Origin of the sequence: Eudoraea chungangensis, assembly GCF_029360665.1 — a bacterium.
Classification (GTDB): Bacteria; Bacteroidota; Bacteroidia; order Flavobacteriales; family Flavobacteriaceae; genus Eudoraea; species Eudoraea chungangensis.
The window spans coordinates 115344-173014 of record NZ_JARDUB010000002.1 but is presented as its reverse complement, the minus strand read 5'-3'; the positions used below and the strand labels follow the sequence as shown (position 1 = coordinate 173014).

The window sequence follows — 57671 nt, the reverse complement described above, 5'->3', positions numbered from 1 at the left end:
CTGCCTTTTCTTCATCTACGTCTGGCATAAGTCCTTTCTGTATAAAGGATTTTAAGGCCGTTCTTGGTTCAACCGTCAGGGCATAGGCAGAAATATGCGGCACCTTAAAAGCCAGTGCCTGTTCAATATTTGCTCTCCATTGGGCATCGCTGGCATTCGGTATTCCATATATTAAATCGATCGAAATATTTTCGAAATACGCTTGCGCTTCTTTTACAGAGCGTCTGGCCTCTCTTGAATTATGTGCCCTATTCATCAGTTTTAGATCTGTATCAAAAAAAGACTGAATTCCAATACTTAATCTATTAATAGGTGAAGCGGCTAATTCTTTTAATTTTTCTAAAGAAAGATCATCTGGGTTTGCCTCTAAGGTTATCTCAGGATTCCTATTTACTACATACGATTTATGAATAGAGTTAATAAGCCGTGCTATTTCCTGAGAACTCAAAAGGGAAGGCGTTCCTCCTCCAAAATAGATAGTATCAATTATGCCATTGCCTAATTCCTTCTTCCGTAGCAACAATTCATTTTCCAATGACCAAAGAAGAGTGTCTTTATTTTTTAGGGAAGTTGAAAAGTGAAAGTCACAATAGTAACAGGCTTGCTTACAAAATGGGATATGAATATAAATGCCTGCCACTATATTTCTTGCTTAGGAATAGTTATGTTTAAAAAGGTCAACAAAACTTAAAACCGCACTACTTTTTTACCTTGGTTTCGTTACTTTTTACGTAGGCGGCCCAGCTTGAATAGCTCTTCGTAGTTTCCATTTTGCCTTCATTATAAAAATGGCAGACCGCTGCCGCCAAGCCATCTGTGCTATCCAAATTTTTCGGGAGAGTTTTTAAATTCAATATACTTTGTAGCATCCTTGCCACTTGTTCCTTACTGGCATTCCCATTCCCTGTAATGGCCATTTTAATTTTCTTTGGCATATATTCTGTAATGGGTACCTGCCTGCTTAACCCAGCGGCCATTGCAACCCCCTGGGCCCTCCCCAATTTCAGCATCGACTGAACATTCTTTCCATAAAAAGGCGCTTCAATAGCAATTTCATCAGGGTGGTAGGTATCTATTAACTCTATGGTTCTATCAAATATCAACTTCAGTTTTGTAAAAGGGTCATCGTACTTCTTCAGCATTAACTCATTCATTTGAACAAATTTCATCTTTTTGTTGGTCACCTGTATAATACCAAATCCCATTATGGTAGTTCCCGGATCTATCCCTAAAATTATCTTTTCCCTTCCCAATGTCTTCATACTAGTTAGATTGAAACTTTATTGGAATTCTGCATTTTGCATCTACAGGCATTCCTCTCTTTAAAGCCGGCTCTAGTTTAGGCAAATTTTTTAAACTCCTACTTATAATGCCATCAAATTCTGGAATTTGATCTTGAATGAGACCACTTTTTTCTATGTGCATTACCGTAATCGAACCTTGCTTGTCAATAATAAAGTCTACATATACGGGTTCTTCAATCTCCTTATTTAAAACAAACTCAAATTCCAAAAGGGTATTAGAAAAATGCAGCAGTAAAGTATTTTGAAAACATTCCTTTTGACTCAACTTATCGGCCATTTCATCACAATTCTCAAACAAGGGGTATTGATCTACGTCATTCCAATTAATTGATTGTAATTCTTTTTCTGCTAACTGCACAGTTCTCTTCTCACTGGGAGTGAAAAACTCACACGAAACTAACAGAAATATCATACCAATTGCACTTGTCCTTTGCATCAATAGAGTGTTCTAGGTCGAAATTACGATTTTTTTTATGCATGGCAATTGCTACGAATTTGTTTCCCCTTAAAGTGAACCTATGTCTTAAAACAAAACTATCTTCGTATTTGCAAAGAAGTAATACTATGGACATACTCTTGGTAGTTTTGGGACTTTTTCTAATGTTGGCAGGTATTGCTGGAAGTTTTCTCCCGGTTATTCCCGGACCGCCATTAAGTTGGATTGGACTTTTACTTTTAAGCTTTACATCTGCTGTTCCATTAAATTGGTGGTTTCTGGGAAGCACCCTTGGAATTGCCTTAGGTGTAGTAGGCCTAGACTATGTAATCCCTGCCATGGGTACCAAAAAATTTGGAGGGACAAGGGCAGGCGTAACTGGTTCTATTATTGGTTTATTAGTAGCTTTTATCTTTCCTGTCTTAGGAATCTTTGGCATTATTGTCTGGCCTTTTGCAGGTGCCATGGTAGGAGAATTAATAAACAAAGCCGACAAAAAAACAGCCGCCAAAGCGGCCTTTGGATCCTTTATTGGATTTCTCACGGGTACATTTTTAAAATTTATGATAGCCATTGTTTTCCTTGGATTATATCTGTCCAAGGTCTGGGAATACAAAAATTCTCTATTTCCTTTCCTATAGTAACTAAAAGCTATAACCAGACGGTCTTTTCCTCGATAGATCCTCTCTCAATTGCCGGAATAGGGGAACTATATTTTCCCACATAAAAGAAGCCCAAGCACTTTTCTCCTTTATTTAAATCAAAAAACTCATCCATATAAGATATTAGCCTTGGAGAACTCCAATAAGCACCTAATCCCATTTCAACACAGCAAAGCCACATATTCTGCACGGCCATTGCCGTTGCGGCTATCTCTTCCCATTCCGGTAATTGTTCCTTCTCATCTCTTTGCATGCAGATGGCTATAATTGCTCCCGCTTTGGTGGGGTTTTCTTTCAATTTATTTATCTTAAACTGTTTGGGTTTCTCTACAACTTCTACATATTTTGCCGCCAAGAAAGCCCCTAATTTCTCTAAGGATTTTCCTCTTAAAACTTTAAAGCGCCAAGGTTCGGTTCGCTTATGGGTGGGTGCCCAGTTGGCCGCCTCTAATAATATTTCTAACTCCTCTTTTGAAATTTTTTCAGAACTGTAACTGTCCGGAAAAACAGATCTTCTTTCTCTTATAAGGTCTATTACCATTGTTTTTTTTGACAAAGGTAGTATTTAAGAGATTTCCTATTTCAATTAATAATAAAATTAAAGTAGTATACTTCGCCGAGAATTATAAAACATTATGAATACATTTATGGTACAAACTCTTCTAAAATGAAAACTGAGATTAAACAATTCCAATATGGGGATGAGGAATTAACAGGTCAAAAAGCCTTAAAAATCGCGAGGGGCACAATGCGGGGAGTATTGTCTTTAGAAGCAAGGAATAGAGTTCGGGCAAGTGAAAAAATAGTGCAAACCATTGTTGCCAAAGAAGAACCTGTTTATGGTATAAACACAGGTTTTGGCCCTCTTTGTACCACACATATTTCTAAAGAAGAAACAAGGGTCCTCCAAATTAATATTTTGAAAAGTCATAGCGTAGGTGTTGGGGAACCAATAAGCATCGAAATTTCAAAGTTAATGCTCATCTTAAAACTGCACTCTTTAGCCAAAGGATATTCCGGTATTTCAGAAAAAACACTAGACCGTATTTTGTGGCATATAGACAATGATATTATCCCTGTAGTGCCCTCTCAGGGATCGGTTGGGGCATCAGGAGACTTGGCTCCTTTATCACATTTATTTTTACCCTTAATCAATTTAGGTAAACTACATAGCAATGGCACTATCATTACTTCCGAAGAGTATTTTGCTAAAACCAATCTAAAGGCCTTAAAACTTGGTCCTAAAGAGGGGCTTGCTTTAATAAATGGCACACAATTTATCGCAGCACATGCTATAATGGTTTTAGAAAAAATGTACAATTGTCTTTCCCATGCCGATCTAATCGGGGCGATGATGATTGAAGGCTTGCAAGGTTCCATCAAACCATTTTACCAAGAATTACACCAATTAAGACCATTTAAAGGAAATATTCATGTAGCAGAAAGAGTAAAATCACTCCTAAGCGAGTCTGAAATAATGGAAAACCATATAGACTGCGAACGTGTGCAAGACCCATACTCCCTGCGATGTATTCCACAGGTACATGGTGCCTCAAGAAATGCCTGGTTGCATCTAAAAGAGCTTGTTCTAACCGAATTGAATTCGGTTACAGACAACCCAGTGATACTTAATGAAAATCTAACTATTAGCGGGGGAAACTTTCATGGCCAACCTCTGGCCATGGCCTTGGATTATGCTTGTGTTGCTGCTTCTGAGTTAGGTAATATTTCCGACCGGAGAATATATTTAGCCCTAGAGGGTAATAGTCCTGGCGTTCCAAAATTGTTAATGAAAGACACAGGAATTAATTCTGGCTATATGATATTGCAATATACTACGGCTGCACTTGCCAGCGAGAATAAAAGTCTTTGTTTTCCTGCAAGCGCAGATAGTATCCCTACTTCAATGGGACAGGAAGATCATGTAAGTATGGGGTCTATTTCCGGAAGAAAAGCCCTTAGAGTTATTGATAATCTAGAAAAAATATTGGCCATTGAACTTCTTACAGCGACTCAGGCCTTTGAATACAGAAAACCTCTAAAATCGGGTGTAATATTAGACGAAGTGCATAATGCGGTTAGAAAAAGTGTTGCTTTTGCAGATAAAGACAGAGTTTTTGCTGAGGATATTGAGAAAGGCATAGCCATGTTAAAGAACAAAACCATTTTAAAAACGGTAGAAAGGGTTTGTACACAAGAAGGATTAAGTTTGGAAACTTCCTTCAGTAATTTATTTGAAACATACTAGCTATGGAACAGACTACTTTATTTGGCCCTATTTGTCAGGTAGCAACTATGGATGGTATTCCTCTCAAAGGATCCATTCCAGATGATAAACTACCTAAAATACATCGTGCTGGAATTCTCATTAAAGATGGACTAATTGAAGAAATAGGGGTATATGCTGAAATGCACAAGAGAATTACTGCGAATACCAAAACTATAGCTTTACAAGAAGACTTTGTTTGTCTTCCAGGATTCGTCGATGCGCATACGCACATTTGTTTTGCAGGCTCCCGAGCCGAAGACTACGCCAAAAGAAATGCCGGCAAGACCTATTTAGAGATCGCAGAAGAAGGTGGCGGAATATGGGATACCGTTACACAAACCCGGAATGCTTCGAAAACAGCACTAATAGAAGGAATAATAGAAAGAGCAAAAAAACATTTATCCAATGGAGTAACCACGATTGAAATAAAAAGTGGCTACGGTCTCAGTGTGAAAGAAGAATTAAAAATGCTCGAGGCTATTAAAGAGGCCGATGAACAATTTCCAGTAGACTTTATATCCACCTGTTTGGCTGCACATATAACTCCCAAAGATTTTAAGGGATCTCCAGAGGCTTATCTCAAAATAATTAGTGAAGAATTATTGCCCTTAATAAGGGAGCGTAATCTTAGTAACAGGGTAGATGCCTTTATAGAAAAAGGAGCATTTAACGAAACACAAATAATTCCCTATTTAGAAAAAGCCAAAGAGCTGGGGTTTCTGTTAACCATTCATGCAGACCAGTTTTCTACTGGAGGAAGCAAGCTCGCGGTAGAGTTTAATGCTTTAAGCGCAGACCATTTAGAAGTTAGCACAGACAAGGAAATAGACCTGCTGGCTCAAAGTAATGTAATTTCCGTAGCTCTACCGGGAGCATCTCTGGGCCTTGGGTGTGGTTTTACCCCCGCCAGAAAGATTTTAGATGCGGGAGGAGCTTTAGCTATTGCCAGTGACCATAATCCCGGTTCTGCACCCATGGGCGATCTTTTAAGTGAGGCCGCCATACTTGGATCCATGGAAAAACTATCGAATGCCGAAGTTTTGTCGGCTATAACATTCAGGGCTGCGGCTGCATTAAACTTAAGGGATAGAGGCGTACTTAAAAAAGGCTTCCTGGCAGACCTTTCTTTTTTCCCGACTTCTAATTTAAATGAAATATTTTACCATCAAGGTGGTCTTAAACCAAAAATGATTGTGAAAAATGGTAAAGTTATTTATGAGCAGAACTAGTTAAATAATTATGAAAAAAGAAGTGTTAATAAATTCATTCAAGAAAAGTATTCTTCAGGGAATACCAGCTGAACTTCCACCTAAAGTTGAAAGGTCAGATAAAACAAGTCATGCCCCAAAAAGAAAAGACATTCTAACCAAGGAAGAAAAATACTTAGCACTGAATAATGCCCTGCGTTATTTTCCTCGGAAATGGCATGCTGAATTGGCTATAGAATTTGCCCAGGAGTTAGAACTATATGGAAGGATTTATATGTATAGATTTAAACCTTCCTATGCCATTTATGCAAGACCACTTACAGCGTATCCGCATCAAATTAAAGAAGCGGCAGCCATTATGCTAATGATTCAAAATAATCTGGATCCTGCTGTAGCACAGCATCCAGAGGAACTTATAACCTACGGAGGCAATGGGGCCGTTTTTCAGAATTGGGCGCAATATCTTCTAACTATGAAGTATTTAGCAAAGATAACGAGCCAACAGACCCTTCATATATACTCTGGACATCCCTTAGGCCTTTTTCCATCTCCTACAGAGGGACCAAGAGTTGTAATTACCAATGGTATGATGATTCCTAATTATTCTAAACCGGATGATTGGGAGCGTTTTAATGCTTTGGGGGTTACACAATACGGGCAAATGACGGCTGGGTCCTATATGTATATTGGCCCTCAAGGAATAGTTCATGGGACAGCGATTACCATAATGAATGCCTTTCGAAAGGTTTTATCAAAAAATGAAAGTCCAAAGGGAAAACTTTTTTTAACAGCAGGTTTAGGAGGAATGAGCGGGGCGCAGCCTAAAGCCGGAAATATTGCAGAGTGTATTACGGTTTGTGCAGAAGTTAACCACAAGGCCGCACATAAGAGACATTCGCAAGGCTGGGTAGACGAACTATATGAGTCTATAGATTCTTTGGTGGGGCGAACTAAAAAGGCTGTAAAAAATAAAGAAGTATTATCCTTGGCATATATTGGAAATGTCGTTGAAGTCTGGGAAAGGTTTTACGAAGAAAACCTGTTTGTTCATTTGGGGTCGGACCAAACTTCTTTACACAATCCATGGGCAGGAGGGTATTACCCTATGGGATTAGACTATGAAGAAGCAAACGATTTAATGGTAAGTAATCCTGAACTTTTTAAAAGTAAAGTGCAAGCTTCTCTTCGAAGGCAAGTTGCCATAATTAACAAACACGTTGCCAAGGGAACCTATTTCTTTGACTATGGGAATGCCTTTTTACTTGAAGCATCAAGAGCCGGAGCTGATATTATGCTTACCGAAACTACCTTTAAATATCCATCTTATGTCCAGGATATATTAGGTCCAATGTGTTTCGACTACGGTTTTGGACCTTTTAGATGGGTGTGTACTTCAGGAGATTCTAAAGACCTTGATAATTCTGATGCCATCGCCTTAGCAGTTATGGAGGAATTATATAAAAACTCTCCGTCTGAAATAAGACAGCAAATGTCCGACAATATTAAATGGATCAGGGATGCGAAAGCCAATAAGTTAGTCGTTGGTTCCCAGGCAAGGATTTTATATGCCGACGCTCAGGGCCGAATTGCCATAGCAAACGCCTTTAATAAAGCCATTAAAAAAGGAACTATTACTGCACCAATTGTTCTAGGAAGAGATCATCACGATGTTAGCGGCACAGATTCACCTTACAGAGAAACAAGTAATATTTACGACGGGAGTCAGTTTACCGCAGATATGGCTATTCACAATGTTATTGGTGATAGCTTTAGAGGCGCTAGTTGGGTATCTATTCACAATGGTGGTGGTGTTGGATGGGGCGAGGTAATCAATGGTGGTTTTGGACTAGTCTTGGATGGTTCAGCGGAGGCCGGGAAGCGACTTAAGAGTATGCTCTTTTATGACGTAAATAATGGTATTGCAAGGCGCAGCTGGGCAAGGAATAAAGAAGCATTATTCGCTATAAAGAATGAAATGAAACGAACACCTAATTTAGAAGTTACCCTACCAAATTTAGTGGAAGGCAGCGTTTTAAAAAACATATTTAACTAGAATGAAAATCTACAAACCTTTAAAATCAGGGATTTGGAGTGGCCGAGAAGCATCAGGCAATTTATATTTCTACCAAAAGGTACAGCTCACGAATCTCGAAGAAAAAGAAGAGTGGGTAAAAAATAGTCCCGTATATGTACTGCTTGGTTATGCATCCGACGAAGGAGTAAGAAGGAACAAGGGACGAGTGGGCGCACAATATGGTCCCATTGAAATTAGAAAGCAATTGGGAAAGCTTCCGCACCATCTACATCCTTCCATTGGGATTTATGATGCTGGAGATATTTTATGTTATCAGACAGAATTAGAGAAAACTCAGGCCGCCTTAGAAGAAAAGATTACTGCCATTTTAAAACAAGGGGCGGTGCCAGTTGTATTAGGCGGAAGCCACGATTTGTCTTATGGCCATTTCAAGGGAATTCGAAAATTCACTGGCAATGATAAAACAATTGGTATAATAAATTTTGATGCGCATTTTGATTTGCGAAAGAACACACGTGGAAACAATAGTGGGACCCCATTCTATCAAATAGCGGAAGAGAGTAAAAAAGACAATACTACCTTTAAGTACTTATGCCTTGGAATTCGTGAAAATTCAAACGATGCTGAACTATATGAAACCGCCCAGGAAAATGAAGTGGTTTTTATAGAGAACGAACGCTTTAATCTTTGGCATAAAGACTATATTATTGAGGAAATTGAAGAATTCCTCAACAGCGTAGACTTTGTTTATTTGACTATCGATCTTGATGGTTTCTCCTCGGCCTATGCCCCAGGAGTAAGTTCTCCTTCTCCCATGGGATTTTCTACAGAAATAGTATTGGAATGTTTGAAGACAATAATTAAATCAAAAAAGCTAATTAGTTTAGATGTTGTAGAACTAAATCCCTTATTCGATGTAGACCAAAGTACCGCTAAATTAGCAGCGAGTCTAATTTATTTTTGCATCCATAAACTTGCGCTACTCTAGCCAAGATTTATAGTATTTCCCATCATCAATAGCAAGGGCGTCTTTAGTTAACTTTAAAGGCTTGAAGGTATCTACCATAACTGCCAATTCCTCTGTTTTGCTTTTCCCTATACTGGCCTCATAAGTGCCTGGATGCGGTCCGTGTGGAATACCGGCAGGGTGCAACGAAATATATCCCTGGTCTATATTCTTTCTACTCATAAAGTCGCCATCAACATAATACAGTACCTCATCAGAATCTATATTGGAATGATTATACGGAGCGGGAATAGCTTCAGGATGGTAGTCATATAATCTTGGACAAAAAGAGCAAACAACAAAAGCACTAGTTTCAAAGGTTTGGTGCACGGGAGGTGGCTGATGTACCCTCCCAGTGATAGGTTCAAAATCATGAATAGAAAAAGCATAGGGATAATTATAGCCGTCCCATCCTACAACATCAAAGGGATGCGAAGCATAAATCAGTTCATGTAATTGGCCTTGCTTTTTTACTTTAATAGTAAATTCTCCAATTTGGTCTATTGGATTTAAGTTTTCCGGTGGTCTAAAGTCACGTTCACAGAACGGAGAATGTTCCAAGTGCTGTCCAAACCAATTTCTATAGCGTTTAGGGGTATAAATGGGATGGTAAGACTCTGTAATAAAAAGCCGGTTATTCTCAGAATTAAATTGGAGCTGATAAATCATCCCCCTTGGTATTAGCACATAATCCCCTTCCCCAAAATTAATATCCCCCAACATGGTTTTTGCGATGCCGGATCCTTTATGAATGAAAAGCAGTTCGTCTGCATCGGCATTTTTATAAAAATAAGTAGTCATTGAAGTCTTTGGGGCTGCCAAAGCAATATTCACGTCCGAGTTAAACAGAACAATAATCCTACTGTCTAAATAGTCCTCTGCCGGAGGAACTTCAAAACCTTTCAACAATCTAGATTTGATGTTGTACTCTACAGCTGTTTTTGGAGATACGTCCTTACTCTCACCTACCTCCTTTACCATGGTAGGTCTCTGTAAATGATACATTAGGGAAGACATCCCGTCAAAACCAATGGTTCCAAAAAGTTGCTCGTAGTGTAAGCCTCCGTCCGCCTTCTTAAAAATGGTATGTCGCTTGTGCGGAATATTCCCCAGTTTATGATATAGTGGCATATTTTTATCCCATTAAAGTCTAAATCTAAAATTACGATAAATTGAAGGTATACTGAAATATTGAGCAGTATAATTCTATCAGGAGAGATGAGTTGCAATTCCTATTAAAAAAAAAGCCTTCCATATTGGAAAGCCTTTCATTGGTATGTATCAATTAAATTGATACTACTAATACTACATCCTAATTAAGGATGTACAACACAACACCGCAAAGATAGAAAAGCTTTCGATAAAAGAATTAGAAATTTCTTCTTTTATAAATTTCTTTTAAATGGTCTTACTATAAGTCTTGCAGCCTTATCGTAGTTTATGTAATTATAAACCCAATTAAAGAAGACAATAACCCTATTCCGAAATCCTACAAGGGACATAAGATGAACAAACATCCATATAAACCAGGCAAAGAATCCGCCAAATTCCAAATTGGGCAGGTCAACAACAGCCTTATTTCTTCCAATTGTTGCCATATTTCCTTTGTTCTTGTATTGGAAGGGCGTCATTGGCTTATTATTTTCAAGTCGCTCTAAATTTTTTGCAAGTAATTCTCCTTGTTGAATAGCAGGTTGTGCCATTTGGGGATGGCCGCTTGGATAACTTTCAGTAGTCATTTGTGCAATATCTCCAAGTGCAAAAATATTGTTGTATCCCTCTACCTGGTTAAAGCGATTAACCTTGTACCTAGCTCCCCTATTATTAATTGTCTCTTCAGATAGTCCAGGAACAGGTGCTCCGGTAACACCTGCTGTCCATATAAAGTTTTTGGTCTTATAAAGCTCGGCATCTTTCGTTTTTAGGATGGTGCCATCATAAGTATCTACAATAGTATTCAGGTGAATTCTAACCCCAAAAGCTTCCAAAAACTTCTGCGCTTTGGAAGAAGCTTTTTTACTCATTGGGGGTAAAACTCGGTTTGATCCTTCAAAAAGGTGAATCTCCATCTCTTCTATATTTAAGTGGCGATAGTCCTTTGGAAAAACATGCTTTTTTAATTCGGCAAATGCCCCAGCCAATTCAACGCCGGTTGGACCTGCACCGATAATACTAAAATTCAAAAGGGCCCTTCTTTCGTCTATCTGAGAACAGTTGTCTGCTTTTTCAAAATTTTGCAAAACCAAACTTCTAATGTCTAAAGCCTGTGGCACCGTCTTCATTGGCAAGGCAAATTTTTCTATATTGGCATTTCCAAAGTAATTTGTCTTGGTACCCGTTGCAATTACCAAATAATCATATTCAATTTCTCCTATAGAGGTAGACAAGGTGTTATTCTCTGAGTCTATTTCCGTTACTTCAGCTAAACGAAAATAGAAATTACGAAGACGCTTAAGAATTTTGCGTATTGGATAGGCGATAGAATCTGGTTCTAAGCCCCCTGTGGAGACTTGGTATAAAAGTGGTTGAAAGGTATGATAATTATGTTTGTCTACTACCACTACTTGCAAGGGTAACTTCCTTAGTTTCTTGGCCAAAGAAATACCGGCAAATCCAGCGCCAATTATTACGATTCTCTTATTTTCGGGTTTCGGAAGACGCATAAATTCTTTTTTCAAAAATAAACAATACTATACCGTTCATCGATATTTTTTATCAGAAGAGAATTTTCCCACAAACTGTCTAATTACCATTCTACAAGACAAAAGGAAAGGTGAAGGCCATTAATCTGGCTTTTTTATCATTTGTCGTAATTGAAAAGGAATCTTACCTAGCTGCTTTAATTTTATTCTAAAGATTGTAACCCCAAACCTAAACAATCATGAAGAATAAAATAATACTTGCTGCATTATCGCTCTTAACCTATAGTTCATGTACTTTAGACAGTGTAAATGAACTAAGGGTAGAAAATGCCGAAACCGCTATATCGAAACCAGAAATAACTGGTTTTAGTCCAGCACTCAGTGCTAATGAGGCAGAAGTTCTAAACTGGCTCATTAATATTCAACAAGAGAATGGTTTATTAACCAGTACTGAGGACTCAAATATGGTTTCTCTTTATGATAATTCGTTAGCTGCTTTGGTTTTTCTTTCCATTGGTGAAATTGATAAAGCCGAAAAGATACTCGACTATTTTAATGGCAAAATTGACTCCGAATTTATTCCTAACGAAGGTGGGTTTTTTCAATTTAGGGATAAAACAGGAAATAATGGGAGCACTATATGGTTAGGAGATAATGCCTGGCTATTGATCGCTCTAAATAACCACCAGAAAGTTACAGGAGACACTAAATATGATCGATTAAGAAGTATACTTGAGAATTGGATTAGGAGTCTACAAGACATTGACGGAGGCCTTTGGGGCGGCTACAGAGAAAATGGTAGACAAATACATAAAATAACCGAAGGGATTATTACTGCTTTTAACGCAGTGCAGGGATATGATCAATTTCATAAAGATTTATTGGAGTACTTAGAGAGGGAACGCTGGGATACCAAAGAAGAACTACTTATTGCCTGGCCCGAAAATCCTGATCATTACTTTGCTCTAGACCTACATTCTCTTGGTTATTTGATCTTTGAAGGCCTCTCTGAAGATGTACTTTACAAAGCGGATCGGTATAAAAATACCCAAATTTCTGAACATAACGGTAATGAGATTTCGGGCTACTGTTTTGACGAAGATAAAGACGTAATTTGGTTAGAAGGAACAGCCCAAATTGCCCTAGCCTTTCAGAAAGCCAGCAATACAAAAGAGGCAAATTTTCTATTAGATGAAATTAAAAAATCCCAGATAGAAGGATTAGAAAAAAGTAGTAGTAAAGGAGTTCCTTATGCAACAAATCATGGTTCTAGCTATGGCACGTCGATGCTGTGGAGTCATGCGTCTAACAGACCTGCCCTTTCTTCTAGTATTTGGTATCTATTTAGTTCAATGAATTATAACCCATTAGAAATCGAACGCCAAAAGAACATCCCGGAGGAAGATAAATTCTGGGTGCAATAATCCAGAATTGTTATAAAAGCATTAACAACTTCTCTTTTTGCTTTTCTTTATCTTTAAATAAAAAATGCAAAATTCCGCTATGTTTTGGGTTGGGGCTACAACCTTTGTTTTATTTACGGTTACCTTAATGGCTGCTGTAAACGTGTCTTTTAATTGGGTGTTTTACATTACCGTTCTAGGACAGTTAATGATAATATATATGGTATATAAAGTCTTGACAGACTCTTACAAAACCTCCAAAACATTTGAAGATTTTTACGAAGATGCGCCATTTAGACAATAAAAAAATCTCCCATTTCTTAGTCCGGCAACACCAGTATAGGCACTTCGGAATGGAATGCCATTCGCTTAACAACAGGTTCTCTGACTAATTCTTCCAGATAGCCATGTCTGTAATAAATCATGGCCAGGAGGTTTATATTTGTTTCTTCTACAAATAACTTAATCACATCCGTTTTACTTGCAAAATATGGCATTTCGTGAAGGGAATGCGGAACAGCCTGTAAATATTCTAGTAAAATATCCTTGTTAGACTCCTGGTATTTACTCAACTGTTCTTGCTCATTAATATGAACTATATCAATAGAAGCATCTTTGTATTTTACCAAATTTATCAATGGTTCAATTACTTCAGCGCTGAAATTTCTTTTAAAATCCGTGGCAAAACCAATTTTCTTAGACTCAGTAAACTTATAATTCTCTGGAATTGCTAAGATTGGGCAATCCCGTATGCTCTTGATCATTCTTACCGTATTACTTCCTAAAAAGACTTCTTCAAAACCTGAAGCGCCCTTAGTCCCGGTCACAATAAGATCAATTTGTTCATTTTCGATAATATCCTTTAGTTCCTCTGTGAGCAGATTAAAGGAAGAGATAGAGGTAAAATGGTGGTTAGGATTGTTGTCTTTTCCATTAATCTGTTCCAGCACCCGGCTGAGTCCTTCTTGAGACCGACTTTGTACGTTATCTTCAACCATGCCACCACCATAGACAGCACTCGCCATAAATCTACTGTGAACAAAAGAAGGAGTATAAGTGTTCACCAAAAAGAAGTCGCATACCTCTTCCTTAAATAATTCAATGGCATAGTTGGCGGCATTTAAGGAGTTAAAGGAAAAATCTGTGGGTAATAAGATACGTTTCATACAAAAATAATAATACGATAACGTAAAAATATAGGTGTCTCTAGGGGGAAACAATGATAATTGTCAGGTTTTACAAGGACTCCCCTATATTTTGCATCTTCCTTAAGACAAAAAAACACTAAAAACCTTCTGCGAGGTCTCTTAATTTTTTCTCATCAATAATGCCCAGTCTTTTACCAGAGCTTTTGAGGAGTCCTTTTTTCTTAAACTCCGAGATTATTCTAATACAAGATTCGGTAGCGGTACCGACTACATTCGCGATATCCTCTCTAGAAAGGACTAGAAGCAAGTAACCTTCCTTATCTTCTCCAAAATTAGTTTTGAGATAAATAAAAGCCTCTGCTATTCTTTGTTTTACCGTTTTTTGGGAAATATTTACAATCACATCATCGGCCTCCCTTAAATCATTAGCCATATGCCTAAGAACTTCTAGCGTGAAATCTGGATTTTTATGAAGACTGTCAACAATTACTTCTTTTGGAATATAACACAATTGCATATCATTTACGGCAACAGCGCTTAAATTGGCGCTTTCCTCCGAAATTACAGAACGCTGTCCCATAACCTCTCCCTTGCTTGCTAGTTTAACAATTTGATCTTTTCCATTGGAGCTTAGCTTTGAAAGTTTAGAAACACCATCCCTTACACAGAAAACGCCGTTGAGCTTATCGCCTTCTTCAAATATCGCTTCCCCTTTCTTTACCTTTTTAACCACTTTAGAATCCGAAACTTTCTTTAATTCTTCTTTACTCATGGCACGCAAAGAATTAAATTGTCTAATTATACAATTCTCACATCTACTTTCTGACCCCATCTTTTATGGCTTTAATTAGGATTAAAATTATTGAAAAGCTGACAAATATCATATATATTTTCTTTAAATTACTACAATTTCGCAGTTAGGTATAAGCAAGTGCTCATGGAATTTACAAAATGTTACCATTGCGGTGATCCTTGCCGTGGGTATTCTACATTTTATGATAATAAAAATTTCTGTTGTTCGGGTTGTAAGGCGGTGTACGAAATGTTCCAGTCTAACGACCTCAGCTATTATTACGATTTAGAAGAGAATGCAGGCACTTCACCTACCATTACAAAAGGAAAATATGACTTCCTGGATAATCCCGAAATTCTTGCTTCCCTTTTAGAATTTGAAGATGGTGGTTTACAGGTCATTTCATTTTATATTCCATCAATCCATTGTAGTTCCTGTATATGGGTTTTAGAGAATCTGAAAAAGTTAATGGCAGGGGTTGTAGAGTCCCAAGTAGATTTTCCAAAAAAAACTATACGTGTTTCCATAAACACCGAGATAACTTCCGTTAAAAAGTTAGTCTATTTACTAACAAAAATAGGCTATGAGCCATATATCTCTTTAGAAGATCTAGATGCAAAAGAATCAAAAACAGATCGCACAATATTGTATAAGCTGGGTATTGCGGGTTTTGCCTTTGGCAATATTATGTTTTTATCATTCCCAGAGTATTTTGAGGTCAATGAATACTGGTTAGAACAATACAAAGTTCTTTTTCGCTGGCTAATGTTCAGCTTTTCTATTCCCGTTGTGTTTTATGCCGGAAATGAATATTTATCCTCGGCGTATAAGGGGCTGAGATCTGGAATCTTGAATATTGATGTACCCATCGCATTGGGAATACTAGTGATATTTTTACGCAGTACCTACGACATTGCCACAGATCAGGGATCCGGTTTTTTTGATAGCCTTGCCGGATTAGTGTTTTTTCTTTTAATAGGCAGGTACTTTCAGCAAAAGACCTATTCTTTTTTGTCTTTTGAACGAGATTATAAGTCCTATTTTCCAATTGCCGTTACCAGATTGGATTCTAAAGGAAGGGAAGAAAATGTACAAGTCTATGACATTAAAGCCGGGGATTATTTACTCATTAGAAACGAGGAATTAATCCCGGTAGATGGGGTTTTACAGAAAGGAGACGGCCTTATAGACTATAGTTTCGTCACCGGGGAGTCGCAACCGATTGTAAAGAAAGCTGGGGAAAAGCTATATGCCGGAGGGCGTCAATGCCACGGGGCTTTAGAAGTTGAAGCTTTAAAAAGTGTTTCGCAAAGTTACCTCACCCAATTGTGGAGTAATGCCATTTTTAAGAAAAATAAAAAGCTACAATTTCAGACCCTGACAGATAGTATCGGGAAGCGATTTACCATTGCTGTATTAACTATCGCAGTGCTAGCTACCTCTTATTGGCTCTTTATAGACAGTTCTAGAGCCCTAAATGTCTTTACTGCTGTTCTCATTATTGCATGCCCCTGTGCTATAGCACTGGCTGCTCCTTTCACCTTGGGCAACATGCTCCGGATTTTTGGGAAAAAGAAATTCTTCCTTAAAGACAGCTCGGTCATTGAACAATTAGCACAGGTTAATACAGCTATTTTCGACAAGACCGGAACCATTACCAGTACAGGAATTGATAGTATATCCTATAATGGCCTTCAACTAAATAAGGAGGAAGAATCACTTATAAAAAATACTTTACGGGCTACCAATCATCCTCTAGGCCGCTCTCTATACGTGCTGTTAAAAGGACAAAATATTTATACCTTAGATGAGTATGAAGAACATGTTGGTAAAGGGGTTAAAGGAGAGAAAGATGGAAGAGTTGTTAAAATTGGGTCTGCGGATTTTGTGGGTTTTAAAGAAGAAAAGAATTTAATAAACACCACTGTTCACATAAGTGCAAATAATGATTACAAAGGTTGTTTTGTTTTTTCCAATACGTATAGAGATGGCTTGTCTGATCTTTTTAGAGCATTGCAAAAGTCTTTAGACATTGCCATTTTATCGGGGGACAATGCCTCTGAAAAATCCAGACTTCAGAAGTTATTGCCCAAGTTAATTCCATTGTATTTTAATCAAAAACCTGCCGATAAACTCAATTTTATAAAAGAGCTTCAGGAAAATGGTAAAAACGTACTAATGGTCGGGGATGGATTAAATGATGCAGGTGCTTTGGCACAGAGCAATGTTGGTATTGCGATTTCAGAAAATACCAATGTGTTTTCGCCTGCCTGTGATGGTATTTTGGATGCCTCCAGACTAAAGGACCTCCACGGATTTATATCGGCAAGTAGAAAGGCTATTCAAATAATTAAAATGTGTTTCGTTTTTTCCCTACTATATAATGTTGTTGGACTTTATTTTGCCGTAACTGGCCAATTAGAGCCCGTAATTGCGGCTATTTTAATGCCATTAAGCTCCATTAGTATTGTATCTTTTGCTACCTTAGCTAGCAATCGCATCGGAAAAAGAATAAATCCAAAAAACTGACATATGTCATTTTATAAAGTAGTTGTTCAATGTAGTTTTACGCCAGATTTTCCCTAGGTATGAGTGTTATTTATTTATTGCTTGCCATAAGTATTTTTGTTGCCTTAGTATTCTTGGCGGCCTTTATATTTTCTGTTAATAATGGACAGTATGACGACTCTTATACTCCTTCTATACGGATGTTATTTGAAGACGAAATCGTTAAAAAGACTGCCCCTTTACCACCAAAAAATAATAAATCAATCCAACTAAATAAAAGCGAAAAATTCTAATTATGGAAATACAACAATTCTATTACGACAATAAAATCGTAAAAAAATTCCTCTATGCCACTCTATTTTGGGGTATTATTGGGATGCTAGTAGGTTTATTACTTGCTTTCATGTTTCTATTCCCAACCATCACAGATGGCATCTCTTGGTTGAGTTTTGGGCGCCTAAGACCTTTGCATACTAATGCGGTTATTTTTGCTTTTGTGGGCAATGCTATTTATGCAGGAATTTATTACTCTACCCAAAGATTGCTTAAAGCCAGGATGTTTAGCGATTTTCTCAGCAATTTTAATTTCTGGGGATGGCAGGCCATTATTGTGGCTGCCGCCATAACGCTTCCTCTTGGTTATACTACCTCAAAGGAATATGCAGAATTAGAGTGGCCAATTGATATTGCAATTGCCTTAGTATGGGTTGCCTTTGGAGTAAACCTCATCGGCACCATGATCAAAAGAAGACAGCGACATCTCTACGTGGCAATTTGGTTTTACCTGGCCACTTTTGTTACCGTTGCGGTACTACATATTTTTAACAGCTTAGAATTGCCCGTAAGTGCATTAAAGAGCTACTCTGTATATGCCGGTGTCCAGGACGCCTTAGTGCAATGGTGGTATGGACACAATGCCGTGGCTTTTTTCCTTACCACACCATTTTTAGGATTGATGTACTATTTTGTTCCGAAAGCAGCCAATAGACCAGTCTATTCTTACCGACTTTCTATTGTCCATTTTTGGTCATTGATTTTTATATATATCTGGGCAGGACCCCACCACCTTCTTTACTCTTCATTACCAGACTGGGCACAAAATTTAGGAGTTGCTTTCTCGGTGATGTTAATTGCTCCTTCATGGGGTGGGATGATTAATGGGCTTCTTACCTTACGTGGTGCATGGGATAAGGTTCGCACAGATCCTACTCTTAAATTTATGGTTGTCGCGATTACAGGATACGGTATGGCCACATTTGAAGGCCCCATGCTTTCCTTAAAAAACGTAAATGCTATAGCTCATTTTAGCGATTGGATTATTGCCCATGTACACGTTGGGGCACTAGCCTGGAACGGTTTCTTAACTTTTGGAATGGTCTATTGGCTTGTTCCTAAAATGTTTAAGACCAGATTGTTTTCCGTTCCAATGGCTAATTTTCATTTTTGGATTGGCACACTTGGAATTATTTTGTATGCCCTACCTATGTACGTAGCTGGGTTCACTCAGGCTCTAATGTGGAAAGAGTTTAATCCAGACGGTTCTCTGGTTTACGGTAACTTCCTTGAAACCGTAAATGAAATTATTCCAATGTATTGGATGAGGGCCATTGGTGGCAGCCTGTACATTGTTGGTTTTATTGTAATGCTTTATAATATAGTGGTGACTGTTAGATCGGGAAGCAAGGTGGAAGATGAATTAGCAGAAGCTCCTGCGTTAACCCGTGTATCTAAAAAGAGAACAGCAGGAGAAACCTACCACACTTGGTTAGAAAGAAAACCAATTCAATTAACCATTTTTGCTACTATAGCAATTCTTATAGGCGGTGTTGTGCAAATAGTTCCTACTATTTTGGTAAAATCAAACATTCCTACGATTACTAGCGTAAAACCCTATACCCCTCTAGAGCTCGAAGGGCGAGATTTATATATTCGTGAAGGTTGTGTGGGATGTCATTCTCAAATGATTCGTCCGTTTAGAAGTGAAGTGGAGCGTTATGGTGAATACGCCAAAGCAGGAGAATTTGTTTATGACCATCCTTTCCTTTGGGGGAGTAAGCGAACAGGACCTGATTTGTTAAGAGTAGGTGGAAAATATTCCGATAGTTGGCATTTTAATCATATGTACGATCCGCAAAGCACCTCTTCCGGTTCCATAATGCCGGCCTATCAATGGTTAATAACCGATGAACACGACAGAAGTGGAGTTCAGAGTAAAATGGAAGCCATGGTAAGCCTTGGGGTGCCCTATACAGAAGAGGATATAAGCAATGCTATGGAATCAATGGCAAAACAGGCTCTTCAAATAGAAGAAAACCTTTATGCCGCTCCGGATTTTGTAAAATCCTACGAAGCGGATAAGCAGTATGCAAAGGAAAATGGTCTTGATTTTGTGGAAATGAGAGACAGAGAAATTGTTTCTCTTATCGCCTACCTGCAAAGACTGGGTACCGATATTAAAATAAAAGATAATTCCGAATTACTATCTGAAAATAAGTAAGTTATGCTAAAATTTATCAAAAATCACATGGAAAGTATGGAAGGTATAGCTACCTATCCGATGATTTCATTACTTATATTCTTTGTATTCTTTACTATTCTTTTTTGGTGGGTTTTTACCGCTTCCAAAGAACATATCAAAGAAGTAAGTGAAATACCTTTAGAAGATAATCAACCAAAACAATCAAACACATGAAAAATATGTCACCCTGGTGGATTCGAATCCCTGTTATATTCTTTGTCATCTTTGGCTTGATGGAGTTTTTTATCGATTCTGGTGAAAAACCAGCCTTTATCGAATACCCAATTACCCAGTTTTTCCTTTTACTTGTTTTATTAATTCTGATTGCGATAGAACTTGTATTAAAGTCTATTGAAAACGTTATGTTTCAGACTCTTTCAGAGGAAGCAAAAGAGAAATATTTAAAGTCTAAATCTCAATCTAGAGAATGGGCATGGGGCAAAAAAATGTATTCCAAACTATTAGGATCTAAGCCAATAGAAGCGGAAGGTGAAATTATATTAGACCATAACTATGATGGAATCAAGGAGTTAGATAATGATTTACCTCCATGGTGGGTTTATCTCTTCTATGCCACCATTCTTTTTGGTGTAATATATCTGGTTAGGTTTCACATTTTCAATGACTACGATCAGGATTTAGAATACGATCAGGAAGTTGCTGAGGCACAAATTGCCATAGAAGCGTATAAAAAAACAGCAAAGAACCTTGTAGACGTAAATACTGTAGAATTACTTACGGAGGCTTCGGACCTAAATGCCGGCAAGTCTATCTTCGAAACCAGTTGTGTTGCCTGTCATATGGCCGACGGAGGTGGAGGTATTGGACCTAATCTAACGGACGAATATTGGATTTTGGGTGGAGGCATTAAAAATGTATTCAACACCATTGCAGAAGGAGGAAGAGCTGGCAAGGGTATGGTAGCCTGGAAACAGACCTTAAAACCCTTAGAAATGGCACAAGTAGCTAGTTACGTTCTCAGTTTTCAAGGCACAACCGCTGCGAATCCCAAGGTGGCTGAAGGGGATATATGGGTAGAGGAAGAAACTACAGATTAGTTTATACAATTCCAAATAAAAGCTGTTGAGACCTATTGGCTCACAGGTTTTTGATAAAACTATACGTTTCTATCATGGAAACACTGAAAAGTATTGTCATAAATGGAAGAAAATTTTAGAGATAGTATAGCTACTATCAATGAAGAAGGAAAAAGGGCTTGGGTGTTTCCCAAAAAACCTAGTGGAAAACTCTATCAATATAGAAAATGGGTAAGTTATATTCTACTCATCTTTCTATTCTCCTCCCCTTTTATTAAAGTCAATGGAAACCAGTTTTTAATGTTTAATGTCTTGGAAAGGCGTTTTAATATTTTTGGGTTTCCTTTTTGGCCACAAGACTTTCACTTGTTTGTTGTTTCTATGATAATAGGAGTGATATTTATTGCCTTGTTTACCGTAGCCTTTGGAAGAATTTTTTGTGGATGGATGTGTCCACAGACCATTTTTATGGAAATGGTTTTTAGAAGAATCGAATACTGGATAGATGGAGATAGAGGAGCACAAATTAGATTGGATAAGCAGGCATGGAATGCCGAAAAGATTAGAAAGCGCCTCTTAAAATGGTTTATTTTCTTTATAATTTCCTTTTTAATAGCCAATGTCTTCCTGGCCTATTTAATAGGTAGTGACAGACTGATTCAATATGTAACCGATGGGCCATTGCTCCATTTAAGCACCCTGATATCCCTCTTAATATTCACCTCTGTATTTTACTTTGTTTTTGCTTGGTTTAGAGAACAGGTATGCATAATAGCCTGCCCCTATGGAAGGATGCAAGGTGTTCTTCTTGACAATAAATCAATTGTGGTGGCCTATGATCATAAGAGAGGGGAAGGGGAAAAAGGACGAAAGAAATTTAGAAAAAATGAAGATCGTAGCGCTCTAGGCCATGGCGATTGTATAGACTGCTTTCAATGTGTTAATGTATGTCCTACGGGAATAGATATAAGAAACGGGACCCAATTAGAATGTGTAAATTGCACCGCCTGTATAGACGAATGTGATTCCATTATGGAAAAAGTGAATCTTCCGAAAGGCTTAATTCGATATGCCAGTGAAGATAATATTGAAAAGAAAGCCAGGTTTACTTTTACACCACGCTTAAAGGGTTATGCCGCAGTTTTAGGAATACTTACTTTTATTCTTATCGGAATGTTGTTTCTTAGGAACGACTTGGAGGCCAACATACTACGCTTGCCCGGCCAGTTATACGAGCACAAAGAAGGAAACATCATTAGCAATGTATACACCTATAAATTAGTGAATAAAACATCCAAGGACATAAAAGACGTACGTTTTAAATTAATGTCGCATAAAGGCGATATAAAGTTAGTATCCTATACTTCCTTTACAGTTCCCTCACAGCAACTTGCGGAAGGAACTCTATTTATTGAGATTAATAATTCGGCCTTGACTGGTGATAAAGACAAATTAAAAATTGGAGTTTACAGCGGTGATAAATTAATAGAAACCACAACCGCGAGGTTCTTGGCTCCAAGAAGCTTTAATTAAAGCTTCCATAAAAATTAAACTATGAAATTAAACTGGGGAACGAGCATTGTATTAGCCTTTATAGCATTTATTTCCTTCATCCTCTACTTTGTTGTTATAGCAAGTTCTGATGATAGAGCTAATCATGATCTTGTAACAGAGGAATATTACAAGGAAGAATTAGCCTATCAAAAGGAAATAGATGCCATGCAGAATGCCCAACCGCTGGCGGAGAGTTTTAAATATATCCCGGAAGAAACTGGTTTAATAATTGAATTTCCTGAAGCCTTAGACTGTAAATCAATAGATGGAAAAGTGTTCCTATATAGGCCATCCAATAAACACCTGGATTTCAACCTGCCAATAGGTAAATCCGACACACATTTGCTCATACCTGACAAACGTTTATTGGATGGTCGTTGGGACATAAAAATATTCTGGACTTGTCTGGATAAAGAATATCTAGTTAAGAAAAGTATCAATTATTAGTAAAATAGATGGCATTATCAGCTCTTATCTTAGGCCTCATGGGAAGTTTGCATTGTATTGGTATGTGTGGTCCAATTGCTTTTATGCTACCCGTAAACAGAAAGAGCAACTATAAAAAAGCATTACAAGTTTCTATTTATCATTTTGGCAGACTTTTGGCCTATGGAACAATTGGAATGGTTTTCGGTTTCATCGGGAAAGGTTTATACATTTTTGGTATCCAACAGAAACTATCTATACTCATAGGGATCATCATGATTGCCTTGGTCCTAATTCCCTTTGTAAAATTATCCAGTTTATCCATATCTAAACCCATTTATAGGATTATCTCAACACTCAAGGATAAACTAGGTTTTGCGCTTAAAAGGAAGTCGAACGATGCATTTTTAACCATTGGTTTTTTTAATGGATTTTTACCCTGTGGACTGGTTTATATGGCATTACTAGGAGCCATGGCTATGGCCAATCCAATTCAGGGTTCCTTCTATATGGTTTTGTTTGGGCTTGGTACAGTACCTCTGATGACAATGGCTGTTTACTTTAGCAGCGCCATTAAACAAACCACCATGCGCAAGGTTAAAAAGTTAATCCCAGTATTTATTGTAATAATAGGCATTCTTTTTATTCTAAGAGGTTTAGGGCTGGGAATACCTTATGTATCGCCCCAAGCCGCTAAAGAAGTGGTCTCTACCGAGCTAGAATGCCATTAATATCATATAAAGGGTAGTTTATTAATTTTTTATCCAATAATTATGAAAATGGTAACCGCAGCGGAAGCTGCTGCCTCCGTTAAATCGGGCGATCGTATCTTTTTACAGGGAGCTGCAATGACTCCTAACACCTTGATAAATACAATTTGTGATAGGTATCAAGAATTGGAAAACGTAGAAATAATTTCAATCCACACAGAAGGGGAAGTAAAATATGCCTTACCACCATATAAGGACTCTTTTAAAATTAATAGCTGCTTTGTAGGCGGAAATGTTAGAAAAGCAGTGAATACAAATCAAGGAGATTACATTCCTATCTTCCTTAGCGAGATACACTACCTCTTTAGACGTAATATTTTGCCGCTAGATGTTGCTGTTATTCAGGTTTCTCCCCCAGATGTTCATGGCTATTGCTCCTTAGGGGTTTCTGTTGACATTGCTCTCCCTGCAGTGGAAACGGCTAAAAAAGTTATCGCACAGGTTAATCCTCAAGTACCTCGAACTCATGGGGATGGAATTATACACAAAAGTAAAATAGATCTCGCGGTAGAGCTCGATGAACCTATACACGCGGCACCCATTTCTGCTATTTCAGATATAGAATTCCAAATAGGAAAACACGTGGCAGGTCTTATAGAAGACGGAGCCACATTACAACTCGGGATTGGCAGCATACCCAATGCCGTACTAAACAAGCTCGGAGGACATAAGCGTCTGGGGGTACATACGGAAATGTTTTCCGATGGACTACTCCCATTAGTAGAGACAGGAGTAATTACCGGAGAAGAAAAAGAAATTAAAACCGGTAAGATTGTTACATGTTTTGCCGCCGGAACAAAAAAACTGTATGACTTTATTGATGACAATCCTTTGGTACATTTTAAAGAAGCTGCATATACCAATGATACCGGATTAATAGCTAGGAATCCCAAAGTAACGGCAATTAACAGTGCTATTGAGATAGATTTAACTGGGCAAATTTGTGCCGACAGCATAGGGATGCGTCATTTTTCTGGAGTAGGAGGACAAATGGATTTTATAAGAGGAGCAGCAATATCTAAAGGAGGAAAACCAATATTCGCCCTCTCTTCTGCAACTGCCAAAGGAATTTCTAAAATAACCCCCACCCTAAAAGAAGGAGCAGGTGTTACCAGTACAAGAGCTCATGTTCACTATGTTGTTACCGAATATGGTGTTGTGAATCTTTTTGGAAAGAATTTATACGAAAGGGCTAAAGCACTGATCTCTATAGCTCATCCCGATCACAGAGAGAATTTAGATAAGGCGGCCTATAATCGTTTTGGCAGGGCGTAATAGTAATTCGGAAATAAGGGAAAACACTCAAAAAGTAATAATAGAAACACTAAATTAGACTATTAATGGTAGTGAGCAGATTTGATACTTAATCGATTAAGCTTGGCAGAACATAGAAGCCATTTATCTAGGGGAGACCTTCCAATTTAGGAACATCATTCATGGGTAAAAATTCTGACTAATACCAAATTCTTGATTAAAATATAGACCAATTCCATTTGGCGAAAAACAGGAAGTCGGAGCTTATATCAATATGGTCAGACACTATAAAAACATTGGAATTAATTATGCATAAAAGGGAGCTCAGTAATAGAAAAGATATTAAGACCTTAGTAATCTCCTTCTACGAGAAAGTAAAGGTGGATCCAGACTTAGGTCCTTTTTTTAATAGTACCATAAAGAATTGGGACGAGCATTATGACATACTTACTGACTTTTGGGAACAACAACTCTTGGGCGCTAAAAGCTATCTCAGGAATCCTATTGTAGCCCATCAAGAAGTAGATAAAAAATCCAATTATAAAATAACAAATGCTCATTTTGGAATGTGGTTAAATTTATGGTTTGCAACGCTAGATGAATTGTTTGAAGGTGATGTAGTTTGGATAGCCAAAAACAGAGCCCAAAAAATGTCTACCATGCTCTTTCTTAAACTTTTTGAAGCCAGAAAGACCTAGGTCTATTAAAACCATGTCTACTAAAACCTTCCAACATATTACCGACATAAAAGCAACTGCTTTTTTTTCTTCAGACAAAGTCTTTAGATATAACCTGATAATTGAACGGATTTCTCCTAGCAATGGCCAGAACCTATGTGTGATAATGCAAAATCCTAGTGTTGCGGATAGTACTGTAGCAGACAAATCTGTTCATTTTTTAGAAAAACTTGTATTTGTAAACAAGGACTTCCCTTTTGAAAATGTCTCAAAAATGGCCATAGTAAATCAGTTTGCCATGGTACAAACCAAAAATTTTAAGGGGGATAGAAAAGCCGTTGGAGCAAAAAATGATAAAATAATAAAGGAACAAATTCTGCTGGCAGACATAGTCTTAATTGCCTGGGGCAAAATCAATCCTTATAAAGAAAGGCAATTAGATATATTGGACGTCTTAAAGACTTTGGAAAAAGAGAATATATACATAACCAAAAAGCACCCTTCTCGTGGCAGTTATAAAAACTTTATCGACAAATATTCCTTTCCGCAGACAACACTCCCGTGATTAATTAAGTTGTTGCAATAGGCAAAAAACCCTATCTTAAACACTTAATCCATAATAGGCAACTGACAAAACTATTTTATGAAAAACAAACAATCCAGAAGGTCTTTTTTGAGAAAGGCTGGTATCGGTGCCGCCGCCATTACGGCCAGTCCACAAATAATGGCTTCCTCCTCTGGCCAAATTTTGTCTTTAGATAGAGAATATGAGACCCGCTCATATGCCGCTAACGACAAGATTAATCTGGCCCTAATAGGCTCAGGAATTCAAGGAATTTATGATACGCGCGCTGCATTGGGAGTTCAAGGAGTTGAACTAGTCGCCGCCTGTGATTTGTATGCTGGCAGGTTAGACAGAGCTAAGGAACTTTGGGGAGAACATATTTTTGTAACCAGAGACTACCGTGAAATATTAAACAAAAAAGAAATAGATGCCGTTATCATAGCCACTCCCGATCATTGGCATAAGAAAATCACCATTGAAGCGATGCAGGCAGGAAAAGCGGTTTATTGTGAAAAGCCAATGGTCCAGAACTTTAATGAGGGTCATGAAATAATAAAGGTTCAGAAAGAAACTGGAATGCTGTGCCAAGTAGGTAGCCAAGGAATGTCTTCTTTAGGAAATGAAAAAGCCCGTTTGTTATATGAACAGGGTGCTATAGGGGAATTGGTTATGTTAGATATGTATAACGACCGTTATTCTGCCGAGGGAGCTTGGCAATATCCCATTCCCCCCGATGCCGATCCTAATACGGTAGACTTTGATACTTTTCTTGGAAACGCACCCAAAGTTCCTTATGAAGACAAACGCTTTTTTAGATGGAGAAACTACAAAGATTATGGTACCGGTGTAGCCGGAGATTTATTTGTACATGCCTTTTCCTCTCTAAATTATATTATAAGTTCTGATGGCCCAAACCGTGCAATTTCTACAGGTGGATTACGCTATTGGAAAGATGGGCGTGACGTCCCAGATGTTACCCTCACTTTTTATGACTATCCCAAGACCAAAACTCATAGTGCTTTTAACGCTTCTTTTCGGGTTAATTTCATTGCTGGCTCTGGTGGCGGAGGTGGATTTAGATTAATTGGGACTGAAGGTGCTATGGAAGTAGGCTCTAATTCCGTAACTCTAAAACGATCAAAACTTGGGATGATTCCAGGGGGCTATTCTATGGTTGCCTATCCGGAGGATACACAGGAGAAAATTAGACATGGATATCTTTCAAAACAACACGAAAACAGAACCTCAGAACTACAATTAGGCGAGACCATTTGGAAAGCTCCGTCGGATTACAAGGGAAGTCACTACGACCATTTCTACAATTTTTTTCAAGCCATTCGAAAAAAGTCAACTATTATACAAGACCCGGTATTTGGATTAAGAGCGGCTGGGGCTGCTCTATTAGCAAACGAGAGCTATTACACAGGCAGTCCGGTTAAATGGGACCCAATAAATATGAACTTATTATAGATCCTTATGTTAAAGTCGTTCTTTTTCAGTCTATGCTTTATTCTGGCAAGCCATATTTCCTTTAGCCAAGACCAGGTATTAAATATAGTAGTATTTGGAGCCCATCCAGACGACTGTGATATTGATGCAGGTGGTACCGCTATCTTATATTCCAAAATGGGTCATAAAGTTAAATTTGTATCCTTAACTAACGGTGATGCAGGCCATTTTGAAAAAGGCGGTGGTGCTTTAGCAAAAATTAGAATGGCAGAGGCACAAGAAGCAGCGAAAAGGTTTGGAGTAACCTATAAGGTTTTAGACAATCATGATGGGGAATTAATGCCTACCTTAGAAAATAGGTTGAAGGTAATTCGAGAAATTAGAACGTGGAATGCAGATCTTGTGATTGCACCAAGACCAAATGACTACCATCCTGATCACCGATATACTGGAATTCTTGTTCAGGATGCCGCATATATGGTTATTGTACCAAATGTAGCAGCGGACACCCCTCCTCTAAAAAAGAATCCAGTCTTTGTATACTCCCATGATAACTTCCAAAGACCAAATAAATTTCGTCCAGACATTGCGATAAACATAGACTCGGTATTTCAACAAAAAATCTACGCCCTTTCTGCGCATGAATCACAATTTTTTGAATGGCTGCCATGGACCAGTGGAAATTTGGATAAGGTACCGAAGAAGGACGAAGACCGAATGAATTGGCTTTCAAATTGGAGGTCCGCTCCTTTAGATAAGGCCACCAAGGAATCCTTGGTTAAATGGTATGGCGATAAAGCCCAGAGTATTAAAAAAGCAGAAGGTTTTGAAATATGTGAATATGGCAAGCAACCAACAGATGAAGAAATCAAAATACTTTTCCCCATGATAGGAAAAGACTGATTCTAACTCCAAAGCCTGTCCCAGGCCCTGATCTCATCCCACTCGGGCGTTGGTGCAAATAATTTTTCACCCTTAATAAGGTATTTCTTCACCATTTCTTCGTTTAACTCGACCCCCAAACCAGGTTTATCCGGTACCTTAACATAACCATCTTCAACGATAGGACCTTCAAAACCGGTCACCAGATTCTCCCAGTCTTTTTTGTCTACTGCGTGGTGTTCTAACCACATAAAATTCTCCGTGGCTGCCGCACTATGAACGCATCCTAGAAATGAGACTGGTCCTGCTGCATGATGATGCATAAAGCCAATACCATGTTTTGAAGCAAAATCCCCAATTCTTTTAGACTCGAGTATACCTCCTGCAGTATTCGGGTCTGGATGAACAATATCTACAGCGCGTGTGTTAATCAAATCTTCAAAGCCCCCTTCTAATCTATAGATATCCTCACCAGTCTGCGTTGGTGTTGTGGTAGCAAGAGTTATTTCTTTCCATTGCTCCGTGTATTGCCAAGGAATTATGTCCTCTATATAAGCAAGGTTGTAGGGTTCCGCGGCTCTGGCAATTTTTATCGCCTCATTTACCCCAAAATGCCCCCAATGATCTGTCCCCATAGGAATATCATAGCCAATTTTCGAGCGCATAACCTCTAAATACTCCATTAGTAGTTCTATTCCCTTCTCAGTAATCTGAACCCTGGTAAATGGATGTTTAGTTTCATTGTATGAACGGTATTCGTACTGATATGGGTTATAGGATGCGTCTTGCGAATTAATTATTGCACCGGGAATATCTTTGATAAGATTTATACCAATATCCATTTTTAATGCCGTATATCCCTGATCTATTCTGGCCTGCATTCTGTTGGCGTACTCATGTGGGTCTTTAGAAACAGTAGTATCGCAATATACTCTTACCTTATCTCTATACTTCCCTCCCAACATTTGATAAACTGGAACATTATAAGCCTTCCCAGCTAAGTCCCATAGGGCCATTTCTACACCCGATACCCCTCCTCCTTGTCTTCCATGATACCCAAATTGCTTTATTATTCCAAACAAACGCTCTACATTACAAGGATTTTCTCCCAGTAATCGACTTTTTAAAAATAAGGCATACTCCTTTGCCGCACCATCTCTAACATCTCCATGACCAACTATACCCTGATTTGTATAAATACGAACAATTGGGGTTCTGAAGGCCACATCTCCTCCTATTTCAGCAATCCTCATATCTGTAATTTTCAGAGTAGAGGGACTAGAATTTCTATTAACTTTTTGAGAAACATAGTCTACCTGTTCCGCGGCACTAGCCATAGAAAAGCTTGCAAGACTTAATCCTCCTAAACCAGCCTTTTTCAGAAAGGATCTGCGTTGATTTTCATTAGGTCTCCCCAGCTCTTCTTTAGAGCCGTATTTTTTAGATGTTTTCATATGCTGTTCTTTGTAATTCAAATTTTATTTCATTGATTTACCAGGTTCTGGTTTTTAAATAAGCATCCAATTCTTCTCTACTCATTGGCAATTTTTCAGGGTTTTGGTCTATCCAGTTTAAAAAATCTTGCTTAATCTCATCTGTCCATTTCGAATCTATTTGTCCTGGTGTATACTTGCCTTCTTTTAATCTCAAATGTCCAAACTCGTCCCTCAATGCAACAAATTCAGCTTGCGTAATGACCTCTTCTACCAAATGTGCCGGAATAAAAATAACCCCCTCTCTTTTGGCCAGTACTAAATCGCCTGGCATTACAGTAGCACGGCCAATTCGTATTGGTTTATTCAGGCCAGTAAGCATCATGTCTTTAATAAAAGATGGATCCCATCCGCGGACAAAAGCATTAAACCCTTGTATTTTTTTCAATCCTTCCAGGTCTCTTAGCGAGCCGTCAAAGACAACCCCATTACCTGAGTTTGCATAAATGGCATTCCCTAAATTATCCCCTATTAAAGTTCCGTCTACAATTTTTCCAAAACCATCTGCTATATATATGTCTCCTTGCTCTAAAGCATCTATCGGCCAGGAATTGGAAGAACCAATTCTCCCTTCTTTTTCTCCCTGAGCTTTAATAACCTCTTCTATATCCGGTCTTGTAGGCATGTATTGAGCTGTTAAAGCTCTTCCTGTCATAGCAACGTCTTCATGGATCATCATCCAATTACCCTCAAATTGATTGTGGTATCCTAATCCACGCATAGCTCCCCATGCTTCTTCAATGGAAATATTTTTTGCACGATCCAAATAACTGTCTGGTATTTTAGGTCTTCCATCCTCAAAGCGTTCTCCGCTCCATTCTTTGGTATAAGCAATCATTTGATCTTTGGAAATAGCCTGTGTAAAGCCTTGAAAACTCCATAGAAAAAGTATAACAAAATAATATTTAAATCCCATAATTTTCATGTCTGTTAAGTTGGTTCAAAAATCTATTTTAAGTGAAATAAGATAGTTAATAATTTCCTTCATATACTCATGTAAATAATCACTTCATGCGCTTATTAGAAAAAAACTTCTTTTGAATAAGAATCTCAACGTCTAAAAGACGTTAAAATGAAGCATAAAAAAAGGGTTATCTGCTAGATAACCCCTCTTCCATAAATACTAGGTTGTTTCTATATTTTAAAAGTCATTACTGGAATCTTAGAATGGTTGGTAATATCCTCTCCTATACTTCCCATAAAAAAATGTGATAAACCTTTGCGCCCATGGGTTGGTATTCCAATAATATCAGCGTTAATACTCTCACTGTAATTTAATACCCCTCTTTCAACACTATAGTCATTATATATAGTAACCTCTTTTCCTGCACCTGCTTTTTGTAAAAAGGAATTTATTTTGTCATAGGCGTCTTTATTGCTCAGGAAATTGTCCCCAGGTGTATTTATATATACCAGATGTAAATTGGCAGATAATTTAGAAGCAAATTCTTGTGCCTTCTTAAAAGCAGCTATGCTTTCTTCTTTAAATGCACAGGCAAAAACAAAACTATCTACCCTAAAGTCTTCTAATTCATCTTTTATTACTAACACAGGAATGGCAGAATTACGCACTACTTTTTCTGCATTAGAACCTACAAATATTTCTTTTAGTCCATCACTACCATGTGATCCCATAATGATTAAATCGGCCTGGTGTCTCTCCGCAATATCGTTTACTTCACTAAAAACTTTAAAGTGTTTAATTATAGGGGTAACCTTCTTCACTCCTTGCAAATATGGCTTTTGTAAAAACTCAGAAATCTTCTTTTCTGCCATTTTCAATAAAAAAACTGTTTGCTCTGGATGAAAGCCTTCTGAAGACGATATCATTGCTTCGTTTAACTCTAGCATATGAAGTGCTATTATTTCGGAGTCGTGTTTTTTTGACAAGGAAGCTGCCACTTTTAAAGCATATTCAGACTGCTCAGAAAAATCGATGGGTACTATTATCGTTTTCATATTCTTTGTTTTAAGGTTTAAAAATTAAGTTTAGATTGTCATAGAAAAAAGTCTTGTTTCAGGTTTCTTTTTATGAAGCCTCAAGTCAAAAGCCATACAAATATTCCTAATGAACGGTTTTCCTTTTTCAGTGACTACTAATCTATTAACGTCTATTACCAATAATTCGTCTTCGACCATCTCTTTTAGACGTCCCAATATAGTATTAATGGGGGCATCGCTAGACGGTTCTTCTTGCCAGCTTGTTTCAAAGGAACACATTAAATTTAATATATGTCGTCGAATAATCTGATCTTCTTGCGTTAAAATATGTCCTCTAAATATAGGAATTACATTGTTTGCAACTAAATGTTCGTATTCTTCTATTCCTTTTACATTCTGGGCAAATCCATACCAACTATCTCCAATACTAGAGGCACCTAGTCCAATCATCAGCTGGGTTTTAGAAGCCGTATATCCCATAAAATTTCTATGGAGTTTATCTTCCTGTAATGCCTGGTACAAAGTGTCTTGTTCTAGTGCAAAATGATCCATTCCTATTTCATGATAACCTACTTCAGCTAAAAGCCTTTTGCCGTTTTCATACTGACTTCTCTTTAATTCAGGAGATGGAAGATCCGAATCTGAATAACCTCTCTGCCCATTTCCTTTTAACCAGGGTACATGCGCATAACTGTAAAACGCTAGTCGGTCTGGGCGTAGCTTTTTGGTTTTCAAAATGGTTTCTTTTACATGTGCCATTGTCTGATGTGGCAGACCAAAGATAATATCATGTCCAATGGAGGTATATCCCAATTCTCTTGCCCAGGAAGTTACTTTTTCTACACTCTTAAAAGTCTGAATTCTATGAATAGCCTTTTGAACCTTTTCATTGTAATCCTGAACGCCAAAACTAACCCTGCTGAAGCCTAAGTCTTTTAGAATGCTAAGGTGTGCTTTTGTTGTATTATTTGGGTGACCCTCGAAACTAAACTCATAATCCTTGTGCTTATCTGCCAATAGAAGTATGCCCTTAATAAGCCTATCTAGATGCTGGGGTGAAAAAAATGTTGGGGTACCTCCACCGAGATGAAGTTCTTTGATTATTGGTCTTTCTGTAAATAAATTACAGTATAACTTCCATTCTTGTAAGACAGAATAAATATAGGGTAATTCTACCTCATGACGCTTTGTTATCCTTTTATGACATCCGCAAAACGTGCACATTTGCTCACAAAAAGGAAGGTGTATATAAAGACTAATCCCTTCTTTATTATTGGATTCATCAAAACTTTGTACTACAGACCGCTCCCATTCCTTTCCGCTAAAGGAATTCAAATCCCAATAGGGAACCGTTGGATAACTTGTATATCTTGGGCCTGGAATATTGTATTTATTTAACAAACTGCACATCTAAAATAGATTTATCACAAATCTAAAAGTACTGCGCTGGAAATAACATGATAATGATCAGCTTTTAAATACTAATTGCCCTTATATACTCGTTGAGTAGAAGCGTTCAAAAAAGTATTGCTAAACATTTAATAACAATGAAGACTTAAATGATATAGATAATGCGCTATTTTTACAACTAAAATAAAGACAATGACCTTATTACTTATGGCTGCCGGAAGAGGAAGCCGCTATGGAAAATTAAAACAATTTGATGGGTTAGGACCTAAGGAAGAATTTTTAATGGAGTTTAGTATTTATGATGCCCTTGAAAATGGTTTTAATCATATCGTAGTAATTACCCAAAGAGATAACGTGGATTTCCTTGAAGAATATCTTTCATCCAGAATTCCTGAAAATATTCAATTAGATGTCTTGGCCCAGGAACTGTCTGACCTTCCTTCTGGCTCTACCTATAAAGGCGAAAGACAAAAACCCTGGGGTACAGCGCATGCTGTTTGGACAGCTAGAAATCATATTAAAACAGCTTTTGCCATTATCAATGCTGATGATTATTATGGAAAAGCAGCCTATAGTAATGCTATTAAATTTATGACATCCGATGAATCGAAAGAAGTCTATGGCTTAATGGCCTACACTCTAAAAGATACGCTTTCTGAATTTGGCTCTGTCTCTAGGGGTGTTTGCGAACAAGACGAGAATAAACTTGTTTCTGTGGTTGAAAGAACGCAGATTGAATTTGTGAAGGATCAACTTCAAGATACAAATTCAGGTTTATTATTCGATGGGAATGAATTAGTCAGCATGAATTTTTGGATTTGTAGTCCCTCCGTCTTTGACTATATAGAAAAGGACTTTGCCAACTTTCTTACTAAAGATGAGAATATTCAAAATGGAGAAATTTACATTCCGTTTGTTATTCAAAAAGTTTTGGAAAAGAAAAAGATTGAGGTAGATGTAATCCCATCAGACAGCATTTGGTTTGGGATTACATATGCAGACGATAAGGCAAAAGGAGTAAACGAATTACAAAGACTAACTGCATCTGGCGATTATCCGACTCCCTTGTGGTAGCTAGGAATGTTTAAACTTCTCTATGCATAAAGCAGATCTCCATTTTATTGTTTCTCATTTTGAACTAGATGAAGTTGAGCTTCGTTTTCGTGAAATTAATCAAGGATATATCAATAGCACCTTTTTTATAATTCAGAATGAAGTGCCAAAATTTGTCCTTCAGAGAATCAACAATGAGGTTTTTCCAGATATAGATATTGTAATGGCTAATATGTCTCTAGCCTTAAAGTATTTAGTGGGAAAGGGGTACTCGCAAATATCTTTGGTTAAAACCAAAAAGAACCAGAACTTTTTAACCCTAGATGATGGTTCTCATTGGCGTATAATAACAGCCATTTTAAATTGTACCGCTTATTCTACTACCCAAGATCGTACTATTGCCTTTGAAGCAGGCAAAACACTAGGCAGGTTTCATTCCTTAATGCAGAAAGCATCAGAAGGGATGTTTAGACCTAGCCTTCCTAATTTTCACGATCTGGCATTTAGGGAAGTAGAGTTTTTAGATGCCATGAAATTTGGAAAGAACTCTGGCAATGAAGTTGCCCGCAATGCCATAGATTTTGCAAAAATAAACCTAGGCAAACTAAAGAAATTACAGCCCTTAGATCTCCCAAAGCGCATATGCCATAACGATACTAAGTTAAATAACATTCTTTTTGATAAAGACCTTAAAACTGGCCTCTGTTTAATTGATTTAGACACCATCATGCCTGGGTATTTTTATTATGACTTTGGAGATATTATTAGAACGCTGGTAAACCCGGCAGAAGAAGATGAAAGAGACCTTTCCAAGATTCGTTTTGAAACAGATCAATTCACAGCCTGTATTTTAGGATTAAGTGAAGAAGACCCCTTGCTGAGTACAAAGGAAATTAACAGTCTCCCATATGGGGTAGTCTTAATGCCCTTCTTACACGGATTAAGGGCGTTAACAGACTACTTAAACGGAAATGTCTATTACAAAGTTAGTTATGAAAATCAAAATCTCGATCGCTGTCTAAGTCTGTTTAAATTTACAGAATTGAGCTTTGAAAACTATGAAATTATGTTGGAGATAATTAAGGATTTCTATTCTCCTAAATAATGCTAAAAAGCAGCATGGCCTGTAATATCCAGACCCGTAATTAACAAGTGAATATCATGTGTGCCTTCGTAGGTAATAACGCTTTCTAAGTTCATCATATGGCGCATAATACTATATTCTCCAGTAATACCCATACCACCCAAAACTTGTCGAGCTTCCCGAGCGATGTTAATGGCCATCTCCACATTGTTCCTCTTGGCCATAGAGATTTGAGCAGATGTTGCCTTTCCTTCATTTTTAAGTTGTCCTAATCGAAATGCCAATAACTGGGCCTTAGTAATCTCCGTAATCATTTCAGCTAACTTTTTTTGCTGAAGTTGGGTAGCGGCAATAGGTTTCCCAAATTGAATACGTTCTTTTGCATACCGCAATGCTGTATCATAACAATCCATTGCAGCCCCTATAGCACCCCATGCAATTCCATACCGGGCAGAATCTAAACATCCTAAAGGAGCACCCAAACCATTTTTTCCTACCAATAGATTTTCCTTTGGCACTTTTACGTTATCAAATATTAGCTCTCCTGTTGCCGATGCTCTTAAAGACCACTTACCATGTGTCTCAGGAGTAGAAAAGCCCTCCATTCCTCTTTCCACGATTAGCCCATGAATTCTACCTTCTTCGTTTTTCGCCCAAACAACTGCGATATCTGCAAAGGGAGAATTGGAAATCCAAAGCTTGGCGCCATTTAGAAGATAATGGTCTCCTTTATCTTTAAAGTTAGTAACCATACCCCCTGGATTAGAACCGTGATCCGGTTCTGTAAGACCAAAACATCCCATGAATTCACCACTAGCCAATTTTGGTAGATATTTTGTTTTTTGTTCCTCTGTGCCATAGGCGAATATGGGATACATAACTAAAGATGATTGTACCGATGCAGTAGAACGCACACCACTATCGCCGCGTTCTATCTCTTGCATAATTAGGCCATAAGAAATCTGATCTAATCCGGCACCACCATAATTTTCAGGTATATAGGGTCCAAAAGCTCCAATTTCCGAAAGCCCCTTTAAAATCTGGGTAGGAAATTCTGCTTTCTGTGCAAATTCTTCAATAATTGGACTAACATCTCGTTTAACCCATTGTCGTGCTGCATCCCTAACTAACTTATGTTCTTCACTCAAAAGATCATCCAGCATGTAGTAATCTGGTGCTTCAAATAAGTCTGGCCTCATACTTGTTTTTTTTTCAAAGGTAGTTAAAGGAATATAACAAACCAATGGACTTAAAGTAGTTTTTGTAACAAAATGCCTATGTCTGTAATCGAGAAATAAAATGTGTTATTTAGACAATTTGCAATAGCAATCTACATGTTTAAATAAAAGTCTTTTGTGAGTTCAATATACTCCTCAGTGTATTGATGTCTATCTTTTTCAATGATCAATTCATCCAAAATAGGTTCGGTATTCTCAAAAGTAAACTCCAATAGGCTTCTTTTAGCGGGTAAGTGAGCTAGCCCTTTTACTCGAGTAATTCTCCTGGGATATAACCTGTATTCCATGGCCAACTTAACAAGACTCTTTTCTTCACTAAAAGGGGCAATCATAGCAAAATGTCCGTTTTTGGAGAGAAGTCCATTTATACTGTTAAAAAGTTCTTCGAAAGGTAATTCAATATTTCTACGAGCTCTATCTCTGGCCGTATTACCGCTTCCAAGACTATTGGTATAAAAAGGTGGATTAGAAACTATTAAATCATAGTTGTCCTCTATTTCCAGTACAAATTCATCTAGTGAGCAATGATAACAAAACAAGCTGTCTGCCCATGGAGAATTTTCAAAGTTCTCAACGCATTGTTCGTAGGCGTTTCCTTCAATTTCGATTGCATCAATAGTCTCTGCGGATGATCGTTGAGCCAGCATAAGGGCGATTACCCCAGTACCCGCTCCGATATCGAGAACAGACAAGGGGTTTAAAGAAACATCCGTCCAGGCAGCAAGCAGCACGCCATCCGTGCCTATTTTCATTGCCGTTCTGTCCTGATTTACGGTGAACTTTTTAAATCGAAATGGTTTGTTCATTCTACTTTGCCCGCTATTCTTGTTTCATTTCCCTCTAAGTCTATCAAAGAATCGCCGAGTTTAATACGCATTTCGTCCGCTAATTCTTTTATTTTTTCTACTATTTCAGGATTGTCTTTTGCAACGTTCGCACATTCAGATAAATCCTTTGAAAGATCGTATAATTCTATATCCTCTAGATCAATGTATTTATATTCCCCTGGCAGACCATCTTTCCCAGGAATTTGCCCTTCCATTGATCTGTAGTTATGAGGAAAATATAGCTTCCAATTTCCGTACCTTACTCCATGTAACTCGTTTACTTTATAATAAAAGAAATAAGCCTCCTGTGGACTTTTATTCTCTGCTCCTGTCAACAAAGGCCAAGCACTTTTGCCATCAATAGTATTTTGCGGTAAAGGGGAATTTGTAACCTCAGCTATTGTCGGCAGAAGATCTATTGCCATTAATGGTTCGGATATGGTTCTCCCTCCCGTCAATTGATCCGGATAACGCATAAGAAATGGCTCTCTCTGTCCCCCTTCCCACGCCGTGCCTTTACCTTCTCTAAAAGGCCTGGCACTGCCAGCATGATTTCCATAAGATAACCATGGGCCATTGTCAGAGGTAAAGATTACTATGGTATTGTCCTCTAAGTTATTGTCTTTTAAAGTCTTCAAAATTTCTCCTACAGACCAATCGAGTTCCATAATTACATCCCCATAAAGGCCTCTCCCTGATTTTCCCATAAACTTCTTAGAAACAAATAGGGGAACATGTGGCTGAGGATGTGGTACATACAAGAAAAATGGTGTCTCTATGTTACGCTTTATAAATTCAATGCTTCTATTGGTAATTTCGGTGGTTAAATGACTTTGATCTGTCAGGGTATCGATAATAGCTTCATTGTGGTACAAGGGTAAGGGACCAAAATTGAATACAGGACCTTGTTGAGGGTGGAAGGGCCACATATCATTAGAATAAGGTATGCCATAAAACTCATCGAAGCCATGTCTGGTTGGCAAAAATTCTTGTGCATCCCCTAGATGCCATTTACCAAAAATCCCAGTTGTGTAACCATTTTCTTTAAGCATTTCGGCTATAGTCACTTCCTTAGGGTTTAATCCTATTTTACTCTCAGGCATAAATGCATTATGTATGCCTATCCTGTTTGGGTAGCAGCCGGTTAAAAGACCTGCTCTTGAGGCAGAACACACAGCTTGTGCTGCATAGAAACTACTTAACTTTATTCCTTCCTTAGCTAGCCTATCTAAATTTGGTGTAGCTATATCCGCAGCTCCAAACACACCTAAATCCTGATAGCCCTGGTCGTCTGTGAATATTATAATAACGTTAGGCGGCCTTTGTGAAGACTCTTTAAGGGAGCTGTTCTTACAGGCAAAAAAAACAAGAAAAACCCCGTGTAAAAGAATATATTTTGCCCAAGAAAATCTGGAAAAGCTCATTAAAAAATGTAAATTTTACTTATTTGTTGCAAGTTAGTTTATATAATATTAATTTTCTTGTCAAAGAAAATTTGCTATGACGTTAAGTGTGAAATGGTTAAAGTGGACTAAACATCTAGTCCCCTTCAATTCCTCTGTATTTTCTTGGAAACTTCCCTTAATATTTCTAATTCTTCTTATAAGTTGTAAGAAGAAGGAACCGGCGCCGGATATGGTTGCCAAGGTTATTGGTTCCATGTCCGATACGCTGCCCAAGGTAACTCTTCCTGATGGTGTTGACCCTCAAAATGAAAACTGGAAAGGAATAGATCTAGATCCTAAGAGTCCGGTACTACCCCTCTATCCTTTGGAGGAAGCAAAACATTTTTTACTTCCGGAAGGTTATGCAATAGAACCTATTTTAACCGAACCCGCCATTGAACAACCCGGCGCTATAGCCTTCGATGGAGACGGAAGAATGTTTGTCTTGGAACTAAGAACTTATATGCTTACGGCAGACTCTGATGGTACTTTAGACCCAATTAGCAGAATTTCACGTTGGGAAGACAAAGATCTAGATGGTGTTTATGAAACCGGAACAACCTTTGTTGATAGTCTAATTTTCCCCCGTTTTGTACTCCCCTATGGGAAGGACTGTATTTTAACCATGGAATCGGATGCTGATATTGTCTATAAATATACAGACACGGACCAGGATGGAAAAGCAGATAAAAAGGAATTTTTTACAGATAACTATGGCCGTTCTGGTAATGTTGAACACCAGCAGGCGTTTATGTATTGGGGAATGGATAACTGGCTGTACAGTACCGTAAATGCCTTTCGAATTAGGGAGACCGACGAAGGCATCAAAAGAGAAAAAACTGGTTATAACAGAGCCCAGTGGGGAATTACACATGATGATGATGGCAAACTCTGGTTTCAGGGAGGTGCCAGCGGGCTTCCTTCTTACTTCCAGTTTCCCATTCACTATGGAAATTTTGAAGTGCCAGATCAATTTGCAGAAGGTTTTGATATTCCTTGGGGTGCAGCGGTAAAAATTGGCGATATGCAAGGCGGAATGGATGAAATTAGACAACCAGATGGCTCACTTAATAGAGTAACTGGTGCTGCAGGTAACGATATTTATAGAGGAAACTCTCTTCCAAAAGATCTATTAGGTAATTATTTTTATGGAGAACCCGTTGCCAGAATAGTTCGTCAGATTAGGCCAGAAGTATCCGCCGGACTAACTACCTTGCACAATGTTCACCAAAATGAAAAATCAGAATTTTTGCGAAGTACAGACCCCTTGTTTAGACCGGTGGACATGGCCACTGCTCCCGATGGAACAATGTATGTAGTAGATATGTACCACGGTATTATACAAGAGGGACAATGGGCGCAAAAAGGATCTTTTTTACGCACAAAGATCGAGCAATATCAGTTAGATAAGGTAATTAGACTAGGTAGGATATGGCGAATTACCCACAAAGACTTTAAGCGAGATAAATCAAAACCCAAAATGTTTTCTGCCAATTCTTTACAATTGGTAAGTCATTTAGACCATCCTAATGGATGGTGGCGAGATAAGGCACAACAACTATTAGTCTTAAGAGATGATAAAACTATAATACCCGAATTGAAAATGAAAAGTCTCAAAGGGGAAAATCTTTTCGGTAGATTTCATGCTCTATGGGTCTTAGAAGGAATGAATGCCTTAGACATAGAATTAGTTCAAAACCTACTTCACGACCCCAATCCCAGAATGCAAATCCAGGCTTTAAGAGCAAGTGAATCGCTCTATAAAAAAGGCAGTAGAGACCTGGTTGCAGATTATAAAGATTTATTACAGGATGATGATGAGAATGTTGCAATTCAGGCTATGCTTACCATCCATCATCTAGAGGTAAAGGATGTTGAAAAGGAGTTGAACGAGGTTTTAGTTACAAATGATTCAAAAGGGATACAATTAATCGGGAAGCAAATTCTAAACCCTCAAGATTCGGGATACCGTGAAAATCGCCTTGCACATCTTGCGCCAGAGCAACAAGAACAACTCAAAAGGGGGACGGAAATATTTAATGAATTATGTGTTCAATGCCATGGTACAAATGGTCAGGGTACACCCTTGGGTAATGGAAGTACTATTGCACCGGCTCTGACGCAATCGGATCGAGTCCAAGCCCATCCGGATTATATTATTAATACCTTGTTATTTGGGCTAAAGGGACCAATTGAAGGAAAGGAATATCCGGGAGGCATAATGGTAGGTATGCAAGAACAGTCTGATCAATGGATTGCCGATATACTGTCTTATATAAGAATTAATTTAGATAATGAATCTAGTTTTATTTCCAAAGAACAGGTAGCTGATTTACGATCTTCCAATTCTTCTCAAGAAGTCCTTTCGTTTAAAGAATTATGGGCACAAATTCCACAAGAAATACCATTTACCGATAGTTGGAAAGTAAGTGCAAGTCATTCTATCCCGACAAGAATAGGTGGAACTGCTTCCCCATCAAGTGCTTTTAACTTTGAAGGTTGGTCTACCGGAGAAAAACAAAGAAAAAATATGTGGTTTCAAATAGAGTTACCTGAGGTAAAAACACTTTCAGGCGTTCAATTTGAAGCCCCCCCTAAAAGATTTGGCTGGGGTCCTAAAGCTCCCACCCCATTAGAAACCTATCCAAGAGAAGTAATTCTTCATACCTCTGTAGATGGTAAGAATTGGAATGAAATTAAGGTAGCTAAATGTGCTAGTAGAATTAATATGATCCCTTTTGAAAGCATAAACGCAAAATATTTAAAGATGACTTTAAATATTTCTGCTGCTGGAAATGAAGATTTCCCCTGGTCTATGAAACAGTTTAAGGTTTATGGTTTTCAAAAGACTGAAGCCAATGTTTCTACTTCAGACTAGGAATTCCTTCTTGTAGATAAGCCAGCAAATCTGCCATTTCCTGTTTGTCCATAGCGAATTCAAGGCCTTCCGGCATTAAGGACTTACCAGTAGTAGAAAAATTCTCTATGTTGATTTTTTGTATGTTCACATATTTACCCCCTGCGATTGCCAAAGTGAGATCAGAATCTGTTTCGGAACTAACTAAACCAAAGTATATATTGCCATCTTTTGTTACTACCTTGTAGTTTAGGTATTTAGTGTCTACCGCGGCATTAGGGTCTAGTATTTCATGCAATAAAGACTCCTTACTTTTACGACTAATTTCTGTCAGAACAGGACCTACCTGATTTCCAATATCATCATAAATATGGCAACTGGCACATTGGTTCCTAAAAACGGCCTTCCCACGAGAGGCAGTGCCCTCCATTTGTAATGCAGGCAACATTTGGTCTATAGCCTCCTTTCTTTGCACTATTCCACTATCTGAAAAAAGTGCTTCTGCCCTCTTCCTTATAGCCGCATCTTCAGAGAATAATAATACCCTTCTACGCTCTAAATCCAGATTAAATTCTCCTAAATTAACCTCGCCATTTTCCATTGCTGTTAGTAGGGGGTCATGATTAAAAGACTTATATAAAAGGATGTCTGTAGCATGCCTTCTGGCTTCCGGACCAAGAGAGGGCCATAAATGTAACAGTTTTGGACCCACCTCTTCTTTATTGGAGTTCCACAATTGGGAAAGCGCCTCTCTTTGAAGTATCAAAGGTCTATTTGTTTCTAAGAGCGCGTAGAGGAGTTCTGATCTAAACTCAAAATCGGCTAGGCCTATAAGCTGTAATTGAGCCAGTTGCTCCTCTACACTTCCTTTCTCCTCTAAAATATTTTTTCTGGCTAAAGGCAAATACTCGTTTACCTTTTTAGAAGCTTCCACACCGAGGGCAAGTCGCAATTCACCACAAGACTTTATTATTTCAATATCATTATTTGTTTCTAAACTATTTAGACTTCGCAGTAGGTGTAATTCTTCAGAGGGGTTTAAAGTGGAAGTACTACGATAAGCATATCCGTCTGAAAGAGATGTAATTAAGATTGCTTTATCTTTTGGACTTAAAGTGCTATTACCAAGCCTGTCTAAAATATCCGCTATATCGAGATGAGAATAGTCTTTCCCTACTACCTTAATTAAGAGATTTAGCATTTCCTTTTGCTGCTTGCCTAAATCATCTTCCTGAACTATTATTTCATTTTTTAAAATCTCAAGAGCCTGTGGTTTAAGAACAAAGGAAATTGCCTGCAGGTTCCAGTAGTCTAACATCTCATCTTCTAGAATTTTTTGATATTCTTTGGCTATTACCTCCTTAACCCGCCCATATTCATTATTCTCAAGTGTACTCAGGGATAAGGTTATCTGAAGTCTTACTCTTTTATCCGCTGACGGGAGCAAATGAATTAAGCTATCTACAAGGGCCGAAGAATTATGCAGTCTTTTTTCTGCAATTCGTACAGCGCTCTCCGTTACCCCCGGGTGATCGTCTTCCAATGCCATCAGCAAGTATTCATCTTCTAATTCCCCTAGGCCTTCTAAAGTCCAAAGACTGTGAAGTCTTGCCAAAGGTCTAGGATTGGATAATTGTTTTTCCAAAATCGACTTCGCATCTAAGCGCTTTCCAGAAACCAGTAATTGTTGGGCGGTTCTTCTTATCCATTGGTTATCATCACCGAGAGCGCTAACCAAGTCTTCCATCTCACTCTTCTCGAAGTTGATAGGAACAGTATAAGTATAAGTTTTAGGGCTTATCCTATAAATCCTTCCTTTGTCCTTACCAGCATTTAAATCCAGGTTAATTTCTATTTCATCGGGTATCCACTCGGGATGTTCAATTACTTCTCTATGCATATCCAGAACATATAAAGCTCCATCTGGTCCTATAGACATATTAACGGGTCTGAAGGATCGATCTGAAGAAGCTAAAAACTCTATTTTTTCTCTATTCCTTGTAGCTTTTGATACAGAAAATTCTTGGTCTAGCTGATCCATGTGCACTAAGTTTAGTACACAATCTGCTACCAGCAGAGAGTTGTCCATATCCTCTGGGAATATTCCACCTCCGTAATACGTTATTCCACACGCCCCTGAAAAGTAACCAGATTGTTCGGGATGATTAACCCGCGAATCTTGTTCGCCTATAGGGTATATTCGAGAAAGTCCGTTTTCTTCATGGTCTGATATATTTACCAAGGCATGACCGGATGCAGAGGGCATATCTGTAAAATAACGATCTTCAAAAACCAATTGTGATACATGTTCTAAATTATGAGTTTCATACAACCTTCCCCAATTATCAAAAGTTATTTTAAACCCTCCAGAAGATTCCCCGACTCTTTCCAAAACTTCATCTTCCAGATTAAATCTTAAATCCCCTCCTCTAAGGGGCATAAATTCATTGGGGGTAGAAGTAAAAAATGGTGCCCCGGAATTTCCTCCATTGGCAGCGTAGATCCAATTATCTAAACCATAGGTCAGCCCATTGAAATTATGCTGAAGATTCTCATTGCTAAAACCGTCCATTAAAACAATTCGTTTCTCAGCAAGTCCGTCATTGTCTTCATCGCCTATCCATAAAAGATGAGGTGGAGCTGCAACGAGAAATCCGCCTTTATAAAACATAAAAGACGAAGCTACACCCAGATCCTCTGCAAACATCTTCCTTTCATCAAATATTCCGTCCTGATTATTGTCTTTCAAATGAACAATTCTACTAGTAGCATCCCTTAGAGGATAACCTGGCATTTCAAGGACAAATGCTTCCCCTGAAGGGGAAAATTGTAGTTCAACCGGGTCAAAAACCAAAGGTTCGGAAGCAACCAAATCCATCTTAAAATCTGGGTGCAATTGAAACGAATTGCCATCATTATCCTCCTTTCGCATACAAGCAAAAAGCAGTAAAACAGCCAAAAAAAACAATATACTTTTTTTCATTAGGATATTTTTCCGTGATTTCTATGAAAGATATAAAAATGAAAAAGAAAGTCCTAGCTTAGATATAAATCAATAAGTCCTTCTGGGGCAGTGATAAAAATCGTCTGCAGTTTGCGATCCACTTTTTGAATAATCGCATCATTTATTGGAATGAGAATCTGGTTTTGGTCTTTTTTGATTTCAAATAAGGCTTGAGAAACATTGTCGTTAACCCCGGTAATTATACCAATATCACCATGTTGGTTATCGATAACACTAAAACCTATTACCTCGTGATAATAAAACTTTTTTCCAGAGAGCTTGGGTAAAAATGAAAGAGGGAGATACAGTTTTGAACCGATTAATCTTTCCGCTTCCGCCTCATTCCGAACATCTTCAAAACGTATCCTTAACAAATTAGATTTATGAAGCACACATTTTTCCATAAAAAAAGGAACCAGACTGTCTCCAATAGAGACAAAAACTGATTCCATATTCTGATATTGTTGGGGATCATCCGTGTCTAGTTTAACTAAGACTTCCCCTTTAAAACTATATTTAGAAACTATTTTGCCTAGGTAGAAACACTCTTCCTTTTGCACAGTATCTAAAAAATTAAGCTTTATCTTCTTTTTTATCCTCTACGGTTTCGGCAGAATCTTCTTTTTCTTCTTTAGCAACTTCCTTTACCTCTTCAACAACTTCTTTAACCTCTTCAGCTACTTCTTCCTTTACCTCTTCAACAGCTTCTTTAACCTCTTCAGCTACTTCTTCCACAGCTACTTCTGCTTCTTCAACAACCGCTTCTTCTTCCTCTACCGCAACAGCGGCAGCAGCTCTTTTTTCGTTTATTTCTTTTTCAGCCTCTAGTGCTTTTGCCTTCGCCTCGGCTTTTGCCTTATCCAGACCATCTAACTTTTTAGAAACAATTTTTTCCTTTTCAGTCAACCATGCATTGAATTTTTCTTCGGCCTGATCCTCTGTGAAAGCTCCTTTGTTTACCCCACCAAGAAGATGATGCTTATATAAAACACCTTTGTAAGATAAAATTCTACGAGCTGTATCTGAAGGCTGTGCTCCGTTAACCAACCACTGTACAGATTTATCTACATTTAAGTCTATAGTTGCAGGATTAGTGTTAGGGTTGTAGGTTCCTAATTTTTCTAGAAATTTTCCGTCGCGTTTAGATCTTGCATCTGCCGCTACTACCCAATAAAAAGGTTTTCCTTTTTTTCCGTGTCTTTGTAATCTTATTCTAACTGGCATATCACATTAATTTTGTTGGGTGCCCGACCCATGTTATTAATTCTTTTCCCCTTAAAAGGGGTGCAAATATAATCTATTTCTAAATCTTCACAATACTTGGCCAGAAAATTTTATTCTCTTTCTACTAATTGGTCCTTACCTTTTACTAATTTGGCATTGTGCTGCTCAAGTATTAAATCAAATTCATTCAAAACATCGGTATAATCTCCAGTAAGTTCAAATTGTTCCGAAGGATCTGTATCTAGGTTGTAAAGAATTGGCGGTTCGTGTTCCTCTCTTTTGCCAAATTCTCCGTACTCCCCTTGCGTAATGTAATGCGCTTTATACTTTCCAATTCGCACTGCATAAATTTCTGTTCCTCTGTAATACAAAATGCTTTTTCTAGTGCTAGGATTACCATTTAACAATGTTCCACTAATATCTACGCCATCCATTTCACGATCTGTTGGCACTTCTAATCCGGCCATTTTACTAAAGGTTACAAAGAGATCCATGCTAGATCCTAAATCGTGCCTTAAGCCCGGCTTTATAGTTCCCGGACCCCAGAAAAGAGCCGGTTCTCGCATCCCTCCTTCCCAAGTGGTTCCCTTCCCCGCACGCAAAAGTCCGGCACTGCCACCTTTCTCTTTAAAGGTAAGCCAAGGACCGTTATCGGAGGTGAATACTAGAATGGTATTTTCAGCAAGACCCTCCTCCTCCAAGAAATTCATAATATCTCCTACTCCTGCATCAATTTCCTCTATAATGTCCCCGTATAAACCTCGGGCGCTTTTTCCTTTATATTCTTCTGAAACAAACAGTGGAACATGTGGAAGGTTATGCGCCAAGTAAACAAAGAAAGGAGATTTTTTATGCTCTTTAATATAATTAATTGTCTCCTCTGAATATCTTTTGGTTATTGTATTTTGGTTAACCGGTCTTTCTATTATTTCTGTATTTCTATACAAAGGGACATTAAAATCTTCAGTTTTTATTTTTTCATCTGCTTGCATTAGGTATTCCCGATAAGGCAACTGGCTTGTCCTGTCCATATCATTAGAATAAGGTATACCAAAGTAGTAATCAAAACCATGGGTGGTGGGTAAAAAGGCATCCTTATGGCCCAAGTGCCATTTTCCAATACACGCCGTATTATAGCCCGCCGATTTTAGGTGTTCCGCTAGAGTAATTTCACTCGCAGGCAAACCTCCTTTTGAGTCGGGAAACAGCACGCGTCGCTTACTGCTGGCCATACCACTTCGTACGGGTAATCTCCCTGTGAGGATTGCAGCTCTGCTTGGTGTACAAACACTGGCAGCAACATAAAAATTAGTCCATTTCTGACCCTCCTCAGCCATTCTATCCAGATAAGGTGTCTTAATACTAGGATGCCCATAACTACTAAGATCCCCATAGCCCAGGTCATCTGCAAAAATTATAATGAAATTTGGTTTTTCACCTTGCGCATCCTGTGCTTCTATCGGAATATTTACCAATGAAAAAAGAATAAACAGGAGATAATAAAACCAGGTGTTTGTATGAGTTGTCATAGAGAAATGTTTAAAAAAAGAAATATAGTGAATTAAAAATGAGTCCCCTATGGATGATGCAGTCTTAAGTTAATAACTCCTAATAAAAGCTTCTGGAGTTTGCGATGTATTTCCCTATTTTTATGCCTTGCTTAATACCCTACCCTCACATTTATGTATCTGATTTTTGACACCGAGACCACCGGACTTCCCAAAAGATGGAACGCCCCAATTAGTGATACAGATAACTGGCCACGCTGCATCCAAATAGCATGGCAGCTACACGATTCTATGGGGAATTTAGTAGTACACGAGGACTATCTGGTAAAACCAGAAGGTTTCAATATTCCATATGACGCGGAACAAATTCATGGTATCTCCACGGCATTAGCAGAGAAAGACGGGGTGGCAATTGCGGAAGTACTTACCCTTTTTAAAGCTGCATTATCAAAAGCCAAATTTATTGTTGGTCAAAACATAGGTTTCGATGTTAATATTATGGGGGCTGAATTCTTCAGGCATGAGGACTCCAATCCTTTTGACGGTTTTCCGGTTTTAGATACCTGTACAGAAAAAACAGCTAGCCTATGTCAGATCCCCGGAGGCAGGGGCGGCAAATTTAAACTCCCAACCCTAACAGAACTACATCAATACTTATTCAGACTACCTTTTAAAGAAGCACACAATGCCACGGCAGACGTAGAAGCTACCGCACGGTGTTTCTTTGAACTTCTTAGAAAAGGTAACTATTCACAGGAGGAGTTAAAGGTTACTCCTGATTACTTTAGAGATTTCTCGGAGGCAAACCCAAAAGAGATTGCACCTGTTGGTCTAAAGCACATCAATCTTAAAAAGGCCTCTGAAAAAATTACAAAAAATTTAGAAGCTGCAAAGGATAAAAATATTTCTGAAGACGACCTGAATAAAAATATTCAGTCTTTGGAGGATGTGTCGTTCGTTCATTTGCATAACCACTCTCAATTTTCTGTACTTCAGTCCACTATTAAGGTAAAAGATCTGGTTAAAAGTGCCACTTCAGAAAATATGTCGGCAGTGGCCATTACGGATCATGCCAATATGATGGGGGCTTTCCACTTTGTTAAAGAAGTAAAAGCGCATAATAAACTAGTAAGAGAATCACAAATCCAAGAGGAAGAAAACAGCTCTAATCTAAAAGAAATAAAACCCATTATAGGATGCGAGTTTTTTGTTTGTGAAGACCACCTGAACAAAAACCTAAAAGACTACGGTTATCAGATGGTGTTTTTGGCAAAAAACAAAAATGGTTATCACAATCTTGCTAAAATGTCTTCGTTGGCCTATACCGACGGCTTCTATTACGTCCCCAGAATAGATAAAAAGATTGTTGAAAAATACCAAGAGGATTTAATTGTTTTGAGCGGTAATTTATATGGGGAGATAAGTTCCAAAATTTTAAATATCGGAGAAAAGCAAGCCGAAGAAGCTCTTTTATGGTGGCAAGGTGTTTTTAAAGATGATTTTTATCTGGAGATTATGCGCCATGGGCAAGAAGATGAAGATAGAGCCAACGAGGTTTTAACAGCCTTTGCTGAAAAGCACAGGGCAAAACTTATAGCCACAAACAATACTTATTACTGCGCAAAAGAAGATGCTGCTGCGCATGACATTCTACTCTGTGTAAAGGATGGAGAAAAGCAGACTACTCCAATAGGCAGAGGCAGGGGTTACAGATACGGTCTTCCTAATCAGGAATATTATTTTAAAAGCGAAGAGGAAATGAAAAGTCTCTTCCAAGATATTCCGGAGTCGATAATTAATATTCAGGAAGTAGTAGATAAAATTGAACCTTATGATCTGGCAAGAGATGTACTCCTGCCCAAATTTGAAATACCAGAATCCTTCTTAGTGGAGGAAGATAAAAAAGATGGAGGTAAAAGAGGGGAGAATAGTTACTTAAAACATATTACCTACAAAGGCGCCGAAAAAAGATATGGGGAAGTAACGGAAGATATAAAAGAGAGAATAGACTTCGAATTAAAAACTATTGAAAATTCTGGGTATCCAGGCTACTTTTTAATTGTCGAGGATTTTATTCGGGAAGCAAGAAAAATGGGCGTATCCGTAGGTCCTGGCAGGGGTTCTGCCGCGGGCTCCGTTGTAGCCTATTGCCTTTGGATAACTAATATAGACCCGCTAAAGTACGACCTGCTTTTTGAACGGTTCCTAAATCCCGACAGGGTTTCAATGCCAGATATCGATATTGATTTTGATGATGAAGGCAGGGGGAAGGTCATGGACTATGTAATCGAAAAATATGGCGCTAATCAGGTAGCACAAATTATTACTTATGGTACAATGGCTGCAAAGTCTTCTATAAGAGATACTGCCAGGGTTTTAGATCTGCCATTACATGATGCAGACAGGATAGCCAAGCTTATCCCAACCATGTCGAAATTGAGTAAAATTTTTGGTGTCCCAGAGGCCGACTTAAAGAAAAAATTTAGGACTGACGAATTAGAAAAAGTACATAACCTGCTTGCCATTTCAGAAGGAGACGATCTAGAAGCGCAGACCGTAAAAATGGCAAGAGTTCTGGAAGGTTCTTTGAGAAATACTGGTATACACGCCTGTGGCGTTATTATTACCCCAGATGACATCACCAATTTTGTCCCTGTAGCAACGGCTAAAGATTCGGATCTTTATGTAACGCAATTCGATAATTCTGTGGTTGAAAGTGCCGGACTCTTAAAAATGGATTTCCTTGGTCTTAAAACATTAACCTTAATCAAGGATACCCTAAAAATAATTAAGGCAAAATATGGTAAAGAATTAGATCCAGATAGTTTTCCATTAGATGATGAGGCCACTTATGAATTGTTTCAAAGGGGGGATACTGTAGGAATATTTCAGTATGAATCCGTAGGAATGCAAAAACACCTAAAGGATTTAAAGCCCTCCGTTTTTGATGATTTAATAGCAATGAATGCCCTTTATAGACCTGGGCCTATGGAATACATTCCAAGTTTTATTGCCAGAAAAAATGGGGATGAAGACATTACCTATGATCTGCCTGAAATGGAAGATATCCTTAAGGAAACCTATGGAATTACTGTATACCAAGAACAGGTGATGCTTCTTTCACAAAAATTGGCAGGATTCTCTAAGGGTGATGCCGATGTACTCCGAAAAGCAATGGGAAAGAAAATTTTTGCGCTTCTGCAAAAACTAAAACCACAGTTCCTCGACGGAGGAGAGAAAAATGGGCACCCAAGAGAAATACTTCAAAAAATTTGGAAAGATTGGGAAGCCTTCGCTTCTTATGCTTTCAATAAAAGTCACTCTACCTGCTATGCCTATATAGCTTACCAAACGGCCTATTTAAAGGCACACTACCCATCGGCATATATGGCAGCCGTTCTTTCAAATAATATGAACGATATAAAGCAGGTCACTTTTTTTATGGAAGAATGTAAGCGCATGGGCTTGGAGGTGCTTGGGCCTGACGTAAATGAATCTTACTACAAATTTGCCGTGAATCAGAATGACGCTGTACGATTTGGAATGGGAGCGATAAAAGGAGTTGGCAGGGCTGCTGTAGAAACAATTGTAGAGAATAGAAAAGCAAAAGGTCCTTTTAAATCGGTATTCGACTTAGCCAAAAGAATAGACCTGAGAGCTGCAAATAAAAAGGCATTTGAAAACTTGGCCTTAGCAGGAGGTTTTGATTCTTTTGGGGAGGCAAATAGATCACAGTATTTTCATAAAGAAGGTGATGGACTTACTTTTCTGGAAATGGTCTTAAAGTTTGGCGCCAAATTTCAGGAAAGTGAAAACTCTTCTCAGGTTAGTTTGTTTGGAGAATCTAGTGAGGTACAGATTCCAGAGCCAATAATTCCTCCTTGTGAGTCATGGGGAACTATGGAAAAATTGAAAAGAGAAAAAGAAGTTGTTGGAATTTATATTTCCGGCCATCCTTTGGATGATTTCAAAAAGGAAATTAGCAGTTTTACCAATAGTAGTATTTCCTTTTTTGCGAATATAGAGGAATATGTAAATAGAGAATTATCTTTTGCCGGGGTAATTACGGATGTACAACACAGGATTTCAAAAAATGGTAAAGGTTGGGCTCTTTTTACAGTAGAGGATTACACCGAAAGTTTTGAATTTAGAATGTTTGGAGAAGAATATTTAAAATACCGCCATTTTCTAATGATCAACTCTTTTATCTATATCAAAGTTTTTATAAAGGAGGGATGGGTAAACAGAGAAACCGGAAAGAAAGGCGATCCAAGAATGCAATTTAACCACTTTAGTCTGCTTCAGGACAGTATGGAAAACTTTGCTAAAAAGTTGACGATTAAACTTAATATTCATGAATTAGAGGAAGACTATATTACCGACTTAAAGGATACTTTTATTTCTTATAAAGGAAAACATGCGCTGCATTTTGTGGTATATGAAAATCAACAAGAGATTAAGCTAAACCTGTCTAGCCGAAAGCAAAAAGTGGAAATCACTTCAGAGCTTTTGCATACTTTAGAAGAGAAGGAAGTGCATTATAAATTAAACTAAATAAACTTTATCAATATACCAATAGGAAAAATGTATGTATCTGAAGTAATGAATAGGTATAATATTTGACTAACTTTGTATAATTCTAAATATAAATAAAATGGCTTTAGAGATAACAGACGCTACTTTTGACGAAGTAGTATTAAAGAGTGACAAACCAGTTGTAGTAGATTTTTGGGCAGCGTGGTGTGGGCCTTGTAGAATGGTTGGTCCTATTATAGACGAGGTTAGTTCGGAATACGAAGGAAAGGCCGTAGTAGGCAAAGTAGATGTTGATGCAAATCAGGAATTTGCAGCGAAATACGGGGTAAGAAACATTCCTACCGTATTGGTATTTAAAAATGGTGAAATTGTAACAAGACAAGTAGGTGTATCGCCTAAGAAGGTCTATACAGATGCAATTGAGGCCGTTTTATAAGAGAACATTCTTAAAACTTTAAAAAAGGTTTGGCAGATGCCAAACCTTTTTTGGTTTATCTTGCTCCTATGGATTTAAGGTCTGAATTACATAAAGCACCGCTATTTCAAAATTTAGAACTACTAGCAAACCAAATAGTAGAAGGGTTTATTAGTGGTATTCACAAGAGTCCATTTCACGGTTTTTCCGCAGAATTTGCCGAACATAAGATTTACAATAATGGAGAAAGTACAAAACACATAGACTGGAAACTCTTCGCTAAAACAGATAAGCTTTTTACAAAGCGGTACGAAGAAGAAACGAATTTAAGGTGTCATATGATATTAGATAATTCAGCTTCTATGTACTATCCTGAAGTAGATGATCTTTCTATTTCTAGTTTAAATAAAATTGGTTTTGGAGTTCTGGCCATTGCTGCATTGATGAAAATATTAAAAAAGCAAAGAGATGCTGTTGGACTAAGTGTGTTTTCCGACAGATATTCTTTTTACAGCAGTGAAAAAGGGAGCGAAAGACAGCACCAAATGTTACTGGCAAAACTAAGCGAAATCAGCCTGGAAAAAGTCCCTGCAAAAGAGACACATCTCTATACATACCTTCATCAAATAGCAGAAAAGATAAAGAGAAGGAGTTTAATTTTTCTCTTTACCGATATGTTCCAGACCGCCTCGGACGACGATAAAATATTTGATGCTTTAAGGCATTTGAAATACAATAAACACGAGGTAGTTATTTTTCATCTAATGGACTTCGAGAAAGAATATCATTTTAATTTTGAAAACTCCCCTAAAAGATTTGTCGACGTAGAAACAGGGAAACACATAGACCTGTATGCAGATACAGTAAAGGAGGCATATGAAGATGGTATATCGAAATTTTTAAAAAACCTAAAACTGCAATGTGCCAAATATAAAATAAAGTATGTAGAAGTAGATATAAAAGAATCCTTCGCCAAGGTGTTAAATACCTTTATGATTGAGCGCCAAAATTTTCTTTAACTATTCACATTTTAGAGAAAATTGTTTGTGCAATTGAAATAGCAATGTATATTTGCACACGCTAATTGCAACGGTCTGGTAGTTCAGTTGGTTAGAATACCTGCCTGTCACGCAGGGGGTCGCGGGTTCGAGTCCCGTCCAGACCGCAAAAAAGAGCCCTTCACAAAAATGTGAGGGGTTTTTTTAGTTTCAAAACGTAAAAGTTTACTTTTTCAGTGAGAAAGTAAAAAAGTATTAGCTAACGAAGGGCGAAAATTTTGCGAGGCCACACTTTAGGCCGCTTTTGAGCGAAGGTGAGAAAGCAATCCCGTCCAGACCGCAATGTAAATAATCCTTGTATAGTTAATCAATACTTTTAAGATTATGTCTATTGTACTTGTGCGATTTTCGTACAGTAAATTTCTTTAGTCATTCGTTTTCTTACATTTCTCGACATCTTAACTTTCTGTAATTTCGTCTTGATTACTTAACTAAAATTGTCAATGATTAATAAAATAAGGTTTTTCTAACCCCTTAGGTTAACGTCCCTAGACTCTATATTAATAGTATGATTAGTAAGTAAACTTCTAGAATTTACTATATCGTGGTTTTATGAACAGATTAGATATAAAACAATTGACTATTATGAGGGTTGTACTTGAAAGAGTCCTAATAAAACTTCAAGAAGAAAAGAACTCTCTTTCTGACTTAGGAAACGACGATTAATAGGATATTTAGTAATAATTTCATATTTTATTGACAATATTAAAGTCGCAATAAAGCCAACTTATGAAGGGTAGTGTTATCTTGTTATTTTCTTTTTTTTCTATCTTTCTTTTTAATAGTTGTTCAAGTTCCGAAAATGAAGTTTTGGATAACGCTGTTATTGATGAAGCCGATGACCCTATTCAGGAGACAAATAACAGTCCTGTTGTAATGGATCAATCCTTTAGTGTATTAGAAAATAATGATTTTCAAACAATAATAGGTAAAATAGCTGCTAGCGACCCAGATGGCGATCCTCTTGAGTTCTTAACGGCCGATGAGGTAGAAATTAACAAAGATACGGGTGAGTTTTCTCTAGCGGAAAATGGTCCTTATCTTTTAGATTACGAAACCAATGATTCTTTCTTATTCGACATTATTGTAAGTGATGGGAAGACTAGTGTGACTGCGAGAATAACAGTTCAGATTGAAGATGTCGATGATGGGCCACTGAGGGACACAGAGAAAAGAATTGTAAGAAGTTTTATGTTTCAGGTACAATATGACCAAACGGACTATCCACTTTATAAAAGAACAGAAAAGGCCCAAATGTATTTGTCTGGATTTGTAACCAATCAGCTTCGTAGTGTAGTATCTCTTTCTATCCAAGAATATAATTCTATGTTTTCGGACGGTTTCGAAATTTCTGTAATTGATGATTCGTTGACAGCCAACGTCACTCTTCATTCTGGTACTATTGAGGAACTAGAATTTCTATGGCCTGATTATTATGAACTGGCCCTTAGATTTCCTGGACTGGGCGGCATAGCCGGAGGAGATAGAGTTTGGATTGCAGATTATGCACATAATAGTCGAACCATTAAACATGAATTAGGTCATATGATAGGACTAGGCCATTCACCTGTGGAAGAGTGTGGATTTGGTGCAGAAAATAGCATTATGTGTGGTGGCGTAGGTGGGGCAGGTAATCGTTTTAACGAAATTGATGTTGGCGTTATACAATATTATTATCATCCTGATATGCCATTGGGTCTTCCGGGAACCGAAGTAGTTAATCGTCTTAGCGAGATAATTATATCGGAAAGATAAACTGTAATAGACTTTTTCTCTTTTCTGACAGATAAATGAATTGTTGAGGGTTGTTTAGGTTTTTCTGAGAACCTAAACATCAACAATAACAATATAACGATCCCTACTTCCTGAAAAAAATTGCTCAAAAAAAAGGATCTAGCCTTTCCTATCTTTTCTTTCAATCTCCCGAACACCCTTTAAATACTGCAGTTTTTAGGATGTACCCCCTTTGTACCCCCTTCATTTTTTTTTGTTGAAAATCAGAAATCTAGGTTTGTAGAGTCATTGAAAATCAATCTAATCAATGACATCCGTTTTGTGGTCTTGCTCGGTTAAGGGCTGCAGACTTTTTATCGAGCAGGTCACACAAAACAGTAATCAAGTTTAATCCGCAAAACAAAAAATGATGAAAACAAACTTTAGAATAACCAGAAGATTCTTAATTGTCTCTCTATGTATGGTATCAATAGCTTGCAGCAAAGAAGACAGCGACGGCCAAAGGGACCCAGATGGAGAAGTTGAAGAACTTGCACCTAGCATTTCAACCAGTGAATTTGAGACCGACAACGGACAAATTGGAATAAGCCTAAGTGCCCGTGAAATTGCAAGAAGAGGCTATAAACCAGTTACCGCAGTGATTTCAATGGAATCATCTTCAGGTATTGAAGACCAAATAATAAGCTTCGATGAATACAGCAATTTAGCCATACTCTCCTTTGAAAATGATGCTCTTGACGCTACTATTGAAAGTGAATTGAAAGATGGAGTTGCTGTTCAAGTAACGGTAAGAGATGAAAACGACGCTGTTTTGGCAACCCAAGACTTTACTAAACTATCATTCAAACCAAGCCCAGAAGATGAAGAAATCGGGGCCGAAGGTTTAGACGACTTATTCGCAGATATAAGCCTGCGACCAGATTTAAAATACTATGTACAAGTAGTTAACAAAGAAAATGAAGTAATTGCTGCCCCTGGTTCGCAAGGATACCTAAATGAAAGTAGCGTTAGCATGGATATGAAGGTCAGGACGGATTTGAATTATGCAGAAAACCCGGAGTATTTTGAGAATTTTACAACCTATTACTTCCAAAAAATCCCCAATAATGAAGGGTTCTATTCCATGGCCGTTAAAAATGGAAATGACATCCACTATCTCTATATGTCGGGTACCCGACTAAATATTCAAACCAGAGAGAACTTAGAAAGGAACGGCACCAATACAAATGTTGAATTTTTTACTAACTACTGGTTCAAAATAATTAAAGAAGGGCCTGGATTGTTTTCTATAGTGCCTTTTAATACAGCGAATCCTTTGGTTATATCTGGCAGTAATTTTCTAATTGCATCGAATAATACTCCTACAGATCCCAATTACTTTAGAATATTGCTTTTTGATATAGATTGGGATGTGCAAGTGGTTGATTCGCAATTTGCCAAACCCATTATGCCGCCTTCTGCTACTAATAGTGCCTATAACAGTACTTTGAGAAACTGTAGTAGTGGAACATTGACGCAAACTGTGGGAGAAAGTACTACCATTGCGACAACTCAGGTTGCCGGATATGAAGAAACAATGTCTGTTTCAACCACAAACACTGCTGGTGTTGAAGTAAGTGTAGAAGTAGCCTACGAAGCAGAAGCCAAATTCTTTGGTAGTGGAACCAAACAGTCCATCACCGGATCAATTACCGGTAGTTATGAATACTCGAAAACTGCAACGGAAACCAATACTCGGTCTAGGAGTATTAGCACTGAAAAGTCTGTTGAAGTTTCAGTATCAAGGGAAGTAGGTGTTCCTCCTGGTACCGCAATTGCAGTTGCAGATATCTACCAACAATATCAAAATATAAGAGTCCCCTTCGTACAAAAATTCAGAATCTCAGGAAAATACCAAGAAGATAATATGGCTTTAACCGGGCAAGAAATACTTACCCAATTTGCCTTCAATAGTTTCACCGGAGTTATAACTGAGGTGGAAGCAGACTATATTGAGGTAACCGTTCGTGGCAACACCATTATCGATAAAATTATCGAGACCTCAACGGAAACTCGGGATATTGCCCATAGCTGTAATGATTTATAATTATATTGTCTGTGTATACTAAAATTAAAGCCCCGAAATAACTCTTTGGGGCTTTACTTCTTTAATTATTAAAGCTAGCAGAAAAATATAATAAAAGAAGCCCGTGTCCAAACCAAATAACAAACAGCCTCCCTAAAAGTGGCATAACAGCTATAAATCTATAGGTAGTAGTTCACTTAATACTTAATCGATTGGTGAGCCCCTAAAAGACT

The 57671-nt window shown here is 37.9% G+C and carries 47 protein-coding genes and 1 tRNA gene (1 of these 48 only partly in view); 29 read left to right on the top strand and 19 right to left on the bottom strand.

Features of this window, described 5'->3' with window-relative positions; genetic code table 11:
- The 3 genes in view from hemW to PXG98_RS05370 are tightly spaced (at most 58 nt apart) and all read right to left on the bottom strand, a layout consistent with a single transcriptional unit that may run on beyond the window.
- Positions 1 to 640: the 5' portion of a radical SAM family heme chaperone HemW gene (hemW, locus tag PXG98_RS05380; RefSeq protein WP_276389400.1), read on the bottom strand. 494 nt of this gene lie to the left of the window's left edge; 640 of the gene's 1134 nt are visible here — the first part of the coding sequence; it begins with the start codon at positions 638 to 640; its stop codon lies beyond the left edge, outside the window.
- A 58-nt stretch (positions 641 to 698) separates the two neighbouring features.
- Positions 699 to 1253: a crossover junction endodeoxyribonuclease RuvC gene (gene ruvC, locus PXG98_RS05375; RefSeq protein ID WP_276389828.1), complete on the bottom strand. Its 555-nt coding sequence runs from the start codon at positions 1251 to 1253 to the stop codon at positions 699 to 701.
- A gap of 10 nt (positions 1254 to 1263) precedes the next feature.
- Positions 1264 to 1740: an energy transducer TonB gene (locus PXG98_RS05370; protein WP_276389399.1), complete on the bottom strand. Its 477-nt coding sequence runs from the start codon at positions 1738 to 1740 to the stop codon at positions 1264 to 1266.
- 128 nt (positions 1741 to 1868) lie between these two features.
- Between PXG98_RS05370 and PXG98_RS05365 the strand changes: the two genes are divergently transcribed.
- Positions 1869 to 2381 carry a DUF456 domain-containing protein gene (locus PXG98_RS05365; RefSeq protein WP_276389397.1) on the top strand — a complete coding sequence of 171 codons (513 nt, stop codon included), beginning with the start codon at positions 1869 to 1871 and terminating at the stop codon, positions 2379 to 2381.
- 10 nt (positions 2382 to 2391) lie between these two features.
- On the opposite strand, the gene PXG98_RS05360 is transcribed toward PXG98_RS05365, so the two are convergent.
- Complete coding sequence (locus tag PXG98_RS05360) at positions 2392 to 2958, bottom strand: nitroreductase family protein (protein ID WP_338150224.1); 567 nt, start codon at positions 2956 to 2958, stop codon at positions 2392 to 2394.
- Positions 2959 to 3069: 111 nt separating this feature from the next.
- On the opposite strand from PXG98_RS05360, the gene hutH reads away from it, so the two are divergent.
- The 4 genes from hutH to hutG are packed head-to-tail and all read left to right on the top strand — an operon-like array spanning position 3070 to position 8902.
- Positions 3070 to 4650, top strand: a complete 1581-nt coding sequence (gene hutH, locus PXG98_RS05355) for a histidine ammonia-lyase (protein WP_276389396.1) — start codon at positions 3070 to 3072, stop codon at positions 4648 to 4650.
- A 2-nt stretch (positions 4651 to 4652) separates the two neighbouring features.
- Entirely contained in the window at positions 4653 to 5900 is a 1248-nt protein-coding gene (hutI, locus tag PXG98_RS05350) for an imidazolonepropionase (RefSeq protein ID WP_276389395.1), read from the top strand.
- Between the two features lie 10 nt (positions 5901 to 5910).
- On the top strand, positions 5911 to 7932 hold the full coding sequence (locus PXG98_RS05345) for a urocanate hydratase (protein WP_276389394.1): 2022 nt from the start codon (positions 5911 to 5913) through the stop codon (positions 7930 to 7932).
- A gap of 1 nt (position 7933) precedes the next feature.
- Positions 7934 to 8902 (top strand): formimidoylglutamase, encoded by a 969-nt coding sequence (gene hutG / locus PXG98_RS05340; protein ID WP_276389393.1) that lies wholly within the window; start codon positions 7934 to 7936, stop codon positions 8900 to 8902.
- Here hutG and PXG98_RS05335 read toward each other — a convergent pair.
- Together PXG98_RS05335 and PXG98_RS05330 are read right to left on the bottom strand one after the other, a co-directional pair.
- Positions 8894 to 10051, bottom strand: coding sequence for a homogentisate 1,2-dioxygenase (locus PXG98_RS05335; RefSeq protein WP_276389391.1), 1158 nt, complete (start codon positions 10049 to 10051; stop codon positions 8894 to 8896). The two genes, hutG and PXG98_RS05335, sit on opposite strands and share 9 nt — an antisense overlap.
- Before the next feature lie 254 nt (positions 10052 to 10305).
- On the bottom strand, positions 10306 to 11583 hold the full coding sequence (locus tag PXG98_RS05330; protein ID WP_276389390.1) for an NAD(P)/FAD-dependent oxidoreductase: 1278 nt from the start codon (positions 11581 to 11583) through the stop codon (positions 10306 to 10308).
- 218 nt (positions 11584 to 11801) lie between these two features.
- Here PXG98_RS05330 and PXG98_RS05325 point away from each other — a divergent pair, with 218 nt between their 5' ends.
- Both PXG98_RS05325 and PXG98_RS05320 read left to right on the top strand, forming a co-directional pair.
- Positions 11802 to 12986, top strand: coding sequence for a hypothetical protein (locus PXG98_RS05325; protein ID WP_276389389.1), 1185 nt, complete (start codon positions 11802 to 11804; stop codon positions 12984 to 12986).
- Positions 12987 to 13050: 64 nt separating this feature from the next.
- Entirely contained in the window at positions 13051 to 13269 is a 219-nt protein-coding gene (locus PXG98_RS05320) for a hypothetical protein (protein ID WP_276389388.1), read from the top strand.
- Between the two features lie 16 nt (positions 13270 to 13285).
- Here the strand turns inward: PXG98_RS05320 and PXG98_RS05315 are convergent, their stop codons facing one another.
- Both PXG98_RS05315 and PXG98_RS05310 read right to left on the bottom strand, forming a co-directional pair.
- On the bottom strand, positions 13286 to 14131 hold the full coding sequence (locus PXG98_RS05315) for a universal stress protein (RefSeq protein WP_276389387.1): 846 nt from the start codon (positions 14129 to 14131) through the stop codon (positions 13286 to 13288).
- 118 nt (positions 14132 to 14249) lie between these two features.
- Positions 14250 to 14945 (bottom strand): Crp/Fnr family transcriptional regulator, encoded by a 696-nt coding sequence (locus tag PXG98_RS05310; RefSeq protein ID WP_276389386.1) that lies wholly within the window; start codon positions 14943 to 14945, stop codon positions 14250 to 14252.
- 105 nt (positions 14946 to 15050) lie between these two features.
- On the opposite strand from PXG98_RS05310, the gene PXG98_RS05305 reads away from it, so the two are divergent.
- The 13 genes from PXG98_RS05305 to PXG98_RS05245 all read left to right on the top strand — a co-directional run bounded on the left by PXG98_RS05305 (position 15051) and on the right by PXG98_RS05245 (position 28567).
- Entirely contained in the window at positions 15051 to 17435 is a 2385-nt protein-coding gene (locus tag PXG98_RS05305) for a heavy metal translocating P-type ATPase (RefSeq protein ID WP_276389384.1), read from the top strand.
- 59 nt (positions 17436 to 17494) lie between these two features.
- Positions 17495 to 17707, top strand: coding sequence for a cbb3-type cytochrome oxidase assembly protein CcoS (gene ccoS, locus PXG98_RS05300; RefSeq protein ID WP_276389382.1), 213 nt, complete (start codon positions 17495 to 17497; stop codon positions 17705 to 17707).
- Positions 17708 to 17709: 2 nt separating this feature from the next.
- Entirely contained in the window at positions 17710 to 19911 is a 2202-nt protein-coding gene (gene ccoN / locus PXG98_RS05295) for a cytochrome-c oxidase, cbb3-type subunit I (RefSeq protein ID WP_276389380.1), read from the top strand.
- Positions 19912 to 19914: 3 nt separating this feature from the next.
- On the top strand, positions 19915 to 20106 hold the full coding sequence (locus tag PXG98_RS05290; protein ID WP_276389379.1) for a CcoQ/FixQ family Cbb3-type cytochrome c oxidase assembly chaperone: 192 nt from the start codon (positions 19915 to 19917) through the stop codon (positions 20104 to 20106).
- Positions 20103 to 20990: a cbb3-type cytochrome c oxidase N-terminal domain-containing protein gene (locus PXG98_RS05285; protein ID WP_276389378.1), complete on the top strand. Its 888-nt coding sequence runs from the start codon at positions 20103 to 20105 to the stop codon at positions 20988 to 20990. The genes PXG98_RS05290 and PXG98_RS05285 overlap by 4 nt, the downstream gene beginning before the upstream one ends.
- A 102-nt stretch (positions 20991 to 21092) precedes the next feature.
- Positions 21093 to 22502: a cytochrome c oxidase accessory protein CcoG gene (gene ccoG, locus PXG98_RS05280; protein ID WP_276389377.1), complete on the top strand. Its 1410-nt coding sequence runs from the start codon at positions 21093 to 21095 to the stop codon at positions 22500 to 22502.
- A gap of 21 nt (positions 22503 to 22523) precedes the next feature.
- The gene (locus tag PXG98_RS05275) at positions 22524 to 22970 is read left to right on the top strand and encodes a FixH family protein (RefSeq protein ID WP_276389376.1); all 447 of its coding nucleotides are present in this window, start codon (positions 22524 to 22526) and stop codon (positions 22968 to 22970) included.
- Between the two features lie 8 nt (positions 22971 to 22978).
- The gene (locus PXG98_RS05270; RefSeq protein ID WP_276389375.1) at positions 22979 to 23680 is read left to right on the top strand and encodes a sulfite exporter TauE/SafE family protein; all 702 of its coding nucleotides are present in this window, start codon (positions 22979 to 22981) and stop codon (positions 23678 to 23680) included.
- Positions 23681 to 23722: 42 nt separating this feature from the next.
- Positions 23723 to 24994: an acetyl-CoA hydrolase/transferase family protein gene (locus tag PXG98_RS05265; protein WP_276389374.1), complete on the top strand. Its 1272-nt coding sequence runs from the start codon at positions 23723 to 23725 to the stop codon at positions 24992 to 24994.
- 287 nt (positions 24995 to 25281) lie between these two features.
- Positions 25282 to 25671, top strand: a complete 390-nt coding sequence (locus PXG98_RS05260; RefSeq protein WP_276389373.1) for a group III truncated hemoglobin — start codon at positions 25282 to 25284, stop codon at positions 25669 to 25671.
- 13 nt (positions 25672 to 25684) lie between these two features.
- Positions 25685 to 26215: a DUF1643 domain-containing protein gene (locus PXG98_RS05255; protein ID WP_276389372.1), complete on the top strand. Its 531-nt coding sequence runs from the start codon at positions 25685 to 25687 to the stop codon at positions 26213 to 26215.
- Between the two features lie 78 nt (positions 26216 to 26293).
- On the top strand, positions 26294 to 27685 hold the full coding sequence (locus PXG98_RS05250; protein ID WP_276389371.1) for a Gfo/Idh/MocA family protein: 1392 nt from the start codon (positions 26294 to 26296) through the stop codon (positions 27683 to 27685).
- 6 nt (positions 27686 to 27691) lie between these two features.
- Complete coding sequence (locus PXG98_RS05245) at positions 27692 to 28567, top strand: PIG-L deacetylase family protein (RefSeq protein ID WP_276389370.1); 876 nt, start codon at positions 27692 to 27694, stop codon at positions 28565 to 28567.
- Between the two features lie 2 nt (positions 28568 to 28569).
- On the opposite strand, the gene PXG98_RS05240 is transcribed toward PXG98_RS05245, so the two are convergent.
- The 4 genes from PXG98_RS05240 to hemN all read right to left on the bottom strand — a co-directional run bounded on the left by PXG98_RS05240 (position 28570) and on the right by hemN (position 33390).
- Positions 28570 to 30000 (bottom strand): mandelate racemase/muconate lactonizing enzyme family protein, encoded by a 1431-nt coding sequence (locus PXG98_RS05240; RefSeq protein WP_276389369.1) that lies wholly within the window; start codon positions 29998 to 30000, stop codon positions 28570 to 28572.
- 37 nt (positions 30001 to 30037) lie between these two features.
- The gene (locus tag PXG98_RS05235) at positions 30038 to 30955 is read right to left on the bottom strand and encodes an RraA family protein (RefSeq protein WP_276389368.1); all 918 of its coding nucleotides are present in this window, start codon (positions 30953 to 30955) and stop codon (positions 30038 to 30040) included.
- Between the two features lie 218 nt (positions 30956 to 31173).
- On the bottom strand, positions 31174 to 31998 hold the full coding sequence (locus PXG98_RS05230) for a universal stress protein (RefSeq protein WP_276389367.1): 825 nt from the start codon (positions 31996 to 31998) through the stop codon (positions 31174 to 31176).
- Between the two features lie 30 nt (positions 31999 to 32028).
- Positions 32029 to 33390 (bottom strand): oxygen-independent coproporphyrinogen III oxidase, encoded by a 1362-nt coding sequence (gene hemN, locus PXG98_RS05225; RefSeq protein ID WP_276389366.1) that lies wholly within the window; start codon positions 33388 to 33390, stop codon positions 32029 to 32031.
- 192 nt (positions 33391 to 33582) lie between these two features.
- Between hemN and PXG98_RS05220 the strand changes: the two genes are divergently transcribed.
- On the top strand, positions 33583 to 34464 hold the full coding sequence (locus PXG98_RS05220; RefSeq protein ID WP_276389365.1) for a sugar phosphate nucleotidyltransferase: 882 nt from the start codon (positions 33583 to 33585) through the stop codon (positions 34462 to 34464).
- A gap of 22 nt (positions 34465 to 34486) precedes the next feature.
- A complete protein-coding gene (locus PXG98_RS05215; protein WP_276389364.1) occupies positions 34487 to 35548 on the top strand; it encodes a phosphotransferase enzyme family protein in 1062 nt (353 codons plus the stop codon).
- A 2-nt stretch (positions 35549 to 35550) separates the two neighbouring features.
- Here the strand turns inward: PXG98_RS05215 and PXG98_RS05210 are convergent, their stop codons facing one another.
- The 3 genes from PXG98_RS05210 to PXG98_RS05200 all read right to left on the bottom strand — a co-directional run bounded on the left by PXG98_RS05210 (position 35551) and on the right by PXG98_RS05200 (position 39016).
- A complete protein-coding gene (locus tag PXG98_RS05210; RefSeq protein WP_276389363.1) occupies positions 35551 to 36726 on the bottom strand; it encodes an acyl-CoA dehydrogenase family protein in 1176 nt (391 codons plus the stop codon).
- Positions 36727 to 36857: 131 nt separating this feature from the next.
- Positions 36858 to 37571 (bottom strand): tRNA1(Val) (adenine(37)-N6)-methyltransferase, encoded by a 714-nt coding sequence (locus tag PXG98_RS05205; RefSeq protein ID WP_276389362.1) that lies wholly within the window; start codon positions 37569 to 37571, stop codon positions 36858 to 36860.
- Positions 37568 to 39016, bottom strand: a complete 1449-nt coding sequence (locus PXG98_RS05200; RefSeq protein ID WP_276389361.1) for a sulfatase family protein — start codon at positions 39014 to 39016, stop codon at positions 37568 to 37570. The genes PXG98_RS05205 and PXG98_RS05200 overlap by 4 nt, the downstream gene beginning before the upstream one ends.
- A 76-nt stretch (positions 39017 to 39092) precedes the next feature.
- Between PXG98_RS05200 and PXG98_RS05195 the strand changes: the two genes are divergently transcribed.
- The gene (locus PXG98_RS05195; RefSeq protein WP_276389360.1) at positions 39093 to 41915 is read left to right on the top strand and encodes a DUF7133 domain-containing protein; all 2823 of its coding nucleotides are present in this window, start codon (positions 39093 to 39095) and stop codon (positions 41913 to 41915) included.
- On the opposite strand, the gene PXG98_RS05190 is transcribed toward PXG98_RS05195, so the two are convergent.
- The 4 genes from PXG98_RS05190 to PXG98_RS05175 all read right to left on the bottom strand — a co-directional run bounded on the left by PXG98_RS05190 (position 41902) and on the right by PXG98_RS05175 (position 47651).
- The gene (locus PXG98_RS05190; RefSeq protein ID WP_276389359.1) at positions 41902 to 44877 is read right to left on the bottom strand and encodes a PVC-type heme-binding CxxCH protein; all 2976 of its coding nucleotides are present in this window, start codon (positions 44875 to 44877) and stop codon (positions 41902 to 41904) included. The genes PXG98_RS05195 and PXG98_RS05190 overlap by 14 nt on opposite strands.
- Before the next feature lie 53 nt (positions 44878 to 44930).
- Positions 44931 to 45458 (bottom strand): ribosome maturation factor RimM, encoded by a 528-nt coding sequence (gene rimM, locus PXG98_RS05185; RefSeq protein WP_276389358.1) that lies wholly within the window; start codon positions 45456 to 45458, stop codon positions 44931 to 44933.
- 13 nt (positions 45459 to 45471) lie between these two features.
- Entirely contained in the window at positions 45472 to 46122 is a 651-nt protein-coding gene (locus PXG98_RS05180) for a 30S ribosomal protein S16 (protein ID WP_276389357.1), read from the bottom strand.
- Positions 46123 to 46232: 110 nt separating this feature from the next.
- Complete coding sequence (locus tag PXG98_RS05175; protein WP_276389356.1) at positions 46233 to 47651, bottom strand: sulfatase family protein; 1419 nt, start codon at positions 47649 to 47651, stop codon at positions 46233 to 46235.
- 153 nt (positions 47652 to 47804) lie between these two features.
- Between PXG98_RS05175 and dnaE the strand changes: the two genes are divergently transcribed.
- From dnaE to PXG98_RS05145, 6 genes are all read left to right on the top strand, one after another.
- Positions 47805 to 52184, top strand: a complete 4380-nt coding sequence (dnaE, locus tag PXG98_RS05170) for a DNA polymerase III subunit alpha (RefSeq protein ID WP_276389355.1) — start codon at positions 47805 to 47807, stop codon at positions 52182 to 52184.
- Positions 52185 to 52284: 100 nt separating this feature from the next.
- Entirely contained in the window at positions 52285 to 52602 is a 318-nt protein-coding gene (trxA, locus tag PXG98_RS05165) for a thioredoxin (protein ID WP_276389354.1), read from the top strand.
- A gap of 68 nt (positions 52603 to 52670) precedes the next feature.
- Positions 52671 to 53600, top strand: coding sequence for a DUF58 domain-containing protein (locus PXG98_RS05160; protein ID WP_276389353.1), 930 nt, complete (start codon positions 52671 to 52673; stop codon positions 53598 to 53600).
- A 72-nt stretch (positions 53601 to 53672) separates the two neighbouring features.
- Positions 53673 to 53746, top strand: a tRNA-Asp gene (locus PXG98_RS05155).
- A gap of 622 nt (positions 53747 to 54368) precedes the next feature.
- A complete protein-coding gene (locus tag PXG98_RS05150) occupies positions 54369 to 55394 on the top strand; it encodes an Ig-like domain-containing protein (RefSeq protein ID WP_276389352.1) in 1026 nt (341 codons plus the stop codon).
- 385 nt (positions 55395 to 55779) lie between these two features.
- Complete coding sequence (locus PXG98_RS05145; protein ID WP_276389351.1) at positions 55780 to 57459, top strand: hypothetical protein; 1680 nt, start codon at positions 55780 to 55782, stop codon at positions 57457 to 57459.
- Positions 57460 to 57671: the final 212 nt, after the last annotated feature.

Coding starts and splice junctions, on each gene's coding strand:
- PXG98_RS05250 (WP_276389371.1), top strand. CDS start 26,294: ATGAAAAACAAACAATCCAGAAGGTCTTTTTTGAGAAAGGCTGGTATC.
- PXG98_RS05365 (WP_276389397.1), top strand. CDS start 1,869: ATGGACATACTCTTGGTAGTTTTGGGACTTTTTCTAATGTTGGCAGGT.
- hutI (WP_276389395.1), top strand. CDS start 4,653: ATGGAACAGACTACTTTATTTGGCCCTATTTGTCAGGTAGCAACTATG.
- PXG98_RS05145 (WP_276389351.1), top strand. CDS start 55,780: ATGATGAAAACAAACTTTAGAATAACCAGAAGATTCTTAATTGTCTCT.
- PXG98_RS05285 (WP_276389378.1), top strand. CDS start 20,103: ATGAAAAATATGTCACCCTGGTGGATTCGAATCCCTGTTATATTCTTT.
- PXG98_RS05205 (WP_276389362.1), bottom strand. CDS start 37,571: ATGAACAAACCATTTCGATTTAAAAAGTTCACCGTAAATCAGGACAGA.
- PXG98_RS05290 (WP_276389379.1), top strand. CDS start 19,915: ATGCTAAAATTTATCAAAAATCACATGGAAAGTATGGAAGGTATAGCT.
- hutH (WP_276389396.1), top strand. CDS start 3,070: ATGAAAACTGAGATTAAACAATTCCAATATGGGGATGAGGAATTAACA.
- PXG98_RS05335 (WP_276389391.1), bottom strand. CDS start 10,051: ATGCCACTATATCATAAACTGGGGAATATTCCGCACAAGCGACATACC.
- PXG98_RS05255 (WP_276389372.1), top strand. CDS start 25,685: ATGTCTACTAAAACCTTCCAACATATTACCGACATAAAAGCAACTGCT.
- ccoS (WP_276389382.1), top strand. CDS start 17,495: ATGAGTGTTATTTATTTATTGCTTGCCATAAGTATTTTTGTTGCCTTA.
- PXG98_RS05305 (WP_276389384.1), top strand. CDS start 15,051: ATGGAATTTACAAAATGTTACCATTGCGGTGATCCTTGCCGTGGGTAT.
- PXG98_RS05240 (WP_276389369.1), bottom strand. CDS start 30,000: ATGAAAACATCTAAAAAATACGGCTCTAAAGAAGAGCTGGGGAGACCT.
- PXG98_RS05320 (WP_276389388.1), top strand. CDS start 13,051: ATGCAAAATTCCGCTATGTTTTGGGTTGGGGCTACAACCTTTGTTTTA.
- PXG98_RS05265 (WP_276389374.1), top strand. CDS start 23,723: ATGAAAATGGTAACCGCAGCGGAAGCTGCTGCCTCCGTTAAATCGGGC.
- PXG98_RS05210 (WP_276389363.1), bottom strand. CDS start 36,726: ATGAGGCCAGACTTATTTGAAGCACCAGATTACTACATGCTGGATGAT.
- PXG98_RS05260 (WP_276389373.1), top strand. CDS start 25,282: ATGCATAAAAGGGAGCTCAGTAATAGAAAAGATATTAAGACCTTAGTA.
- PXG98_RS05230 (WP_276389367.1), bottom strand. CDS start 31,998: ATGAAAACGATAATAGTACCCATCGATTTTTCTGAGCAGTCTGAATAT.
- ccoG (WP_276389377.1), top strand. CDS start 21,093: ATGGAAGAAAATTTTAGAGATAGTATAGCTACTATCAATGAAGAAGGA.
- PXG98_RS05315 (WP_276389387.1), bottom strand. CDS start 14,131: ATGAAACGTATCTTATTACCCACAGATTTTTCCTTTAACTCCTTAAAT.
- PXG98_RS05245 (WP_276389370.1), top strand. CDS start 27,692: ATGTTAAAGTCGTTCTTTTTCAGTCTATGCTTTATTCTGGCAAGCCAT.
- PXG98_RS05200 (WP_276389361.1), bottom strand. CDS start 39,016: ATGAGCTTTTCCAGATTTTCTTGGGCAAAATATATTCTTTTACACGGG.
- hutG (WP_276389393.1), top strand. CDS start 7,934: ATGAAAATCTACAAACCTTTAAAATCAGGGATTTGGAGTGGCCGAGAA.
- PXG98_RS05325 (WP_276389389.1), top strand. CDS start 11,802: ATGAAGAATAAAATAATACTTGCTGCATTATCGCTCTTAACCTATAGT.
- PXG98_RS05270 (WP_276389375.1), top strand. CDS start 22,979: ATGGCATTATCAGCTCTTATCTTAGGCCTCATGGGAAGTTTGCATTGT.
- trxA (WP_276389354.1), top strand. CDS start 52,285: ATGGCTTTAGAGATAACAGACGCTACTTTTGACGAAGTAGTATTAAAG.
- PXG98_RS05220 (WP_276389365.1), top strand. CDS start 33,583: ATGACCTTATTACTTATGGCTGCCGGAAGAGGAAGCCGCTATGGAAAA.
- PXG98_RS05180 (WP_276389357.1), bottom strand. CDS start 46,122: ATGCCAGTTAGAATAAGATTACAAAGACACGGAAAAAAAGGAAAACCT.
- PXG98_RS05195 (WP_276389360.1), top strand. CDS start 39,093: ATGACGTTAAGTGTGAAATGGTTAAAGTGGACTAAACATCTAGTCCCC.
- PXG98_RS05275 (WP_276389376.1), top strand. CDS start 22,524: ATGAAATTAAACTGGGGAACGAGCATTGTATTAGCCTTTATAGCATTT.
- PXG98_RS05370 (WP_276389399.1), bottom strand. CDS start 1,740: ATGCAAAGGACAAGTGCAATTGGTATGATATTTCTGTTAGTTTCGTGT.
- PXG98_RS05235 (WP_276389368.1), bottom strand. CDS start 30,955: ATGGGATTTAAATATTATTTTGTTATACTTTTTCTATGGAGTTTTCAA.
- PXG98_RS05215 (WP_276389364.1), top strand. CDS start 34,487: ATGCATAAAGCAGATCTCCATTTTATTGTTTCTCATTTTGAACTAGAT.
- PXG98_RS05150 (WP_276389352.1), top strand. CDS start 54,369: ATGAAGGGTAGTGTTATCTTGTTATTTTCTTTTTTTTCTATCTTTCTT.
- PXG98_RS05310 (WP_276389386.1), bottom strand. CDS start 14,945: ATGGGGTCAGAAAGTAGATGTGAGAATTGTATAATTAGACAATTTAAT.
- ccoN (WP_276389380.1), top strand. CDS start 17,710: ATGGAAATACAACAATTCTATTACGACAATAAAATCGTAAAAAAATTC.
- hemN (WP_276389366.1), bottom strand. CDS start 33,390: ATGTGCAGTTTGTTAAATAAATACAATATTCCAGGCCCAAGATATACA.
- PXG98_RS05190 (WP_276389359.1), bottom strand. CDS start 44,877: ATGAAAAAAAGTATATTGTTTTTTTTGGCTGTTTTACTGCTTTTTGCT.
- PXG98_RS05330 (WP_276389390.1), bottom strand. CDS start 11,583: ATGCGTCTTCCGAAACCCGAAAATAAGAGAATCGTAATAATTGGCGCT.
- dnaE (WP_276389355.1), top strand. CDS start 47,805: ATGTATCTGATTTTTGACACCGAGACCACCGGACTTCCCAAAAGATGG.
- PXG98_RS05160 (WP_276389353.1), top strand. CDS start 52,671: ATGGATTTAAGGTCTGAATTACATAAAGCACCGCTATTTCAAAATTTA.
- PXG98_RS05345 (WP_276389394.1), top strand. CDS start 5,911: ATGAAAAAAGAAGTGTTAATAAATTCATTCAAGAAAAGTATTCTTCAG.
- PXG98_RS05175 (WP_276389356.1), bottom strand. CDS start 47,651: ATGACAACTCATACAAACACCTGGTTTTATTATCTCCTGTTTATTCTT.